The sequence below is a fragment of the Streptomyces sp. NRRL S-244 genome (genome assembly GCF_000717915.1).
Taxonomy (GTDB): domain Bacteria; phylum Actinomycetota; class Actinomycetes; order Streptomycetales; family Streptomycetaceae; genus Streptomyces.
The window spans coordinates 1-56,257 of the sequence record NZ_JOCX01000032.1 but is presented as its reverse complement, the minus strand read 5'-3'; the positions used below and the strand labels follow the sequence as shown (position 1 = coordinate 56,257).

Below are 56,257 nucleotides of genomic sequence, written 5' to 3'. Positions count from 1 at the left end.
ACGGTGGACACGAAGCGCCCGCTCCCGCGCTCCAGCCAGTCCGGCAGCAGCAGCCGGGCCGCGCGGACGTGCGCCATGACGTTGGTGTCCCAAGCCGCCTCCCACACGGCCTCGTCGGCGAACGCGTCGCCGCCCGAGCCGAGTCCGGCGTTCGCGCAGTAGACGTCCACCCCGCCGCCGAGGGCCTCGCGGGCCTCGGCCACGACGGTCGAGGCGTCGCCCGGGACCGCTATCGCCCGGGCCCCGATCTCGCCCGCCACGGCGGCGGCCTTGGCGGCGTCGAGGTCGTTGACCACCACCGTGGCCCCCTCGTCGGCGAAGCGGCGGGCGAGGGCGGCGCCGATGCCGCCGCCCGCTCCGGTGACGACGACTCGCTGGTCCTGGTACGCGCTCACGGGATCACCCTTCATGGCGTTCATGGCATTCATGGCGTTCATGGCGTTCATGGCCGGATGCCGGGCAGACTAACCGGTCGGTATGTCGGGGTGGAAGAGGGGCGACGCCTAGCGTGGCCGGATGACGCTGTCGCGACGGGGGCTGCTGGGACTGGCGGGAACGACGGGGGCCTTGGGGGCGGTGGGTGCAACGCCGGGCCGGGCTCCGGACCGGGCTCCGGACCGGGCGGACACGGCCGCCGAGCGGGTGCGCACCGGCTTCGAACAACTCGCCGCGGACGGCTACGAGGTGCTCGCCGGACAGCGGGTCGGGGTCGTCACCAACCCCACCGGGATCACCGCCGACGCCCGCCACCTGGTCGACGTACTGCACGCGGACGCGCGCGTGCAGCTGGTGGCGGTGTTCGGACCGGAGCACGGGTTCCGCGGCACCGCGCAGGCGGGCGACTCCGAGGCGGCCGGGCGCGATCCGGCGACGGGGCTGCCCGTGTACGACACGTACGGCAAGAGCGGGCAGGCGCTCGCGGACGTGTTCACGGCGGCCGGGATCGACACGGTCGTCTTCGACATCCAGGACGTCGGGGCGCGCTTCTACACCTACATCTGGACCCTGTACGACTGCATGCGCGCGGCCGCGCTGGCCGGCAAGGCGGTGGTCGTTCTGGACCGGCCGAACCCGGTGGGCGGCCGGTGGGCCGCCGGGCCCGTACTGGAGCGCGCGTACGCGAGCGGCGTGGGCCGGGAGCCGATCGCGCTCGCGCACGGGATGACGGTGGCGGAGCTGGCCCTGCTGTTCAACGCGGAGTTCCTGGCGGCGAAGCCGGCCGGCCTGCACACCGTACGCATGACCGGATGGCAGCGGGACTCCTTCTTCGGGGCGACCGGACTGCCCTGGGTGCCGCCGAGCCCGAACGTGCCGACGCCGGACACGGCCCTCGCGTACGCCGGCACCTGCCTGTTCGAGGGCACCAACCTGTCCGAGGGGCGCGGTACGACCACGCCGTTCGAGGTGGTCGGCGCGGAGGGGGTGGACCGGCGGTGGGCGGAGGCGGCGCAGGCGCTGGGGCTGCCCGGGGTGTGGTTCCGGGAGGCCTACTTCACGCCCACCTTCTCGAAGTTCAGCGGGAAGGTGTGCGGCGGAGTCCGGCTGATCGTGCACGACCGGGCGGCCTTCGATCCGGTGCGGGCCGGGATCGGGCTGCTGGTGACCGCGAAGCGGACGTGGAGCGGATTCGCGTGGCGCACGGACCACTGGATCGACCAGCTGACCGGCTCGGACCGGGTCCGGAAGATGGTGGACGCGGGGGCGGGGGTCGAGGAGATCGCGGGCGACTGGGCGGCGGGGCTGGAGCGGTTCGCGGCGGTGCGGGGGCGGTATCTGCTCTATCCGTGAGTCCGCGTGAATCCGCGTGAATCCGTGCGAGTCCCCGTGAGTCCGTGTGGATCCGCGTGAATCCGTGGGTGGCAGGGGTCTGGCCGGGTAGGGGCGGCAGCAGGATGCTGGACGGCACCGGAGAGACGGCGCGGAGGGGGACCTCATGTCGGATGCAACGACGTCGAGCGGCGGGATCGGGGCCGGTCCGTACGCGGAGCTGACCTTCGACGCGGACGGTGACGTGGATCAGGGCACCCAGGATGCGGTGGCCGCCCTGGAGGCCACCGACCTGCTGGTGTTCGCGCACGGCTGGAACAGCGACCGGGCGACCTCGACCCGGCTCTTCGACCGCTTCTACGCACCGTTCCCGGGGCTGGTGGGGCCGGGGGTGCGGCTGGGGTACGTGGGCGTCGTCTGGCCCTCGATCCGGTTCTCGGACGAGCCGATTCCGGACTTCGACCCCCACGGCGCGCTCGCCGAGCCGGGCCACGGGACGGCCTTGGACCCCGCCACGCTGCGGGCGCTCGGGGAGTTCTGGCCGGGGCGGGTGGCGGAGCTGGACCGGGTCGCCGAACTGCTGGAGGACCGGCCGGAGTCGGCGGCGGCGTTCACCGAGTTCGGGGCACTGGTACGGGAGCTGGCGGGCGTGGACGTGGTGGACGCGGGGGATTCGGCGGATGCGGGGAGTGCCGTCGATCCGGCCGCGGCCGTCGCCGCCACCGTCGCTGTCGCCGGGCCGGTCGTACGGGACGTGCCCGACATCTTCGCGCTGGACGTGCTGGAGGTGTGCCGCGCCTTCACCGAGGGGCTGGCCGAGGCGGGCGCGCCGACCGGGGGCGCCGCCGAGCCCGGGTTCTCCGTCGGTGGCGGCCTGCGCGCGCTGTGGAACGGCGCCAAGGAGCTGCTGCGGCAGGCCACCTACTACCAGATGAAGAAGCGGGCCGGAGTGGTCGGCGAGCGCGGCCTCGGCCCGATGCTGGCCGAACTCGCGGGCCGCCGCCCGGCCCTGCGGATCCATCTGATCGGGCACAGCTTCGGGGCCCGGGTGGTGTCCTTCTCGCTGCGCGCGGTGCCGGACGGCGCCCGGTACGTGAAATCCGCGACGCTGCTCCAGGGGGCCTTCTCCCACTACGCCTTCGCCGACCGGCTCCCCCACGACAAGGGCAGCGGCGGCGCCCTGCGCGGGATGCAGCGCCGGGTCGACGGCCCGGTGCTCGCGTGCCACTCCCCGTACGACTCGGCCCTCAAGGTCTTCTACCCGCTGGCCTCCCGGATGGCAGGGGATTCGGCCGGTCTCCTCGGCTTCGACGAGCGGTGGGGCGCGATCGGTCACGACGGGGTGCAGGCGGTGCCGGGCGCGCCGCGGCTCACCCTGGACGCGGCCCTGCGCGCGGGGGTGCCGGAGGCCGGTTGCGTCAGTGTGGACACCGGGTCCGTGGTGCGCCGCGGCGGTCCCCCGTCGGGGGCGCACAGTGACATCTGCCACGAGGAGCTGGCCCGGCTCGTGGTTGCTGCGGGGCGCATGGGGCGCTGACTTCCGGCCATGTGCCACCCGCACGCCTCGACCGCCCCCGCATGCGCCCGCACCTGGCCGGGCATGTTGGGCACATCTCACGGTGCGTCGTCGTTCGACGTAGTACGACGCCCCCCGGTGCGGGCGTGGGCGCGACGGAGGTGAAGGTGTGATGGCGGGATTCCGAAGTCTGGCGTACCAGGTGCGGGACGCGCGCAATGACCGTGCCCTGCGGCGCCATTCGCTGCGCCGCTGCCTGGAGCGGTTCGCTCCGTACGGGCACCGGGCGACGTGGTGGCATCTGTGTGACCGGCACGGGATCGCCCCCGAGGACCGGGCGGCCGATCCGCAGCGGCTGGTGGCGGCGTTGGAGGAGCTGGAGGACGCGCGGGCGGTCTGGTTGGAGTACGAGCGGCAGTTCGCGGAGCGGCGCCGGCGGGAGAAACACCACGGGCTGCGCCGGCCGGAGTGGGCCTGGGGCGGCAGCGGGGATGCGGTGGTGCGGTGCGCCGATCCGGGGGTGCGGCCGGACGGGACGCTGGGCGAGGTGCTGCGGCGGCTGGTCGCGGCGCTGGAGTCGGAGCCGGGGACGGGGTGCCCGGTCTGCGGGGAGCAGGAGCTGCGCTGGGCCGCGCACGGGCCGGGGCAGAGACGGGTGCCCCGCGCGGGGCATCGCACCTGGGAGGGTGCGTGGGCCTGGGACGGTCCGGTGTGTGCGGGCTGCGGGATCGTCGTGCCGAGGCCGGCGCTGGCGGACGCGGTTTCGCTGGCGGACCCGGCTTCGGCGGGGGCGGCATGAGCCTGCGGGGGCTCGGGGCTTCGGGGCCGGATTCGGTGGCGCTGGTTTCAGGGGCGGGGCGGGTTCCGGTGGCGGGACCGGATTCGGCTGCGGTCGTGGTGTCGCTGAACGGGGCGCGTGGTGCCGTCGACGGCGGGGCCGTGCCCCTGTCCCCGCCGGACGTGGTGGAGTCGGCGCTGGCGGCGGTGGCCGCCGGGGCCGGGGAGGTGCTGGTCCATCCGCGGACCCCGTGCGGCCGGGAGAGCCTGTCGCCCCGGGTCGTGGGGCCGCTGCTGGAGGCGATGCGGGGCGCGGGGGTCTCCGTACCGCTTTCGGTGTCCGCGGGGATCGGGGCCGAGCCCGATCCGGCGGGCCGGCTGGAGCGGGTCCGGTCGTGGACGGTGCTGCCGGACCGGGCGGTGGTGCACTTCGCGGAGCCGGGGGCCGAGGAGTTGGCGCAGGCCCTGCTGACGCGGGGCGTGGCCGTGGACGCGGTGGTTCCGCTGGGCGGGGAGGCCGGGGCCGGGTGGGGGGCCGACCCGGGGGCCGACCCGGGGGCCGACCCGGGGGCCGACCCGGGGACCGAGCCGGGGACCGAGCCCGGGCCGTTGGCCCGGTTCCTGGCCTGGCCGGTACGGGATCCGGCGCGGATCCGGCTCGCGGTGGAGCTGGCCGCGGCCGATCCGGCGCTGGTGGCGGGGCTGCGGTGGCTGCCGCCGGTGCCGCTGCTGCTGTTCGGGCGGGAGGCCGCGGCCTGGCCGGTGCTGCGGCTGGCCGCGCGGTGCGGTGCGGGAGCGCGGACCGGCGTGGGCGACGTACTGCACCTGCCGGACGGCCGTCCGGCGCGGTCGAACGCCGAGCTGGTGGCGGCGGCCCGCGAGATTGCAGGTACCGGGGCAGCCGCTACAACCGGGAGCCGGTGAGCTGCTCGCCGAAGACGTCGTCCGGGTTGGACAGGGCGCAGTTCTTCAGCGAGAGGCAGCCGCAGCCGATGCAGTCGGTCAGGTGGTCGCGCAGCCGCGCCAGCTGGGTGATCCGCTGGTCGAGCTCGGCGCGCCAGGCCTCCGAAAGCCGGGCCCAGTCCTCGCGGTTGGGGGTGCGCTCCTCGGGGAGCTGGGCGAGGGCGTCGCGGATGGCGGCGAGCGGGATTCCGACGCGCTGGGCGGCGCGTACGAAGGCCACCCGGCGCAGTGCGTCGCGGCTGTAGCGGCGCTGGTTGCCGGTGGTGCGACGGCTGCTGATCAGGCCCTTGGTCTCGTAGAAGTGCAGCGCGGAGACGGCCGCGCCGCTGCGGGCGGACAGCTGGCCGACGGTGAGCTCGTGGACTTTTTCGGGAATCTGCGGCACGAGGCCGAGGGTAGTCGGCCGGTCCGACATTCGTTGACAGACGTGTCGTTGACAGATACATGCGGCCCCACCATGCTGAGCAGCGCTGAGCAAGCGCTTATTCGCCAGGGAGAGGGAGACGCATGGCCGAGCCGAGGATCTTCACGTCCGCCGAGGAACTGCGCGCGGGGATCGGGGAACCGCTCGGTCCGAGCGGGTGGCTGGAGGTGGACCAGAAGCGGATCGACCTGTTCGCCGATGCCACCGGCGACCACCAGTGGATCCACGTGGACCCGGAGCGGGCCGCGGGCGGACCCTTCGGCTCCACCATCGCCCACGGCTATCTGACGCTGTCGCTGCTGCCGAGCCTGGTCCCGCAGGTCATGCGGGTCGAGGGCATGAAAATGGGCATCAACTACGGCACGAACAAGGTGCGTTTCCCGGCGCCCGTCCCGGTCGGCTCGCGGCTGCGCGCCACCGCCGTGATCACGGAGGTCACGGAGGCGGGCGGCGGCGTCCAGGTCGAGGCGACGGTCACGGTCGAGCGCGAGGGCGGCGACAAGCCGGTGTGCGTCGCGGAGTCGGTGTCCCGCTACTACTTCTGAGGCGTACCGGGTCCGTCCGGGGCGGCGCCCACCATGCGCAGGACGAGGTCGGCGTAGAGCGCGCCGACCTCGTCGGGCGTGCGGCGGCCGGCCGCGTTGAACCAGCGGGCCACGTCGATGCAGAGGGACAGGACGGCGAGGGTGGTGCCGGGAACGTCCGGAACGTCGAACTCCCCGGCCGCGACCCCGTCGGCGAGGATGCGGCGTACGGCGGCGTCGCTCTGCCGGCGCAGGGCCACGATCTCGGAGCGGTGCTCCGGAGCGAGGGCGTCCAGCTCGTACTGGACCACGCGCGCGGTGGTGTGGTGCGCGGCGTGCCACAGCACGAAGGACCGGACGGCGGCGTCGAGCCGCTCGGCGGCCGAACCCGGGCCGGAAGCCGCGGTCTCCAGGATCTCCAGCGCCTTGTCGTGGCCGATCCGGCTGATCCGGTGGAGCAGCTCTTCCTTGGTCTTGTAGTGGATGTAGAGCGCGGCCGGGCTCATGCCGGCCCGTCCTGCGATGTCACGTGTGGTGGTGGCGTGGTACCCGCGCTCCGCGAACGCTTCGACGGCGGCGACGAGCAGCCGCCGCGCGGCGTCGGGGGTGACCTCCGACCACGGCCGGTAGCCGGCGGTCGTCTCCTCCGCGCTGTCCATCGCTCGCTCACCCTCTTCGTCCTGTGGAAGGAACACCTTACCGGAGGGTGAGCAAGCGCTTAGCCGACATGGCTCCTCAGACCTTCGGCTGGAAGGGGTCGTAGTCGGCCATGATCTTCTCCATCCGGGCCTGGTCGACCCTGGTGACGATCTGGGTGAGCTCCTGACGGTCCCGGATCACCTTGGCGAGGGTGAAGGCCGAGGTGGTGAGGTAGAGGACCGCGATGCCGAGGAAGGCGCGGACCCAGCCGTCCACCTGGAGGTGGTAGATCCCCACGGCGACGGCACAGATGGCGATGGCGAAGGAGGCGACGGACTGACCGTAGTACGCCGCCGAGTTGCGCTGCTTGACCGGTGTCTCACTCATGGGCCCAGCATCGGGCGGCGCGGCCGCGGGCACCTCCGCGCACGTACTCACGTGCGTACTCAGATGCGCGCGCCGGGATGCGTACCGGGACGCACTCCGAACGACGGCCGAGACGCGCGCCCGGATATGCGCTCAGAAGGCGGACACCCCGGTGCGGGCGCGGCCGATCAGCAGCTTCTGGATCTGGCTGGTGCCCTCGTACAGGGTCATCACGCGTGCGTCGCGCAGCAGCTTGCCGGCCGGGTACTCGTCGATGTAGCCGTATCCGCCGTGCACCTGGAGGGCGTTGCTCGCGGCCCGTACCGCGGCCTCGGAGGCGAAGAGCTTGGCGGTGGAGGACTCGGTGGCGAAGGGCTGCCCGCGGTCGACGAGGTCGGCGACCCGCCAGGTCAGCAGCCGGGCCGCGTCCACGTCGACCGAGATGTCGGCGATCAGCTCCTGGACCAGCTGGTGGTGGGCGATGGGCTTGCCGAACTGCTCACGCTGGGCGGCGTACGAGACGGCGGCGTCCAGCGCCGCCTGCGCGATGCCGACGCACCCGGCGGCGACCGACATCCGGCCCTTGGCGAGGGCCGACATGGCCACGGAGAAGCCCTTGCCCTCGGGGCCGAGCATCGCGGAGGCGGGGACGCGGACCCCGTCGAGGGCGAGTTCGGCGGTGGCCTGGCCGCGCAGGCCGAGCTTGCCGTGGATCTCTCGGCGGGTGAGCCCGGGGGTGTCGGTGGGGACGAGGAAGGCGGAGATCCCGCGGTGGCCGGGCTCGTCGTTGGTGCGGGCGAAGAGGAGGACCACGTCGGCCCAGGTGCCGTTGGTGATGAACATCTTGCTGCCGCTGATGACGTACGCGTCCCCCTCGCGCGCGGCGCGTGTGGTGAGGCCGCCCGCGTCGGAGCCGGTGCCGGGCTCGGTCAGGCCGAAGCAGCCGAGCGCCTCGCCGGAGCAGAGGCGGGGCAGCCAGGCGCGCTTCTGCTCCTCGGTCCCCCAGGCGGCGAGGGTCTTGGCGACCAGGCCGAGGGAGACGGAGACGATGCCGCGCACGGCGGAATCGCCGCGGCCGAGCTCCTCGGTGACGAGCACGTAGGCGAGGTGGTCGCCGCCGGAGCCGCCGTACTCCTCGGGGACGGTCAGGCCGAGGAAGCCGAGGTCGCCGAGCTTCTTGACGATGGACCGGTCGACGCTCTCGGCGCGGTCCCACTCGGCGGCGTACGGGACGATCTCGCGCTCGGTGAACTCGCGGGCGAGCCGCCGTACGGCTTCCTGCTCCTCGCTCAGCTCCAGATTCACCGGGCACCTCCGGGCGGTCCGGCGCGAGGTTAACTAGCACCGGTAGTTTATGGCGGGCAGGCCCTACTATGTGGCGCATGGCCAGACCGCGCAAGCCCCTCCTCAGCAGAGACCGCATCGTCGAGGCGGCGGGCGCGCTGGTGGACACGGAGGGGCTGGGGGCGGTGTCGACGCGGCGGCTGGCCGCCGCGCTGGGGGTCAGCGGGCCGTCGCTGTACAACCACTTCCGCACGAAAGACGAGATCCTGGACGCGGTCGCGGACGCGGTGAGCGCGCGGGTCGACTTGTCGATGTTCGAGCCGGGGGCGGGCCGGGACTGGCGGAGCGCCCTGCACGACTGGGCCCACTCGTACCGGGACGCGCTGTCCGACCATCCGAACATCGTGCCGGTGCTGGCGCGCGGCCCTGGCCGGCGCCCGGCGGGTCTGCGGGTGGCGGACGCGGTGTTCGGCGCGATGACGGAGGCCGGGTGGCCGCCGGCCCAGGCGACGCGGATCGGCGCTCTGATGCGGTACTTCATCCTGGGCTCGGCGGTGGGCTCGTTCGCCGGGGGTTTCGTGGACGACGAGGCGGCATACGACCCCTCGGACTACCCCCACCTGGGCCAGGCCCACCTGCTGGCCGAGCGCCGGCGCGAGGTGGACGAGGGCGCGTTCGAGACGGGCCTGGCCGCCCTGCTGGACGGACTGGCCCTCCAGCACGAGGCATTGACGGGGCCGGCGACCGGCGGTTAGAAGGCTGTCGGCAGGCAGGTGGCAGGCGGTTGCAGGCGGCAGGCGGCAGGCGGTTGGCAGGCAGCTGGCAGGGCGGTCAGAACACGACGAGCGAGCGGCCGCCCTTGCCGGCGAGCATCGCCTCGAAGGCGGCCGGGATGCCGTCCAGGGTGATGCGGTCGGTGACCAGGGAGCCGAGGTCGAGGCGGCCCGCACGGACGTGGTCGGCGATCAGCGGGAGATCGCGCGCGGGGTCGCTGTTCCCGTACACGCACCCGGTGAGGGTGCGGGCGAAGTGGAAGATCTCCAGGGCGTGGAAGCTCACCTTCTGCTCCTTGCCGCCGATGCCGACGACCGTGGTGCGGCCGCCTCGGCGGGTGGAGTCCCAGGCCCCGCGGATGGACTCCGCCCGGCCCGCGCACTCGACGGCGACGTCCGCGCCCTGTCCGCCGGTCAGGGCGCGGATCTGCTTGGCGGTGGTGTCGGAGGCCAGTACGAAATCGGTGGCCCCGGCCGCCCGGGCCAGCTCCTCCTTGGCCGGGGAGACGTCGACGGCCACGATCGGGCCCGCCTCCGCCAGCCGCGCGGCCTGGAGGGCGGCCAGGCCGACTCCGCCGACGCCGAAGACGGCGACGGACTCGCCGGGGCGCACCCGGGCGCTGTTGCGCACCGCGCCGTAGCCCGTGAGGACGGCGCAGCCGAGCAGCGCGGCCTCGGCGAGCGGGATCCCGGCGGGCGCGGGCAGCACGCAGTTCGCCGCGACGACCGTCTCCTCGGCGAACGCGGCCACGTTCAGCCCCGGGTGCAGCGGCGTGCCCCCGGCGTCGTGGGCGTAGACCGACCCGACCCCGCTGAGCGCCTTGGCGCAGAGCCAGACCTCGCCGATCGAGCAGTGGTGGCACGCCCCGCAGGACGGGGACCAGTTGAGCACCACCCCGTCGCCGGGGGCGACGTGGGTGACGCCCTCGCCGACGGCGAGGACCGTCCCCGACCCCTCGTGACCGAGGACGGCGGGGACGGGGACCACCATGGTGCCGTCGGTGAGGGAGAGGTCGGAGTGGCAGACACCGGCTGCGGCGAGCCGCACCCGGACCTGGCCGGGGCCGGGATCGGGCAGGACGATCTCCCGTATCTCCAGCGGGGCTCCGACGGCGGGCAGGATGGCGGCGCGGACCATGGTCGATTCCGTCTCTCGGGCTCAGGAGGGCAAGGCGGTGGCGTGGGGCTGGGGCGGGCGGCTCAGAACTGCAGCGACTTGGTCTGGAGGTACTCGGCCAGGCCGTGCGGGCCGAGCTCGCGGCCGACGCCCGACTGCTTGTAGCCGCCGAAGGGCGCGAGCGGGTTGAAGCGGCCGCCGTTGATGTCCACCTGGCCGGTGTCCATGCGGCGCGCGAAGGCGACCGCGGTCTCCTCGTCCGCCGCCCAGACCGCGCCGCCCAGCCCGTACACGGTCCCGTTCGCGATGCGCAGGGCCTCGTCCTGGTCCTCGTACGGGAGGATCGACAGCACCGGGCCGAAGATCTCCTCCTGCGCGATGGTCATCTCGGGCGTGACGTCGGCGAACACGGTCGGGGCGATGAAGTACCCGTGCTCGTACGGCGCCTCGGGGCCGCCGGCGACGAGGCGCGCGCCCTCCTCGACGCCCTTGGTGATGTATCCGCGGACGCGGTCGCGCTGCTTGGCGTTGATGACCGGGCCGAGGCGGGTGCCCGGGTCGCGGGGGTCGCCCGAGGGGTATTTGGCGACGGCGGCGGCCGCGAGCGAGACGGCCTCCTCGTACTGGTCGCGGTGGACGAGCATCCGCGTGAGCGCGTTGCAGCTCTGGCCGGAGTTGTTCATGACGTGGCCCACGCCCGCCGCGACGGCCTTGGCCAGGTCGGCCCCGGGCAGGATGACATTGGCCGATTTGCCGCCGAGCTCGAGGGCGACGCGCTTGACGGCGGCGCCGGCCGTGGCGCCGATCTGCTTGCCGACCGCGGTGGAGCCGGTGAAGGAGACGAGGTCGACTCCCTCGTGCGCGGCCAGCGCCTGTCCGGCGACCGGGCCGGTCCCGGTCACCAGGTTGAACACGCCCGCCGGGATGCCCGCCTCGTGCACGGCTTCGGCGAAGAGCTGTGCGGTCAGCGGGGTGTCCTCGGCCGGCTTGAGGACGAGGGTGCAGCCGGCGGCGAGAGCGGGTGCCACCTTGGCAACGATCTGGTGCAGCGGGTAGTTCCAGGGCGTGATGGCCCCGACGACGCCGACCGGCTCCAGCAGCACGGTGGAGTTGCCGATCCGCTCCTCGAAGGCGTACGAGGCCCCCAGCTCGGCGAACGAGGAGGACACCGCGATCGGCGCCCCCACGTGGACCATCTCCGAGAAGCCCCGCGGGGAGCCGAGCTCGGCGGTGATGAGCTCGGCGAACTCGTCCTTCCGGGCGACCAGCACATCGCGGAGCGCGCCGATCAGGGCGGCCCGCGCGGCCGGAGCCGTGGCCGCCCAGCCGGGGAAGGCGGCGCGTGCCGCGCGTACGGCCGCGTCCACGTCGTCGGCGTTTCCGGCCGGGACCCCGTCGATGACCTGCTCGTCGGCCGGGTTGACCACCTCGATCCGCTCGCGTCCGGCGGCGGGCCGCCATGCGCCGTCGATGTACATCCCGTCGTGGGCCTTCATGGCTTTCCTCCCGAGCGCGCACGAACGCGTGGACGCGTAGACCTGACCTCGTTCGACCACCCTACAAACTACCGCCGGTAGTTTTCGGCCCGCTACTGCTCCGGGGGTCAGATGATGCCGAAAAGCATCCCTGCCCCGAGGACGACGAGGGAGGTGAGGGCCGCCCATTTCACGGTGAAGCGGGTGTGGTCGCCGAACTCGACCTTGGCCATGCCGACGAGGACGTAGACGGCGGGAACCAGCGGGCTGGACATGTGCAGGGCCTGGCCGACCAGCGAGGCGCGGGCGATCTCGAGCGGGGAGACGCCGTGGGCGGCGCCGGCTTCGGCCAGGACGGGCAGGACGCCGAAGTAGAAGCCGTCGTTGGACATGAAGTAGGTGAGCGGCAGGCTGAGCAGGCCGGTGACCAGGGCCATGTGCGGGCCCATGCCCTCGGGGACGACCCCGACGAGCCAGTCGGCCATGTGCTTGACCATGCCGGTGCCGTTGAGGACGCCGGTGAAGACTGCGGCGGCGAAGACCATGCCGGCGACGTTCAGCACGTTGTCGGCGTGGGCGGCGATCCGGGCCTTCTGATCCGGCATGTGCGGGAAGTTGACGGTGAGGGCGAGGGCGGCGGCGAGGAGGAAGAGCACCGGAATGGGCAGCAGCTCGGTGATCATCGCGGTGAGGAGGGCGACGGTGAGACCGGCGTTGAACCAGTAGAGGCGGGGGCGGAGGGTCGGACGGCGGGGGTCGAGGCCCTGGAAGCCTTCCTCGTTCGCCGCGGAGTCGGAGGCGGAGGCGGAGTCGGAGTCGGACTCCGTGCCGGAGCCGGAGCCTGCGTCCGTACGGGAGGTGGGGACGGACGGGGCGGAGGCGGAGGCGGACCCGGTGGCGGCGGTGGCGGTGGCGGCGGTGGCGACCAGGAGGCGCTCCTCGGCAGGCTCCGCAGGGTCCGCGGCCTCGCCGGGCATGACCAGGGTCCCCACCCGGCGGCGCTCCTTGAGGCCGAGGACGTACGCGAGGCCGAACACGAACAGCAGGCCGACCGCGAGGGCGGGGATCATCGGGACGAAGATGTCGGAGGCGTCGAGCTTGAGGGCGGTGGCGGCGCGGGCCGTGGGGCCGCCCCAGGGCAGGGTGTTCATGACGCCGTTGGCGGTGGCGGCGACGCCCGTCATGACCACCAGGCTCAGGCCGAGCCGCTTGTAGAGCGGGTACATGGCCGAGACGGTGATCATGAAGGTGGTCGAGCCGTCGCCGTCGAGCGAGACGATCGCGGCGAGGACCGCGGTGCCGACCACGACCCGCACCGGGTCCGCCTTGCAGAAGCGCAGGATGCCGCGCACGATCGGATCGAACAGGCCGACGTCGATCATCACGCCGAAGTAGACGATGGCGAACATCAGCATGGCGGCGGTCGGCGCGAGTTTGCCGACGCCGTCGATGACGTAGTCGCCGAGGTGGGCGCTCTTTCCTGCGAACACGCAGAACAGCGCGGGGATGAGGACGAGCGCCGCGATGGGCGACATTTTCTTCATCATGATCAGGACCAGGAAGGTGGCGATCATGGCGAAGCCGAGGAAGGTCAGCATGCAGGGAACGTAGGTGCCGCCTCCTTGCGTCAACAAGACGTCAGCGTGTGAGCAATACGAGCAAAACCCCAGCTCAGGGCAGGGGTGTCAGTTCGACGGGGAAGCCGTTGAGCACCGCGGTACCGGACAGCGGGTCGAGCCGGGAGCCGTCGAGGAGCTGGTTGACGTTGGCGCCGGGCACGGCGGAGGCGACGGAGAGCCGGGCCCCGTCGCGGTCGTGGCCCCAGCCGTGCGGGAGGCTCACGACGCCGGTGCGGACGGTGTCGGTGACCTCGACGGGGACCTCCAGGCTGCCGCCGTCGGCGGTGATCCGGGCCAGTCCCCCCTCGGTGAGCCCGAGCCGCCCGGCGTCCTGCGGATTCACCTGGAGGGTGCAGCGGTTGGAACCTCCGGTGAGGGCCGGGACGTTGTGCAACCAGCTGTTGTTGGACCGCAGATGGCGGCGGCCCACGAGCACCAGGGAGGCGGGGCGGTCGGCGAGCGCCGCGCGCAGCCTGGGGAGCTCGGCCGTGATCGGGTCCGGGAGCAGCTCGATCCTGCCGCTGCGCGTCCTCAGCACGCCCGGGAGCCGGGGCCGCAGCGGGCCCAGGTCGATGCCGTGCGGGTGCGCGAGCAGCCGCTCCAGGCTGAGCCCCTCGCCCACGCCCACGCCCGTGCCCACGCCCACGCCCGCGCCCGTGTCCTCGCCCGGTCCCGCCTCGGGCGCGGAGCCGGCGCCGAACCGGTCTCCGTACGGCCCGAGTCGGAGCATCAGATCGAGCCGCCGCTCGGGGCCGCTCTCCCCGGTGAGCAGACCGGCCAGGCGCGCCGGGTCCTGCCCGTGCAGGGGGGAGCGCGGGTCGGCGGTCTCCTTGGCGAGGGTGCCCTGGATGACCATCTCGTCGACGGAGGACGGGGCGGCGGATCCGTGCATGCCGGAGACGGCCAGGACGAGGCGGGCATGGATCTCGCACTCGTCGAGCCGGTCCGCTTCGAGCGGGACGGCAGGACGGCTGTAGCGCACCTGGTTGCGGATGGCGAACCCGTTGAAGGCGAAGTCGTGGTGGGCGCTCTGCGAGGGCGGCGGCGGAGGCAGCACGACGTGGGCGTGGCGGGAGGTCTCGTTGAGGTAGGGGTCGATGCTGACCATGAAGTCAAGCCCGGCCAGGGCCGCGTCGAGGCGCCGCCCGTCGGGGGCGGACAGCACCGGGTTGGCGGCGATGGCGACCAGCGCCCGGATCCGCCCCTCCCCCGGCGTCTCGATCTCCTCGGCCAGGGCGGCGATGGGCAGTTCGGACTTGGCCTCGGGGTGCCCGCTGACCCGGCTGCGCCAGCGGCCCAGGGTGAAGCCCTTGCCGGGCCCGGCGGGGCGCGGCCGCGGGCCGGCGGCCGGGAGCGGGAAGAGGACTCCCCCGGGACGGTCGAGGTTGCCGGTGAGGATGTTCAGCACGTCGACCAGCCAGCTGGCGAGCGTGCCGTACTCGACGGTGCAGCTGCCGATCCGCCCGTAGACGGCGGCGGTGGGCACGGCCGCCAGGGCGCGGGCGAGGTCGCGGATCTCGGCGGCCGTGAGGTCGCAGGCGGGGGCGACGGCCTCAGGAGTGAAACTCGCGAGGGCTCCGGCGAGTTCCCCGAGTCCCTCGGTCTGTTCCTCCAGGGCGCCGGGGGCCGCGAGCTTCTCCGCGAGGAGGGTGTGCGCGAGGGCGGCCAGCAGCAGGGCGTCGCTGCCGGGGCGCGGTGCGAGGTGGAGGTCGGCGAGCTTGGCGGTGCGGGTGCGGCGGGGGTCGACGACGACCAGGGTGCCGCCGCGGGCGCGCAGCGCCTTGAGCCGGCCCGGGAAGTCGGGGGCGGTGCACAGGGAGCCGTTGGACTCGACCGGGTTGGCGCCGAGGAGCAGCAGGAAGTCGGTGCGGTCGAGGTCGGGGACCGGGATGGCGAAGGGGTCGCCGAAGAGGAGCCCGCTGGAGACGTGCTTGGGCATCTGGTCGAGGGTGCTGGCGGTGAAGAAGTTGCGGGTGCCGAGGGCTTTGAGCAGCAGCGACGGGTACAGGTTGCCCGCCATGGTGTGCACGTTCGGGTTGCCGAGGACCACGCCGACGGACTGGGCCCCGTATGCGTTCACGAGGGCCGGGACGGCTGCGGCGATGGCCTCGAACGCCTCCTCCCAGGTGGCCTCCTGGAGCCGGCCGTCGCGGCGCACGAGAGGGGTGCGCAGGCGGTCGGGGTCGGCGTCGAGCGCGCCGAAGGCCGCGCCCTTGGGGCAGATGAAGCCGCGGCTGAAGACGTCTTCGCGGTCCCCGCGGGCGCCCGTGACGCCGGTGCCCTCGATGGTGAGGGTGAGGCCGCAGGTGGCTTCGCAGAGGGGGCAGATGCGCAGGGCGGTGCGGGGCATGGGCCCTCCAGGGGCGGCAGGCGCGACACGGACACGCGGGCGAGCCGAGCATACCGACCGGTTGGCACGGTGGGGAGGGTCCGGTCCGCGGGCGGGGCCCCCGAGCGGGGGTCAGTCCAGTACGCGGGACAGGTACGCGTGCATCATGGCCCGGGTTTCGGCCACGATGGCGGGGTCTCCGGCCGGATCGGCGCGGAAGGCCAGCTTCGTCAGCGCGTCCGTGGCCTCGACGGCGACCAGGACCGCCCGCTCCAGGGTGGCGTCCGGGGTCAGGCCGAGATGGGCGCCGAGCAGTCCGGTCAGGCGTACGGCGACCAGCCCGTTGGGGTCGGCGGCCGGGCCCTCGGGCGGCGGGGCGGGCACCCCGAAGTCGACGAGCGCGAAACCGGGAACGGTCCGCTTCATGGCCAGGTACTCGTCGAGCACGGCGTCCACGACGGGCCGCCAGTCGCCGGACGGGAGCGCGGCGAGGCGCTCCGCGATGGCGTCGGTGTACCGGTCCAGGTTGCGGTGGGCGAGGGCGATCGACATGGCCCGCTTGTTGCCGAAGAAGCGGTAGACCGAGCCGATGGGCACGCCGGCGCGCAGGGCGACGGCCCGGGTGCTGAGGTTCTCGTACCCGGTCTCGTCCAGGAGTTCGGCGCAGGCGTCGAGGATCCGGGCGAGCCGGTCGGCGCTGCGCTGCTGGATCGGCGTCCGGCGCAGGGGGTGGGCGGGGGGCACGGGGTCCATCATGCCGCTCCTGGCTCCTCGGTTCAGCAGCGGTCTCAGTTCAGCAGGAGGCCGATGCCCCCGATCGTGAAGGTGATCATGAGTGCGAGCAGCGGCAGCTGGCCGGTGACGGCCCTGGCGGGCGGGAAGAGGCGTACGGAGCGGTCGTGGGCCGCGATCACACCGAGTACGTGGCCGGCGACGACGGCGAGGACCTGGAGGGCGGCGAGGCCCCCGGGGCCCAGTGGTGGCAAGGGTTCTGGGGCGTTGTCAGTGCCGAGTGCCATGATTACTGTGCGTGGTCCTTCGGTGACGAGGAGGGAGAAGTAGTGGGCGACGAGATAGCCGAGTGAGATCGGTACGAGTGAGTGCGCGAAGGCGGTCAGCGGCCGCGGGTGGGGGCCGCAGACGAGGCGGGTGGCCGCTGCGCAGAGGCAGTACAGGGTGGCGACGAGGGCGACGGAAGCGAGCAGTCCGAGCGTGGCCGTGGGGGTGCGGCCGAGGGGGGAGGTCTGGAGGGTGTTGATCCACGACGGGTTGTCGGAGTAGCCGTCGTAGGCGGTGGAGCCGAGCAGGACGCAGACGGTGGCGACGAGTCCGGGCCGCTCGGGTGTCGCGTCGAGTCCGTGGAAGGGGTTGCGGAATACGAGACGGCCGTCGCTGCGGCGGCCGAGGGGGGAGAGCCGGGCCAGGAGGGCGGAGTACGCCTCGAAGGCGTCCGCGTCGGCGAACCAGCGCTCTCCGAAGCGGGCGGCGAGCGCGAGGTGGACGGCGGTGTAGACGGCGAGGGCGGTCAGGAGGGTGGTGGTGGATGCGGGATCCGGAGCGGCGAGTTCGAGCCAGGTGAAGCCGAACAGTCCGGCGGCGGCGGGCCATTGGCCGAGCCGGGCGGGAAGGGGGGCGGGTGCGTGCCGCGGCCGGGCGCGGGGCAGCCGGCGGTACAGGCGGTACAGGCGGTACAGGGTGCGGAGCGGGTTGAGCAGGCGCCAGACGGGGCCGAGGAGGAGGGAGGCGGGGACGAGGCCGACCCAGAGGAGGACGTAGACGGCCCCGGGGGCGGGGTTGCGCGCGGGGTCGTCGGGACCGAGGAGGAGGGAGAGGAGGACGGCGAGGGCGGCGGCGAGGCCGAGTCCGCGCAGGGCGGTACGGGTGGCCGGCGCGTCGGCGATCCGCTCCAGGGCGGCGGGCAGGGCGAGGCCTGACCGGTCGCCGCGGAATCGGGAGGAGGACCAGAGGAGGCCGAGTGCGAGGAAGGAGACGAACAGTGCGGCGAAGGCACCGGCGAAGGCGTAGAAGGGAGAGATCGGCAGATCGTGCTGGGACCCGATCCCGTGCGCGAGCGTGGTGAGCGGACCGGCCGGACCAGGGACCGCGCCCCGGCCCCCGCCACCACCGCCCGCGACGGGTACGGGCCCGAGCCCGACCGGGGTCACTTTGGCCCGCCCGCACGGCCCTGTTCCCCTCCGCGGAAGGGGGACGCGGCCGGGTGGGTTCGGGTCACCGTGGTCCGTCCGGAGGGGAACGGGGCGAGGCCGTTCCCGGGCGGCATCACCGGACGAGGAGCTGGGTCAGGACGAGGCGGGACTCGTGGGTCTCGACCTCGAAGAGGCCCGTACGGTCGGCCGTCAGGACCAGGGTGGCCTCCTGGCCTGCCGGCAGGGCGAGTTCCTTGTCGTAGCCGTGGACGTGCAAGGTGTCCGCGCGGTCGCTGGTGACGCGCAGGGCGACGCGTTCCCCGCGCCGCAGCTCGGTGCGGCCGGGGGCGGGGGTGACCTTGCCGTCCCGGACGGCGATGGTGACGGTGCGGTCGGCAGGCGCCTGCGACGGCGCCTGCGAGAGCGGCGACGACGGTGACGTGGGTGCCGACGGCGGGGTGTGGCTGTGGCCGGCTTGGCCGGGGGTGGCGGCGGTGGCGGTGAGCTGAAGCGTGCCCTCGACCGCCTTGCCGGCGACCGCCCAGGCGGTGTGGTCGTCGGCGTAGAGGCGGACGGTCAGGGTGTGCGTGCCCTCGGGCACCTGAGCCGCCGGCAGGTGGAACCAGGGGCCGTACAGCCGGGCCAGTTTGCGGCCGTCGAGCTCCAGGTGCGCGTGGCCGGCGCCCGGGAGGGCGGCGCCGCCGGTGCTGTCGGGGGTGAAGCGGAAGTTCTTCACCGTCAGCTGGAGGTTCCAGCCGTCCTCGGAGTCGGGGCGGGCGGCGAGCCGCACCTCCGGCGCGCCCTCGGCCGTGACCTCGCGGAGCCGGTGGCCGGTGGGGTCCTGGGCATCGAGCAGGGTGCCGACGCTGCCGGTGGCCTGCTCGTGGCTGGTGCCGGGCTTGTGGTGGGTGGTGGCCCGCCCGCCGCAGCCCATCGCCGCGCCGCCGACGAGGAGGAGTACGAGCGCGAGCAGGGCCGCGCTTCGGGCGCCGCGTCGAGGCCGAGCCCCGAAGGGCGGTGTCCCGCAGCCGTCGCACGCGATGGGGCCTGCGGCCCGGTCGTCGCTCACCGCGCTCCCCCTTCGGCCGGGCGGGCCGGGGTCGCGGTCGGGGCCGGAGTCGCGGTCGCGGCCGCGGTCGGGGCCGCGGTCGGGGCCGGGGCCGGGGTGCGGTCGCCCGGGCGGGAGGCGGCGATGGTGGCCCAGAGGGTCCAGGGGACCAGAACCAGAGCCCGGAGCCAGGAGGGGCCGACCGGGATCCAGGGGATCATCAGGACGGCCTTGTCGAAGGCGTCGAGGAGGGTGAGGGCCGCCAGGAGCAGGGTCAGCCGCGCCAGCCAGGGGCGGGTGGGCCGCAGGGCGATACCCGCGCCCGTCCACCACAGGCCCAGCAGGAGCAGCGCCAGGGCCGGCACGGCCGTGTCCACGAGCGGCATCGTGGAGCCGGCCACGTCCAGGGCCAGCCCGGCCAGGCCCAGCAGCGAGGCCGTCGTGCCCAGGCGGGACCCGCGCAGGCGGCGCCACCACAGCACCCCGCCGACGAGGAGCAGGACCGCCGCCACCGCCAGCGCGATCTGGGTCTCCACCCGCTCCATGCCGCGCGCGCCGTACCAGTCGCAGCCGGCCGGCAGCTTGCGCGCCTGCACGCTGTAGTCGGCGCAGACGAGGAGCTGGGCGAGTTTCACCGGTTCGCCGACCAGCCGGGAGGAGGCGCCCGACACCTCACCGCGGCGGTCGCCGCAGTGCGGGAGCGTGCCCGGGGTGGAGCCGTCGGGTCCGCTCTGCCAGCAGTTCCCGCGGCCCTGCCCGTCCCACCACACGTCCATGCCGTTGGGGCGCGACGCCCCCGACTTGTCCTTGCCGAGGATGTTGGCGGCGTACCGGTTGTGGTGGGAGGTGTCCGCCTGCTTCGACCACGCCTCCTCGCCCCGGATGAACGCCGGGACCGCCGAGAGGAAGAAGCCCGCGCGCCGGTGCCCGTACACCCAGTTGTTCTCGTAGACGTTCCAGTTGCCGCCCGCGGTGATGATCCCGGTGCCCGGCGGCATGGAGATCTGCGGGCAGACCACCCCCTGCTCGTAGCCGCGCTCGATCGGCGGTCTGGCGCAGGTGCCGTCGGCGACGTACCCGTAGTAGTCGGCGTTGTTGTCGTGGATCAGGTTCCGCTCGAACTTGGCGTGGTTCTGAGGGAGTCCGGGGTGCCCCGGGAAGGCGCTGTCCATGGAGGCGCCGCCCATGTTCGCGTCGAACTCGTTGTCGTGGACCCAGACCGAGTCCCCCGCGGTGCCGGAGTAGCCGACCATGTTGTGGTGGCTGTGGCAGCCGGTGATCTCGATGGAGTAGCGCGGGACCTCGTAGCCGCGCCCGTCGTTGATGTTCGAGGCGCTGCCCGGGTAGATGCCGGAGTCGCCGTTCCCGTACGACTCGCAGTTCTTGTACAGCCCGTGGTCGCTGGCGAAGGTCAGGAAGCCGTACTCGTCGTTCCACCGGGTCAGGACGTCGTCGATGACGAACCCGTCGCCCGCGAGGACGTACAGCGAGTTGAAGGTGGTCCGCTGCGCGGTGAAGTTGCGGAAGTAGATGCCGTTCGACTTGTCGGCGCGGATGGCGTTCAGCTTCTGGTACTTGGCGTCGATGACGACGTCCTGCCGGTTCGCGCCCGTGCCCTCGATCTGCAGGTCCGTCTTGCCGAGGATCGCGACGAGGTTCTGGTTGTGCCGGCACTGCACCTGCTGCTCGTACGTGAGGATCTGGTAGCCGAGCGAGGAGTTGGGGGCCTTGAGCGCGGCGCACTCCCCCGTCGGCTGCGGCAGCGAGGGCTCCTCCTCGTACAGGCCGGGGAGGACCGCGATGTTCATGCCGGGCCGGTCCACGGCGTCGACGGCTTCCTGGAGGTGCCGGTAGCCGCTCTTCTCGCACCGCTCGTACAGGGCGAGGTTGCGCTGCCTGAGCTCCTCCGGGAAGGCGGCTGTCCGGCGTTCGAAGGCGGGCCGGTCGGTCTTGCAGACCAGCAGGTCGGGCTCGGCCTTCCGGTACTGCGGCACGGACCCGGAGCCGTCCGGCAGGGTCACGGGGCGCTCCTCGTGCGCGCGGGCGGCGGGCGCGGCGGCGAAGAGGGACAGGAGCGCGAGGAGGGCGGCGAGGAGCGCCGCCGGCACGGCAGGGAACCTGCGGGTCCACGACATGCGCGTGAGAGTAGAGCAATGTTCATCTTTTTGGACCCCCTACGACAGCGCGAAATCGGGGACGCCATTGACGCGCGGGCCACGGAATCCTACTGTCGACCATAGGATTCCTTCGACCGTCCACAGAGCGGGAGCACCCATGAGCGAGCAGGCCGAGCAGGCCCGGAAGACGGCCGGGGCACTGGAGTACCTCACCGGCTTCGGCAACGAGCACAGCTCGGAGGCCGTCCCCGGCGCCCTGCCGCCCGGCCGCAACTCGCCCCAGCGCGCCCCGCTCGGCCTGTACGCGGAGCAGCTCAGCGGCAGCGCCTTCACCGAGCCCCGGAAGCACAACCGCCGCTCCTGGCTCTACCGGATCCGCCCCTCGGCGGCCCACCCGCCCTTCACCCGGGTCGACAACGGCGCCCTGCGCTCCGCACCCTTCACCGAGGCCCCGGCGGACCCCAACCGGCTCCGCTGGAACCCGCTGCCCGACGCGGCCCCCGGCACCGACTTCCTGGCGGGCCTGTGGACCCTCGGCGGCAACGGCGACGCCACCCAGCGCACCGGCATGGCCATCCACCTCTACTCCGCCAACGCCTCCATGACCGACCGGGTGTTCAGCGACTCCGACGGCGAGCTGCTGATCGTCCCCGAGCGCGGCGGCCTGCTGCTGCGCACCGAGCTCGGCCTGCTCAGCGCCGGCCCCGGCGAGATGGCCCTGATCCCGCGCGGCGTGCGCTTCCGCGTGGAGCTCCTGGACGAGGACGCCCGCGGGTACGTCTGCGAGAACTACGGCCGCCCCTTCGAGCTCCCGGACCTCGGCCCGATCGGCGCCAACGGCCTCGCCGCCGCGCGCGACTTCCGGGCCCCGGTGGCCGCGTACGAGGACGTCGAGCGCCCGACCGAGGTGGTCAACAAGTTCTGCGGCAACCTCTGGTCCGCCACCTACGACCACTCCCCGCTCGACGTGGTCGCCTGGTACGGCACGCACACCCCGTACGTCTACGACCTGCGCCGTTTCAACGTCCTGGGCTCCATCAGCTACGACCACCCGGACCCGTCGATCTTCACCGTGCTGACCTCGCCCTCCGACACCCCGGGCCTCGCGGGCGTGGACTTCGTGGTCTTCGCCCCGCGCTGGCTGGTCGGCGAGGACACCTTCCGCCCGCCGTACTTCCACCGCAACGTCATGAGCGAGTACATGGGCCTGATCGAGGGCGCCTACGACGCCAAGGCGGAGGGCTTCGTCCCCGGCGGCGGCTCGCTGCACAACATGATGTCCGCGCACGGGCCGGACCGGGAGACCTTCGACAAGGCGAGCGCCGCCGAGCTGAAGCCGCAGAAGATCGACGACGGCCTGGCCTTCATGTTCGAGACCCGCTGGCCGATCACCGCCACCACCCAGGCGGCCGGCGCCGATCACCTCCAGCGCGGATACGACGACGTCTGGCAGGGGCTCCAGCGCCACTTCCGCGCCTAATATCGCTACGCGCGCGCCACGCGCAGCGCGTCACGTGCCCCGCACCACGTGCGCCACGCCCCGTCCCTACGGAGAACCACCCGTGACCGCCTTCGCCCCCGACTCCCTGGTGCTGAACCGGAAGCTGCCGCTCTGGTACCAGGTGTCACAGTCGCTGCGCGCCTCGATACTGGGGCGCACCCCGGACGCCTCGCTGCGCCTGCCCACCGAGGAGCAGCTCGCCGAGCACTACGGGGTGAGCGTGCTGACCATGCGCCAGGCGCTCAAGGAGCTGGAGGGCGAGGGGCTGATCAGCCGGCACCGCCGGCGCGGCACGTTCATCGAGCCGGGTGCGCGGCGCGGGGCGCCGGTACGGCTGCTGGGATCGGTCGACGCGATCGTGGCGCAGCAGTCGGGCGACCGTACGACGATTCTCGGCCACGAGCGGACGGCCGTGTCAGGGGAGTTGCTGGAGCACTTCCCGGACACGGCCGAGGTGGTCACGTACCGCAGGCTCCGCCACGACGGGGAGAGCGGCGAGCCGACGAACTGGGCGGAGAACGCGGTCCGGCCGGAGGTCGCCGAAGCCGTGGACCTGGCCGATCTGGCGCGCTGGCCGATGACCAAGGTGCTGCGCGACGTGGTGGGCGTGAAGATCAGCCGGATCACGGACACGGTCGAGGCGCGGCTCGCCGACCCGGAGACGGCCGAGCTGCTGCAGGTACCGCTGCTCAGCCCGATCCTGCACTACACGGGCGTGACGTACGACGAGGACGGTCGGGTCGTGGACGTGGCGCGGATCCGGTACCGGGGTGACCGGTTCTCGTTCACGGTGACGGTCGACGCCACCTGACGCCTGCCGCCTCCACACCTTGCGGGGGCCACACCCTGCGGGGGCCAGACCCTGCGGGGGCTACTTCCCGTCGTCGTCCGTGCTGCGCTCGCCCTCCGCCTGCGACGGCGTCGTCCGCATCGTCTGGGGGTGGTGGCGCTCCATCTTCTCCTTCTCGTCCATGTCCTCGTCGAGCCGTTCGCCCTCGGCCTGCGACGGAGTCGTGTATTCGTCGTAGTGGCTCATGTCCGTCTCCTCGGCATCGACACAGTCGACATAATCCTCATGTAGGGATATACCCGCACATAGGGAGCCTAGCTCTTCGGCCCCGACCCAGCCCGGCCAGGCCCCCGCCGGCGCCCACGCCGACACCCCCGGCCGCCGCCTCCCGTCGCTACCATCTGCCGGGTGAGCGAAGACGTACCGCTGCTGGACGATCTGATGCCCTGGGCCGTGGGTGGCCTGCGCCTGGGCCGGGCCTGGGTGGCGGCCCCCGACCCGGCGGCCCTGCGCGCCCGCTGGGCGGCCCTGACCGGTGCCGAAGGCACCGAGCGGGAGCGACTGTTCCGCCCGACCCGCAGCCGTACGCCCACCACCGGCGCGGCGGCCCTGCCCGGCCGGCGCTCGCCGTCGACCGCCCGCTTCGCCGACGCGCCGGGCCCCTGCCCGGAGCCCGTACGGGTGCTGCGCGACCCCTTCGACGAGCAGTGGCTGCTGCCCGACCAGCGGCTCATCGACATGGCCCGGCCGGAGCTGTGGCGGGTCCTGGACGAGCACCAGCTCTTCGCCGTGGAGACCCCGGAGCTACTGGTCACCGCGCACCTCCCGGCCGGCCGGCTCGGCCGGATCCGCCCGCTGCACCGGCGCCCCGGCGGCGCCGAGCCCAATCTCGCGCCGGGCCTGCTGCCGCTGCTGGGCGAGCGCTACGGCGGCTGGGTCACCCCGCAGGACGTGCTGTGCTGGATCCTCGCCGCGGGCCGCCCCGGCCCCCGGGGGTACGAGGTCCCGCTGACCGGCGATCCCGGCCGCTGGCGGGCCGGGCTGGAGCTGGGGCACCGGCTGCTCACCGTCCAGCTGCGCGGCGGGCCCGGCGCCGAGCCGCCCCGGCTGCCGGGCGGGCGGCGCCCGTACGTCCGCTCGGCGGTCCAGGCCTGGCCGGGCGGGCTCGCGTACGACCCGGACACCGAGACCCTGGGCCTCGGCACCGGGACGGTCTCCCCGGTGCCGCCGGGCGCCTGGGAGTACGAGGTGCAGGGCGGTACGCGGGTGCTGGAGGCCTGGTTCGCCGCCCGCACCGCCCACCGGGATCCCGAGGCCGACGGGCTGGAGGCGCTCGGGCCGGCCGAGTGGCCGCAGGCCTGGACCTCGGAGCTGCTGGCACTGGTGACCACCCTGGCGCTGCTGGCCGATCTGGCCCCGGAGCGGACGGCGTTCACCGCCGGGCCGCTACTGCCCGCCGCCGAGCTGACGGCGGCCGGGGTGCTGCCGCCGCCGCGCTGGTCCCGGCGCCCGGCCTCCGTGCTCGACCACCACGAGGAGGGCCCGGGCGGCCAGTTCGCCCTGCTCTGACGGAACCCGGGACCGCTCACGCGCGGCGGCGGCACCTGGAGACGGCCCGGCCGCGGCGCCATACGCGGACGAACCGCGCACGGCCGGCGATGTCGACGATCTGCCTGGTGACAGGCCGGGGTCGGAGCGGGTAGGCAGGCTGTCATGACAGCCGACTCGCCCGCACCCGCACGCCCCGTGGAACCGCGCCCGGTGGAACCCGTGGAACCGCCGCCCCTCGACGGCGTGACCGTCGTCGCCGTCGAACAGGCCGTCTCGGCCCCCTTCGCCACCCGCCAGCTCGCCGACCTCGGAGCCCGGGTGATCAAGGTCGAGCGCCCCGACGGCGGCGACTTCGCGCGCGCCTACGACACCGCCGCGCACGGACTGGCCTCGCATTTCGTCTGGGCCAACCGCGGCAAGGAGTCGATCGCGCTCGACCTGAAGGACCCGCGCGGCCTGGAGGTCCTGCACGGGTTGCTCGACGGGGCCGACGTGTTCGTCCAGAATCTCGCCCAGGGGGCCGCCGCCCGGCTCGGGCTCGACTCGGCCGCGCTGTGCGCGCGCCACCCGCGGCTGGTCGCCGTCGACATCTCCGGGTACGGGGCCGAGGGCCCGTACGCCCACAAGCGCGCCTACGACATGCTCGTGCAGTGCGAGGCGGGGCTGGTCTCGGTGACCGGCACCCCCGAACAGCCCGTCAAGGCCGGCATCCCGGCCGCCGACATCGCGGCGGCCATGTACGCCTTCTCCGGAGTCCTCGCGGCCCTGCTGCGCCGCGGGGCCACCGGGCGCGGGGGCCGGGTCGAGGTCTCGATGCTCGACGCGCTGGCCGAGTGGATGGGCCATCCGCTGCACCACACCATGCACGGCGGGGAGCAGCCCGTGCGCACGGGCCTCGCGCACGCCGTCATCGCCCCGTACGACGCCTACCCGACGGCGGACGGGGACCGGGTGCTGCTGTCGGTGCAGAACGACCGCGAGTGGCGGCGGCTCGCCGAACAGGTGCTGGAGCGGCCGGAGTTGGCCGAGGATCCGGCGTACGCGACGAACGCGGCACGCACCCGGGGCCGGGAGAAGACCGACGCGGTGGTCGCCGAGGCGCTGGCCGGGCTGGACGCGGACGAGGCGATCGAGCGGCTGGAGGCGGCGGGCATCGCCTGTGCGCGGCTGAACTCAGTGGCCCAGCTGGCGCGGCACCCCCAGCTCGCGGCGCGGGACCGCTGGTGCGAGGTGGGATCACCGGCCGGTCCGCTGCGGGCGCTGCTGCCGCCGATCGGACTGCCGGGAGGCGCGGCACCGCACATGGGTGCGGTGCCCGCGCTCGGCGAACACACCGAGGCCCTGCTGCGCGCCCTGGGGATGACGGACGCGCAGATCACGACACTGCGCCGGGATGGTGTGGTTGCGTAGGGCCGGGGCGAAACCAATGACGGTCGGGGACGTTGTTACGAGCGGCGGCTGCCGAAGAGCGTGCGACGCAGGCGGCGCAGCGGCGCGAAGAGCGAGACGCGCGCGCTCCGGCTCCGCAGGCGGTGCGTGTGGTCGCGGGACGTCAGTTCGCGCATCAGCAGCGTCGCCTCGGCGGCCTCGCGGTGAGGGACGGCGGGTCCGCCCAGCACGGCGAGGTGGCGGTCGAGGCGCGAGCTGGTCGCACTGCTGCCGCAGGTGATGGCAGGCACGCGAGGCGGCCTGCTGCGCATTGCTATCTGTTCCATGATCTCTCCCCACCCGTACGAGGGCACCCGGCCCGGGCAGGGTAACCCTATCGCCCCTGCGTCGTGCTCGGGTATCCCGGTGGTGTGAATTACCCCTATGGCGACGGGGAGTTGACGGTTACTCAGTGGAGTCGACCGTCACTCTCCGCAGGGAGGCGGGTGCTTCGGGGACCCTGCGCGAGCCCCGATGGGCCCTCCGCCCGCCCTCCGTCGGCCCTCCGCCCGCCCTCCGCCTGCTCTTCGGCGGCTCCGCGCGCGCGTCCCGCCCCGGACCGGGCCCACATCGCGTCCGCTGCGCTAACTTGGAGTGACCGCCCGCCGACACACGGACACGCCTGGGGGCTCGCGTGAGTGACAACATGGGTGAACCGGGCGGGGAATCCGCCGCAGGCCGTGTCATCTCGGGCCGGTACCTGCTGCTCGACCAGCTGGGCCGGGGCGGCATGGGCATCGTGTGGCGGGCCCGCGACGAGGTGCTGGGCCGCGAGGTGGCCGTCAAGGAGGTACGGGCCCCGGCCGGACTGGACGGCGCCGCGATCGGGCGGATGTACCGGCGGCTCGAACGGGAGGCCTGGGCGGCGGCCCGGGTCTCGCACCGCGGGGTCGTCACGGTCTACGACGTGGCCACCGACGACGGCCGGCCCTGGATCGTGATGGAGCTCGTCCGCGGGCTCTCGCTGGCCGACGTACTGGAGGCCGACGGGCCGCTCACCCCGCAGCGGGCCGCGCACTTCGGGGAGCAGGTGCTGGCCGCGCTGCGCTCCGCGCACGAGGCAGGGGTGCTGCACCGGGACGTCAAGCCCGCCAACGTACTGATCGCCAACGACGGCCGGGTGGTGCTGAGCGACTTCGGGATCGCCAGCCTGGAGGGCTCGTCCTCGATCACGATGACCGGCGAGGTGGTGGGCTCCCCCGAGTACCTCGCGCCGGAGCGGGCACTGGGGCGCGACCCGGGGCCCGAGTCGGACCTGTGGTCGCTCGGGGTGATGCTGTACGCCGCGGTCGAGGGGGTCACGCCCTTCCGGCACGACACCCCGCTGTCCACGCTGCGGGCGGTGGTGGACGACGAGATGCCGCCGCCGCGCCACGCCGGTCCGCTGACGCCCGTACTGGAGGGGCTGCTGCGCAAGGATCCGCAGGAGCGGCTGCCCGCGGCGGAGGTGGCCCGGATGCTGCGGATCATCGGGGCGGGCGGGGTCCTACGGGGCTCCGGCGGGGCGGTGTCGGGCCCGGACTCCCCGACGGCCACGGCGCACCAGCGGCACGGCCGCCAGGACGGGCCGACCCCGCCGATGCCGATGCCGATGCCCGGGCCGGCGCCTTCGACGGTGCCCGGTCCTGCGGGGCCCGGGCCCGGCGGCGGGGGGCCGCCGCGCGAGGGGCGGGCCGGGGCGGTGCTGACCGCCGGGATCGTGGTGCTGCTGCTGGCGATCGTCGCCCTGGGGTGGCTGCTGCTCAAGGACCGCAAGGAGCCGGGTGGAAGCGGGGGCACCGGCACGACGGCCCCGGCCACCTCGTCGGCCGCGTCCGGGAGCTCGTCCGGATCGCAGTCGCCGTCCGCGGCCCCGTCCCCGTCCCCTTCGGCCTCGCCGTCCGCTTCGCCGACGGCGGCGCCCGCGCCGCGGTTCGCCGTGGCGGTGCGCGCCGTACGGGACGACTACCGCGGGACGTGTCCGCCGCCCGCCGACCAGGCACCGGCCTTCACGGCGACGGTCGAGGCGGACCGTACGCCCGCCGTGCTGGAGTACCGCTGGGCGACGCGCAGCGGGGTCACTTCCGGCCCCGACTGGCAGTCCGTCACGTACGAGGCGGACGGCCCCCGGAGCCGGCAGCTGGACCACACCGAGCTCACGTACTACCCGAGCGCGACCTTCACGGACGCGGTCCGGCTGGAGGTGCGGGGGGACGCGCCGACGGCCTCGGAGTGGGTGGAGTTCTCCGTGACCTGCGAGGCGGAAGGGGAGGGGGAGACCCCGCCGGGCGGGCCCTCCCCCTCCCCCGGTGCGAGCGGTACGCCGGCCCCGGCCTCGGCGGGACCGGTGTCCGCGGGGCCGGTGCCCGCGGGGCCGGTGCCCGCGGGGCCGGTGCCCGCGGGGCCGCAGACGCCGGAGGCGCCGGAGGCACAGGCTCCGGCGCCGGAAGCGGCCGGCCCGGAAGCCGGCGCTTCCTAGCCGCGGCGTCCTGGCCGCCGCTTCGTGGCCGCCGCGGCGGCCCCGGTCAGGCCGCGTTGGTGAACACGGGCAGGTAGCCACCGGACTGTCCGGCGGCGGTGGGGTGGTACGACTCGCCGATGTTGAGCCAGTTGACGCTGTGCAGCCACGCGTCGCCGGAGCAGATCTCGTGGCCGGTGAAGGCGCCGGCCACCGAGGCGAAGGTGAACCCGTGGTTGGCGGCGCGTTTGGCGATGGCGGCGTTCAGGTAGTCGGCCGCGCCGTTGATGGCGGAGCGCTCGCCTTCCGTGAGACCGGTGGCGCAGGTGCCGTTCAGCTTGTAGAAGCGGGGATAGCCGAGGACGACGACGTGGGCCCCGGGCGCCCGGCCGTGGATGGCGTCGTAGACCTGGTCGAGCTGGCCGGGGAGGGTGGAGTCGACGTACGCCTTGGCCTGGTTGACGCGGTTGACACAGGTGGACTCGGACTGGAGCACACAGGTCGTCATGACGTCGGAGAATCCCGCGTCGTTGCCGCCGATGGTGATGCTGACCAGGTCGGTTCCGGAGTTCAGCGGGGAGAGCTGGCCGGAGAGGACGTCACCCGTACGGGCGCCCGAGCAGGCGGCGAAGGAGAAGGTCTGCGGGGCGTGGGCGGCGGCCCACAGGGCCGGGTAGGCGCGGGTGGTGCGTTTGCAGTTGCCGCTCCCGCTGTCGTAGTTGCCGGCGCCGACGCCGGAGGAGTACGAGTCGCCGAGGGCGACGTAGCCGAAGTCGGCCGTGGCGGCGGCCGCCTGTCCCGCGCCGAACAGGGCGGCGCTCGCGGCGAGTAACAGGGAGGAGGTCAGGGCGGCGAAGCGCGACATCTTCATGCTCATGTGTGCGGCTCCTTGTGGGGGGAGGTACACGGGGGTTACTCGGGAGTTACTCCTGAGTCCGTGGTACTGGGAGCCGGGCATGGCCGGAAGTGCTCATGCCAAGAATTTTCGGCGCGGAGTTGCGACCCGAATCTTCACCACCGGTGCGTTTGAAGAGGGAACTTGGGCACCCGATCCGGCGAAACACGGGTGCACGAGGCCACTTCGTGCCGGATCATGGGCGCCATGCCAGCCAACCCGCATGACGCGCTGCCGATCCGGCTCAACGTCGACGACAGCGATTCACCGTCTGACGTCGTGGACGCGCTGTTCCTCGGCCGGTTCGCGTCCGGCGAGCAGCCGTACTCGCACAGCGTCACGATCGAGCGGGTGAAGGCGGAGGCGACCCTGCTGCCGCCCGAGGCCACGGTGCTGCGCTCCGCGCGCGACTCCGACCGCAGCGCCACGCTCGCCGAGGGCGAGGGCTGGACGATGCTCGTCTCCCGCTGGAGCCGCGGCGCGGACGTGACGGTGACGGCGGTCAGCGACGAACTGGCCTCCAGCGTGCTCGGCGAGGCCACGGAGGGGGTGCAGGACGAGCCCGAACCGCAGCCGGAGAACGTCACGATGGGCTTCTGGTACGTCTCCCCGCGCCGCGGCCCGTACCGGACGACCCGCCAGATCGCGGCCGGGACCTGGGCGGAGGTACGGCCCAACTACACGGCGCCGGTGGCCGGGGCGATGGACCGGCTGATGAAGGTGACCCCGGACGACATCGCGGGCCGGCTGCTCCTGCTGCACGGCCCGCCGGGCACGGGCAAGACCTCCGCGCTGCGGACGCTGGCCCGGTCGTGGCGGGACTGGTGCCAGGTGGACTGCGTCCTGGACCCGGAGCGGCTGTTCAACGACGTGGGCTACCTGATGGACATCGCGATCGGCGAGGACGAGGGCACGGCGAAGGGCCGCTGGCGGCTGCTGCTGCTGGAGGACTGCGACGAGCTGATCCGCGGCGAGGCCCGGCACACGGCGGGCCAGGCGCTGTCGCGGCTGCTGAACCTGACGGACGGGCTGCTGGGCCAGGGCCGCAACGTCCTGGTCGGCGTGACCACGAACGAGGACCTGGAGCGGCTCCACCCGGCGGTGGTGCGGCCGGGCCGCTGCCTCGCCCGCATCGAGGTCGGCCGGCTGACGCACGGCGAGGCGGTGGACTGGCTGGGCACGGACGAGGGAGTGTCGCGCGAGGGCGCCACGCTGGCCGAACTGTTCGCGCTGCGGCGGGGCACGGGCCCCGCGTCGCTGCTGCCGCCGCAGGGCCAGCACGGCGCGGAGCCGGGCCTCTACCTGTAAGGGCTTCCCTCGGTGGCTCCGCGGGCGGGGCGCGCACGGGCCGCACCCGCGCGCCGAAGACAATGGGCTCCGGACCCGGCCGCCCCGGACCGCCCACCCCGCCCCGGCCGAAGCGCCCGGGGCCGGGACACCACCGAGCAGGAGAGTGCACGTGCCCGAGCCGGCGCAGGAGAATCCGTACCCCGACAGCCACGTCCTCGGCGAGGGCCCCGAGCCGCATCCGCAGCTGCTGCCGGTGCTGTCCCTCCTCGGGCGCTGGCACGGCCGGGGCCGCGGCGAATACCCGACCCTGGAGCAGGGGTTCCGGTACGAGCAGGAGATCACCTTCAGCCACGACGGCCGGCCGTTCCTGCGCTACGAGTCGCGGGCCTGGCTGATCGACGAGTCCGGTACGGCCCTGCGCCCCTCGGGGCGGGAGTCCGGTTGGTGGCGGATCCTGCCCGACGCCTCGCTGGAGGTCGTCCTCGCGCACCCCACCGGCATCGTGGAGACGTACGTCGGCCGGGTGTCCGGGACGGAGATCGAGATGGCCACCGACACCGTGGCCCGCACGCCCAAGGCCAAGGAGGTCACCGCCATGCGGCGCCGGTACGCCTTCGCCGACGGGGAGCTGACGATCGAGCAGGACATGGCGGCGATGGGACAGCCCCTGCACCACCACCTCCGGGCCCAGCTGAGCCCGTACAAGGACTAGGCCGTAGCCGGTCAGTTGCCGTAGCGGGCGCGCAGGGCGTCGAGGGCGGCGGCCGTCGCCTCGTCGAAGCTCAGGCCCAGCCGCTTCGCGCGCTCCGCGTAGGCCTGCGCGGCGGCGGCCGCCTCGCGGGCGGCCCCGTCGCCGGCCGCCGCGACGAAGGTCCCGTTCCGGCCGCGGGTCTCGATCACCCCGTCGCCCTCCAGGGCCCGGTAGGCCTTCGCGACCGTGTTCGCCGCCAGACCCAGCTCCTCTGCGAGCCCGCGCACCGTCGGCAGCTTGTACCCGACCGGCAGCTCCCCCGAGCGCGCCGCCTGCGCGATCTGCGCGCGCAGCTGCTCGTACGGGGCGGCCGCGCCGGCCGCCCCGTCGATCCGGATCTTCAGGTTCGTCGAGGTCACCCGGCGATTCTCCCCCATCCGCCGGGAAATTCAGAGGTATTCGCCCCGCCCCCGCGCCTACGGTCGACGCCATGACCATAAAGATCCGCGACCTCCGCCCGGGCGATCCCTCGGACGCGGAGTCCGTCGTACGGGTGCGCCGCGCCGCCCTGCCCTTCATGATCACCACGCCGGCCGCTCTGGCCCACGAGCTGGCAACGGCGCACCCCGACAAGCGCCACCGCATCCTCGCCGCCGAGACCGAGGACGGCCTCGTCATCGGCACCGCCGAGCTCGGGCTCGTGCACCGGAGCCCCGAGCCCGGCCAGTCTTTCGTCAACGCCTACGTCGACCCCGCACACCGCGGCCGCGGCGCCGGGACCGCCCTGCTGCGCACGGCCGAGGAGCACCTGGCCGCCGAGGGCGCGCTGGAGACGTACGCCTGGGTCCTCGACGAGCCGGCCCACCGCTCCTTCGCCGAGCGGCGCGGCTACCGCCCCTCCCGCTCCGCGCACTTCCTGCGCCTGGACCTGGCCGCCGGCCCGCTGCCGGAGCTCCCGGCCGTCCTGCCCGCCGGGGTCGAGCTGCGCCCGGCCTCGGCCTTCGCCGCCGACCCGCGCCCGCTGTTCGAGGCCGACGCGGCGGTCTCGGCCGACGAGCCGGGCGACGTACCGGAGGCGCCGCCCGCCTACGAGGACTGGCTGAGCAGCGTCTGGCACGAGCCGACGCTCGACCGGGAGCTGACCCGGGTCGTACTGGTCGACGGGGTCGTGGCCGCGTTCTGCGCGGCCCGGACCGACGGCGCCACCCGCTACGGCTCGGCGATGACCGGCACCTTGCGCGCGTTCCGCGGCCGCGGGCTGGCCAAGCTCGCCAAGACGGACTCGCTGCGCCGGGCCCGCGCCGCCGGCTACACGGAGGCCTTCACGGGCAACGACACGGGGAACGAGCCGATGCTCGCCGTCAACAGGTGGTTCGGGTACGAGATCTGCGCGACCGAGACGCGCTTCGCCAAGAAGCCGGAGAACAGGACATGACCGACCACCTCACCGTCACCCTCACCAAGGCGGGCCGCACCAAGATCCGCTACCCCGCCGCCCTGGTCGCCGACACGGGCGACCGGATCTCCGTACGGGCCCCCTGGGCGGCGGACGGCGTACGGGACTTCGGCTTCGTGCGCTTCGAGCCGGGCGACGTGTTCACCGAGCACTTCTGGCGGACCCGGTGGTACGCGGTCAAGGAGGTCCGGACGGGCGAGGGCGTCCTCAAGGGCTGGTACTGCGACATCACGCGCCCGGCGGTGGTGGAGGACGGCGGGATCCTCGTCGAGGACCTGGACCTGGACCTGTGGGTCTCGGCGGACGGAGCGAGCGTCCTGCGGCTGGACGAGGACGAGTTCGCGGCGAGCGGCCTCGGGGAGAGCGACCCGCACGCGGCGGCCGAAGCCGTCCGCGCCCTCGACGCCCTGGCCGCCCAGGCACACACCCCGGAGGGCCTGCCCGCCCTCCTCACCTGATCCCCTTCCTATGCCCGCCTTAAGCGGAGCCTAAGGATCTTCGGGAGGGGGGTGAAAGGGGTGGCGGCGGGGGTGTGGGGGGCTAGCTTGGCGGGGCCGAGGAGGGCATGGGGCGGCGTCGGATCCTGCGGGGGGCGGCGCCGCCCGGCCGGCTCCCGGCCCACCCACGACCGTGGTCCCCGCACCGCCGCTCCGAAGGAGATCCACCCATGCCCGCACGCAGCCGCCGCACCGTGACCCGTATCGCCGCAGTCGGCCTCGCCCCGCTCGCGGTGGCCGCGTACGCCGCCGGGCCCGCGGCCGCGCACGGCTCGATGACGGACCCGGTCAGCCGGGTGGCGGCCTGCTACGCGGAGGGGCCCGAGTCGCCGAAGTCGGCCGCCTGCAAGGCGGCGGTGGCGGCGAGCGGCGCCCAGGCGTTCTACGACTGGAACGCGGTGAACATCGCCAACGCGGCGGGCAACCACCGGTCGTTGATCCCGAACGGGCAGCTCTGCTCCGCCGGCAACGACAAGTACCGGGGCCTGGACCTGGCCCGCGCCGACTGGCCGGCCAGCCCGATGGCCCCGGGCGCGCACACCTTCCGGTACAAGGGGACCGCCCCGCACAAGGGGTCCTTCGAGCTGTACATCACGAAGGACGGCTACGACCCGTCGAAGCCGGTGAAGTGGTCGGACCTGGAGCCGGCGCCGTTCGCGAAGGTCACCGACCCGGGCATGCAGAACGGGGACTACGTGTTCTCCGGCAGCGTGCCGAACAAGTCCGGGCGGCACCTGATCTACAGCATCTGGCAGCGCTCGGACAGCCCTGAGGCCTTCTACACCTGCTCCGACGTGGTGTTCGGCAAGGACAACGGCGGGAGCGGCGGGAGCGAAGGCGGCACCGGCACCACCCCGAGCACGAAGCCGAGTACGAAGCCCAGCGCCAAGCCCTCCACCGGGGGCGGGCGCCCCTCGGACGCGCCCAAGGCCCCGACGGACCGGCAGATCGCGGACGGCGAGAGCAAGTCCACCGTGGAGCACAACGGCCACGGCGACAACGACCCGAGGACGAACGGCAGCACCGCCCTCACCCCGGTCCCGTCGGAGTCCCCCGCGGGCACCGACCTCGCCGAGACGGGCGGAAGCGCCGCCACCCCGGCGATCGCGATCGCCGGGGCGGGCGTGCTGGCCGTCGGAGCGGCCGTGCTGTTCGGCGTGGCCCGACGCCGTGCGACGACGCCGGGCCGACGCGGCCGCTAGCCGGACGGCCACCGGCCCCTCACCTGCGCGTCACTCGAAGACCGACGCGCAGGTGGTCCGGCTCGCGTGCGCCGGGTCGAGGGAGTTGACCGCCTCGTGCCAGGCGATCCGGTCGGTGAGCCCGATGGCGACGTGCTCGGAGAGGTCCAGCGGGCACAGGTCCTGGAGCACGACGTTGCGTACGTTGGAGCCGGTCCCCTGGAGGAAGGCGCTCCGGTACGGCGTGACGACCTCGTCGTACTTCGTCGCGATGACCGTGTACTGGACCCCGGGGACGGTGTCCCCGCCCGCGTTCAGCTTGGTGACGAAGGGGGATCCGGCGATCTGGTCGGCCAGCCCCGGGGTCGCCGAGCTGATCAGGTCCTCGGCGCCGGGGAAGTACGGGAGCAGCTGGGTGAGCCCGGCCAGGGTGGTTCCGTGGTTGTCGGGGGCGAGCCCGATCAGGGCGTTGACCTTGGGGGCGCCGCCGAGGAACTTGAGGTAGTAGTTCGGCATCATGCCGCCCTGCGAGTGGCCGACGATGTCGGTCTTCGCGGCCCCGGTGGAGGCCAGCACCTTGTCGACGAACACCTGGAGCTGGCCGGCCGACTTGTCGATGGGGCCGAGCCCGTTGAAGAAGGGCACGCCGGGCAGTTGCCCGTAGTCGAGCGAGTAGACGCAGTACCCGCGGTGCACGAGGTACGGCGCGAATCCGAGCCAGTTGTCCACGGAGTTGCCGAACGTGCCGTGGACGAGGACGACCGGGCGCGGATGGGCGGCGGAGGGTTTGCAGGACCAGTCGTTCCAGCCGCTGCTGGGTGCGGACGCGGCCTGCGCGGCGCCGGTGGGGGCGACGAGGGCGGCGGCGGCGAGGGTGAGGACGGCCAGCGGGCGGAGCAGGCGTCGCCAGGGCAGCATCGAGTGATCTCCTTGCGGGTCAGGGAAATACGTGGGGGTTCGTCCCGTGATCCGGATCACAAGGGGGCTGCTTCCCGTCAAATTACGGGTGAGTAGCAAGACTTGGAAGTTACGCGTCAGTAAAAAATGCGTGTCCCGGGAGGCGGAGGAGTACTCCTCCGCCTAGGCGGCCTTGTGGAAGGTGGCCGCCGGGCGGACCGTGCCCGGGCCGAAGCGGGCGTTCGCGCGGTCGACGGCCGCCTCCACCGTCAGGCGGGCCTCGCGGACCGGGTCCAGCGAGATCTGCCGGGACGCCCGCCCGGCGTCCGTGAGGTCCTCGGCGCGCAGCACCATGCCGGTCAGCCGGGCCCGTTGCAGACCGGCCGCGTCCAGCAGGCGGTACGCCGCCGCCCGCAGGTCCTCGTCGTGCCCGGAGGCCTCGGGGAGCCGCCGGGTCCGCTCCCAGCGGGTGCCACCGGCGAACTGCAGCGTCAGCGACAGGGCCCGGGCGGCCTGGCGGCGGCCGCGCAGCACCGCGCCGAGCCGGACCACCAGGGCGAGGAGCACGGCCCGGGCGTGCGGGCCGTCGAGCTCGTGCCGGGTGAAGCCGCTGCGGACGGCGGCCGACGGGGGCAGGTCCTTCGGGGTGACCGGGCGCGGGTCGATCCCCCGGGCGCGCTCCGCGGCCAGCCGGCCCGCCCGCTGTCCCAGGATCCGCTCGACGGTGCCCGGGGAGACGGCCGCGACCGCGCCGACCGTATGCAGTCCGTACCCCCGGAGCGCCTCCGCCTGCTTGGGGCCGATGCCGTGCAGCGCCTCCACCGGCAGCGGCCCCAGGAAGGCGTCCGCCCCGCCCTCGGGCACGGCCAGGACCCCGCCGGGCCCGGGCACCCGGGCGGAGGCCGTCGCCGCCACCGCCCAGGTCCCGGCGACCCCGATCCGTACGTCGGTGCCGAGCCGGGCCAGCGCGCGCAGCCGCACCAGCTCGGCGATCCGGCCGGCGTCCGCGCCGAAGTACCGCCGGGCCCCGCGTACGTGCACCAGCGCCGCCCGGGGCGGCAGGGCCTGCACCGTCGGGGAGAACTCCCGCAGGAGTTCGAGGACTTCGCGGTACCCCTCCTCGGCCAGCCCCGGAGCGCACCGCACGTGCAGGACGCCGTTCACCGGGATCACCCCGCGCTCCCCGGGCTGGAGTGCCACAGCTTGCGGCCGGTGGCGGCGCGGTCGCCGGGCGGCTGGAGGTCGGCCCACGGGTTCATCTCGTACCCGGTGGACAGGTGGATGCGGCGCCCGGAATCAGCGGAGCCGGCCGCGCCCCCGGCGCCCCCGGCACCCCCGGCACCCCCGGCGCCCTCGGCACCCCCGGCACCCCCGGCACCCGGCAGCGGCTCCGCCAGGCGGGCCGCGACCGCGTCCAGGCCGCCCGCCGCCCGCAGTTCCACCAGCTCGGCCAGGTCCCAGGCCGCCGCGCCGACCACGCTCAGGCTCTGCGGTCCGCGCCGCTGGACCACACCGCGGACGAGCAGCAGGAACGAGTGGAAGACGGTGTGCGCGCACGCCTCGTGGCTGTCGTCGAAGAAGGCCAGGTCGACCAGGCCCGTCCCGTCGTCCAGCGTGGTGAAGATGACCCGCCTCCCGGAGCGGATCGGCGGGGTCTGGGTGGCCGCCTTGGCCCCCGCGACCAGCACCGTCCGGCCGTGCTCGACCTCGCGCAGCCTGCGGGCCGGGACCGCCCCCAGCTCCGCGAGGAAGTCGTGGTGGTCCCCCATCAGGTGCCGTGAGGCGTCCATGCCGAGCACGCCCAGCTCCGCGCTGAGCCGCTCCGCCTCGTTCAGGTCGGGCAGGCCGACCGGGGCCGTGGACCGCCCGCCGTCCAGCGGGAGTTGGACACCGCCCGGCCGGGCCCCCGCCGACCGCTGCGCGCCGTGCAGTTCGGCCACGTGCAGCAGCAGGTCGCGCCGGTTGGCGCCGAAGGCGTCCAGCGCCCCGACCTGCGCGAGCCGCCCCGCGACCGGCCGGCTGGGGTGCGCCCGGTCCCAGAAGTCGCGCAGCGATCCGTACGGCTGCCCGTCCTCGATCCGCCGCGCCTCCGCCTCGCCGATGCCGTGGACGTCGGCCAGGGCCAGCCGGAGCCCCCACACCGGCGGAACCCCGGTCTCGGATACCAGTTCGATGCGGTGGGCCACCGCCGACCGGTTCACGTCCAGCGGCAGCACCGGCACGCCCCGCCGCCGCGCGTCCGCCAGCAGCAGCCGCTTCGGGTACATCCCCGGGTCGTGCGTGAGCAGCCCGGCGTAGAACGCGGCCGGGTGGTGCGCCTTCAGCCACGCCGACTGGTACGTCGGCACGGCGAAGGCCACCGCGTGCGCCTTGCAGAAGCCGTAGCTGCCGAACGCCTCGACGATCTCCCAGGTCCGGCCGATCACCTCGGCCGGGTAACCCCGTTCGCCCGCCTTCGCCGCGAACCACACCTTGATCCGCGCCTGCGACTCGGGGTCGGAGAGCCCGCGCCGCACCCGGTCCGCCTCGTCGCGCCCGCAGCCGGTCATGACGTGCACGATCTCGATGATCTGCTCGTGGAAGACCACCACCCCGTACGTCTCGCGCAGCGCGTCCGCCAGGTCCTCGTGCGGGAAGCGGACCGGGGCCCGCCCGTGCCGCGCCTCGATGAACGGCCGCACCATGTCGGCGGCGACCGGCCCGGGCCGGAACAGCGAGATGTCGACGACCAGGTCGTGGAAGGTGGCCGGCTGGAGCCGCCCCACCAGGTCGCGCTGGCCCGGCGATTCGATCTGGAAGCAGCCCAGCGTCTCGGCCGAGCGGATCAGTTCGTACGTCGCCCCGTCGCCCGGCGGCACCTGCGCCGGGTCGTCCAGGTCGAGCTCCTCCCCCGTACCGCGCCGGATCTCCGCGACGGCGTGCGCCATCGCGGACTGCATCCGTACGCCCAGCACGTCGAGCTTGAGCAGCCCGAGCTCCTCCACGTCGTCCTTGTCGAACTGGGACATGGGGAAGCCCTCGCCGCTGGTGGGCACCACGGGGGTGCGGGCGAGCAGCGAGGCGTCGGAGAGCAGCACCCCGCACGGGTGCATGGCGATCCCGCGCGGCAGCGCGTCCAGCGCCTCGACGAGCTCCCACAGCCGCCCGTGCTCCTCGCCGCGCACGTCGCGCAGTTCCGGCAGTTCGGCCAGCGCCGTGCGGGCGTCGCGGGCCCGGATGTGCGGGAAGGCCTTGGCGAGCCGGTCGACGGTGGCCGGGTCCATGGACAGGGCGGCCCCGACGTCGCGGATCGCGTGCCGGACCCGGTAGGTCTCGGGCATGGAGACGGTGGCGACGCGCTCGGTGCCGAAGCGGTCGATGATCCGCCGGTAGACCTCCAGCCGGCGGGCGGACTCCACGTCGATGTCGATGTCGGGCAGGACGTGGCGGCGCTTGGACAGGAACCGCTCCATCAGCAGGCCCTGCTCGACGGGGTCGGCGTGGGCGATGCCGAGGAGGTGGTTGACGAGGGAGCCGGCGCCGGAGCCGCGGGCGGCCACTCGGATGCCCATCTCCCGTACGTCGTCCACGACTTGGGCGACCGTCAGGAAGTACGAGGCGTACCCGTGGTAGGCGATGATGTCCAGCTCGTGGTGCATCCGCTCCCAGTAGGCGCGGTCGTCGGCGTAGCCGCGCAGCACCATGCCGGCGGAGACCCTGGAGGCGAGGACCCGCTGGGCGGTGCGGTGGGCCGCGCCGACGAGGTGGGCCTCGGGGAAGTGCACGGAGCCCATGCCGAGGTCGTCCTCGGGGTCCACCGCGCAGGCCTCGGCGGTACGCCGGGTCTCCGCGAGCAGCCCGCGCGCGTCGGCGGGGCGCAGGCCGGCCGCCCGGCAGATCCGGTCGGCGGCCGCGGCCATGGCGCCGGGGTCCTTGAGCCAGCGCTCGCCACCGTCGAGGCGGCGGGGGTCGACGGGGACGAGCCGACGGGCCGCGTCGAGGACGTCGGCGACGGGGCCCTGGCCGGGGTCGGCGTACCGGACGGCGTTGGTGAGCACGGCCGGGACGCCCTGCTCGGCGGCGAAGCCGACCGTACGGGCGGCCAGGCGCAGCGAGCCGGGGCCGGTACCGGTGCGGCCGTGGTCGACGGCCTCCAGCCGGAGGGAGTCCCCGTACGCCTCCCGCCAGGGCGCGAGCAGCCGGGCGGCCCGGTCCGGCCGGCCGGCGGCCAGCGCCCGCCCCACTTCGGACCCGGGCCCGAGCAGTACGAAGACCCCTTCGCCGCGCAGGTCCGCCCAGGGCAGCACCGGCAGGCCGTCGCGGGCGGCGGCGTGGGCGTGGGCGGCGGTGACCATACGGCACAGCTCGGCCCAGCCGGCGGCGCCGTCGCGGGCCAGGAAGGTGGCCCGGGGTGCGGACTCGTCGACGAAGGCGCCGCCGACGACGGGGGTCCGCCGCCGGTAGGAGACCTCACCGGAGCCGCCCGGACCGGCCGAGCCGCCCGAGCCGCCCTGTCCTCCCGGTCCGCCCGGCCCCGCGGAGCCCCCCGGCCCCGCGGGGCCCGGCGCGGGCGACACGGCCAGGTCGACCCCGAACAGCGGCCGGATCCCGGCCCCGGCGCAGGCCTTCGCGAACCGGACGGCGCCCGCGAGGGTGTCGCGGTCGGTCAGGGCGAGGGCGTCCATGCCCCGGTCCGCGGCGCGTTCCGCCAGCCGTTCGGGGTGGGAGCCTCCGTAGCGCATGGAGAACCCCGAAACGGTGTGCAGATGCGTAAAACCAGGCACCCGCGGCCTCCTGCTTCGCTCGAACGTGAACACCACCCCCGTCTCCACCATAGAGCAATTCGAATATCCGTGCGAAACATTCGTTCGAGACCCTGCTGGTCCGAGGCGCCTGCCACCCGTCATCCGTTCGGCCCGCCCCTGCTGCGTCCCGCCCCCCGTACGCCGAGCGTGTGAGACATCCCGATCGCCGTGGCCGCCCCCGCCGGGCCGGTCGCCGAGCAGTCCGTTCAGCAGCTCGCCGACCTGCCCGGGAAACCGCTCGACCCGCACGCGGTGAAGGACGAGGCGGCCGCGACGGCGGAGGTGGAGAACCGGGACGTGGACGGGGCGCTGGTCATCGACCCGGCCGACCCGGCCGGCCCGGCCGACCGGCTGCCGGTCGCGAGCGGCGCCGGCGCCTCGCTCCCACAGGCAGGCCCTCGAACTGGTCGTCGGCCGCGTCGAGCAGGCCCGGGGCCCGCCTGGGCGGTGCTCGGCTCGGCCGTCACCGTGGCCTGCGCGGTCTTCCGCAAGGGCCGCCCGGGGCCCGCCGTGGGCAGCGGGCTCCCGGAGGACGCGCCGGCTCAGGCCCTGACGCGCCGGCTCAGGCCCTGTGGACCACCTCGCCCGCGACCACCACCGTCTCGGCCACCGTGCCCGGGATCCGCTCCGGGGCCACGGCCAGGATGTCCCGGGACAGCACCACGAAGTCCGCCGCCTTGCCCACCGTCAGCGAACCCCGGTCCGCCTCCAGGAAGTTGGCGTACGCCGAGCCCATCGTGTAGCCGTACACCGCCGTCGCCACGTCCACCGTCTCGGCCGGCTGCCACGGGTCCCCGCCGTCCAGCGGGCGGCGGGTGACCGCCGTGTAGATCCCGATCATCGGGTCCATCTCGGCCACGTTCCAGTCGCTGGAGAACGCCAGCACCGCCCCCGCCCCCGCCAGGCTCCGCATCGGCCACGCCTTGTGCCAGCGGCCCTCCCCCACGTTCTCCGCCCAGTCCTGGCCCGGCCCGGCGATCTCCGGCGCGCAGTGCCTCGGCTGCATGCAGGCCACCACGCCGAGTTCGGCGAAGCGCGGCACGTCCGCCGGGTCCAGGCATTCCACGTGCACCACCTGGTGGCGCGCGTCCCGCGGCCCGTTGACCGTACGGGCGTGCTCGACCGCGTCCAGGACCGTACGGATCCCCCGGTCGCCCGTGGCGTGCACGAAGCACTGGAACCCGCGCGCGTCCAGCCGCGCCAGCAGCTCCGCGAACTCCTCCGCCGGGTAGAAGGTCTCGCCCCGGTGCGCCCCGCACCCGGTGTACGGCTCCAGCAGCGCGGCCGTGCGCGGCTCGACCACGTCGTCGATGTACAGCTTGAGCGGTCCGACCCGCAGCCGGTCCCCCGGGTACATGCGGGCCGCCGCCGCGAACGCGTCGAGCTCCTCCTCGGTCGTGCCGCGCGGGTGGAACAGCGCCGCCACGATCCGCGAGCGCAGCCGGCCCTCGGCACGGGCCCGCTCGTACAGCTCCAGGTCGTCCAGGGAGTTCTGCGGTTCCACGACCGTGGTGATGCCGAAGCCGATCGCGTCGTCCAGGCTCTTGGCGAGGCGCCCGTACTGCCGGTCCGGCGAGGCCCACGGCACGCCGAGCTCGCGCAGCGCCCGGTGGCCGTCCCGGGAGAGCCCCTTGATCGCGAAGTCCTTGACGAAGCCGGTGGGCTCGCCGGTCTCCGGGTCGACGGCCGCGGTGCCGAACGGCAGGTCGGTACGGTCCTTCGCGACCCCGAGCCGGCGCATCGCGGCCGTGTTCAGCCAGGCCGTGTGCACGTCGTACGAGAGCACGATCGCCGGGACCTCCCCGGTGACCGGGTCGAGGTCGGCGGCGGTGGGCATCCGCCCGCCCGGTATCGCGGAGTAGTCGAAGGCCTCGGCCTCGATCCACTCGGCGTCCGGGTGGACCTCCCGCCAGGCCCCGATCCGGTCGAGGATCGCCTCCAGGGTGCGCACCCCGGCGAGCTGTACGCAGGCGTCGTCGGAGCCGAGCCGGACGTGGTTGTGGGCGTCGACGAAGCCGGGCAGCACCAGCCGGCCGCCCGCGTCGATCCGCTCGGTGTCCGGGCCGGCCCAGGCGGCGGCCTCCGCGTCCGGGCCGAGCCAGACGATCCGGCCGTCGGACACGGCCAGGGCCTCGGCCTCGGGCAGGTCCGGGTCGACGGTGTGGATCCGGGCTCCGGTGAGCAGCAGGTCGGCGGGGGACGGGTGCGGCATGGGTGGTGCTCCTGTGCTGAGGGGGTTGGCGGTGGCGGTACGGGGAGGACGGGTCAGGCGGCCGGGGCGTATGAGGGCACCCGGCGGGAGGCGAGGGCCCAGTACGTGAGCGCGGAGACGACCGAGCCGAGCAGGGTCAGGTCGGCGCCGCCGAGCGGGGCCACCAGTGGGCCGGTCCACAGCTCGGAATCGCAGGTCAGCGCGGCGAAGGCCATGCCGGCCAGCAGCGCTGCCATACCGGCGGGGTGGTAGCCGGCCCGGTACCAGTAGGCGCCCGCGCTCCCGGCGTGCAGCGCGTCGGAGTCGTAGCGGCAGCGGCGCATCAGCATGTCGGCGAGGAAGACCCCGCCCCAGGGCGCGAACACGATGATCAGCAGGGAGAGGAAGGAGAGCAGCGAGGTGGTGAAGTCGGTCAGGAAGAGCGCGGCGAGCGATCCGGCGGCGGTGACCGCGGCGCTGATCACGATGGCGCGGGCGCGGCTCCACGGGATGCCGAGGACCTGGAGGTTCAGGCTGGAGGAGTAGAGGGTGATGATCGAGTTGGTGACGGAGCCGCCGAGGACGAGGGCCAGGAACACCGGCTTGAACCAGCCCGGGAGCAGGCTCTCGGCCCCCGCCACGGCGTCGGTCATGTCGGTCTGCGTGGCGGCGGCGACCCCGGCGACGCCGAGGGCGACGGAGGAGACGAATCCGCCGAGCGCCCCCATCCAGGTGATCGACTTCAGCGAGGTGGTCCGGGGCAGGTAGCGGGTGTAGTCGGCGGGCATCGGCAGGTACGAGAAGGGCCCGGCCAGCATCACGACGAAGGCCAGGCTCCAGCCGGACAGGCCCGGGGCGCCGGCGCCGGCCGGGGCGCCGGTCTCGGCGCCGGGCAGGAGGAAGACGAGCAGCGCGCCGAAGCCGAGGGCGAGGACGTAGGCCATCCAGCGTTCGGCGAACTGCACGGTGGCGTGGCCCCACATCGCGACGGCGAAGGTGAGCGCGAGGGTGATCCCGAGCGCGAGGGCCCGTACCGCCGCGCCTTCGCCGAGGCCGACCTCGGCGAAGAACACCTCAAGGGCGAGGGTGCCGACCACGGTGTTGACGATGGTGTAGCCGATGCTCACCACCCAGTTCAGGACCCCGGCCGGGAAGTTCCCGCGGACCCCGAAGGCGGCCCGGGAGATGACGAGGGTGGCGGTGCCGGTGCGGATGCCGCTGAGGCCCGCGGCGCTGACCGCGAAGAAGGACAGTCCGCTGATCACGACGACGGCGGTGGCCTGCCAGAAGGTGAGGCCGAAGGCCACGGCGAGGGCACCGTTGATCACGTAGGTGAAGGTGAGGTTGGAGCCGAACCAGAGCCAGAAGAGGTCCTGGGCCCCGCCGTGCCGCTCGGCGTCGGGGATGGGGTCGATGCCGTGGGTCTCGACCCGGAACACCTCGTCGACGTCGGCCGTCGTCTCCTGCTGCGTCATGCGCCGTACCCCTGACTGTGGACCCGCTGAACCTTGAATGACGTTCTAAGTTCTTGAATGGCATTCAAGATGCGCCGCCGATCGGGACCGCGTCAAGACCCTGTCCGGGATAAGGTCGGGCCACGAAGATCGGGAAGGCGGCACGGGGTGGCGGGAGCGGCGGGAGCGGCAGGCGCAGCGGGGGCGACGGGGTCGGCGCGGCGGCGCGACGGGCGGATCGCCCAGGAGCGGATGCTGGAAGAGGCCATGGCGGCGATCGCCGAGGACGGGCTCGCGGAGCTCACCATGTCCGCGCTCGCCGAGCGGCTCGGCACCAGCGGCGGCCACATCCTCTACTACTTCGGCAGCAAGGACCGGCTGCTGCTGGCCGCCCTGCGCTGGAGCGAGGACCGACTCGCCGCGGAGCGCACGCAGTTGCTGGCCCGCCGGGTCACCGCGCACCGCAAGCTCGCGCTCTTCCTGGAGCTGTACCTGCCGCGCGGCCCGCGCGATCCGCGCTGGACCCTGTGGATCGAACTGTGGGCCCGCACCCCCGCCAACGAGGACCTGCGCGCCGCCCAGCAGGAGATCGACGACGGCTGGCAGCGGGACCTGGAGGCGCTGCTCGCGAAGGGCGTGGACCAGGGCCGCTTCGCCGCCGCCCTGGACGTCCCCGCCCGCGCCTCGGAGCTGCTCGCGCTGCTGGACGGGCTGAGCACCCGGGTGGTGCTCGGCCAGCGCGGCGCCGACCGGGCCGCATCCCTGGAGCGGGCCCGCTCGGCAGCGGCCCTGCTCGTCCCGCACGTCTAGGCCGTGTCAGGCGCGCGGCGCGCTCATTTCCGATGCGAACTCCCGGCGCAGCGCGGCCAGCACCGCCTTGCCGCTCACCGTCAGTTCCGCCGCCCCGTCGAGCCGGTCCAGGGCGCGCTCGATCCGGTCGGCGCCGCCGGGTCCTCCACCGGACCCGCCGCCGGGCCCGCCGCCCGCCCGGTGGAACGCCTCCGCCGCCACCGCCGCGTGCGCGTCCGCCAGCAGCCGTGACACCGGCACCGGCTCCTCCCGCCACGGGGACGGGTGCAGCCACTCCCCGTCCGACGCGTACAGGTCGGCCACCTCCGTCAGCTCGCGCAGCCGGGCCCGCCGCCGGCCGGTGAGCAGCGCGAGCGCGGTCTCCCGTACGCCCGCACCCAGCGGCACGCCCAGCGCGCCGGGCCCGCGCCGCGCGTCCTCCCCCGCCGCCCCGGCGCCCGCTACCGCCCCCGCCCCCGCGCCCGCGCCCGCGCCCGCGCCCGCGAGCGGAGTCAGCGTGGTCAGCCCGGCCGCCGTTTCCCGCGCCCGCGCCGGCACCGTGCGGTGCAGCAGCTCCCAGGCCTCGGCCAGGCGACGCTCCCAGCGCCCGGCCCCGGTCGCGTCCAGCCTCGGCGCCGGCGGCAGGGCGAAGCAGCCCCGGTCGGGGTCCAGGTCCTCCAGAACCAGGGACGCCGGGGGCACGCCCGCTCCGGCTCCGCCCGCCAGGACCCGGACCGGCTGCCAGTCCGCAGCCTCCCCGCCCGGCCCGAAGGTCCGTACGCGGCCGCCCTCCCCCCGTACGGAGAACCCCTCCTCGGTGGCCCGGACCTCGGTCCGCCCCCGGTCCGCGCGCACCAGCCCGAGGGTGGGCAGGTACAGCCCGCCGCCCCCGTGGTCCACGGGCGCGGGCAGCTCCAGCCTCCCGCGCACCACGGCCGCGGCGGCCAGCGCGGACAGCCTGTGCCCGGACGCCACCCGCGGCGGCCTGCCCTGCCGTACGGCGTCCAGGGCGGCGAGCAGCCAGGTGCGGGTGTACGGGTGGTCCAGTACGGCGTCCAGCGCGTCCGGCGCCTCGGCCTCGACGGCCGTGACCAGCTCCCAGGCGCGCCGCCAGTCTGCGTCACCGCGCCCCTCCAGCTCCGCGTTCAGCCGGACCAGCAGCACCCGGGTCAGCTCCTGCTGGGCGGCCGCGAGCGCAGTCGGCTCGGTGGCCTCGGCCGCGACGGAGGCCCGGGCGGTGCGCTGCTCGACGCCCTCCACCAGCGCCTTCAGGTCGGCGCAGTAGACGGACGGGTTGTCGAAGCCGTTCCCGGCGCGGTACCGGTGCGCGTAGAGGCCGCCACCGCAGGAGCGCACCACCGGGCAGGCGCGGCACTCGGCGCTGACACCCGCGAGGCCCAGCTGCCGGGCCCGGATGCCGGGGTGGGCGGCCACCTCGTCGAAGGCGTGCCGGAAGACGTCGAAGCCGGTGGCGGCGGCCCCCTCGTGGGCGGTCTTGAGGGAGTCGGCCTGCTCCAGGGTGCCGTCGGTCTCGACGACGACCAGGTCGGTGGGGGTCAGGCCCAGGGATTCGGTCAGGCTCGGCCCGCCCCGCAGGGTGCTCAGCAGCGAGTCGAAGAGCCGTACGGGCACCGGCCGGCCCAGGCCGTCCCAGTGGTCGAAGAGCCGCAGCAGCCAGCGGGCGTAGGCGTCCGGGCGCCCGTCGGGCCGGGGCGGGGGCGCCTCCCAGGTGGCGTGCGGCAGGAGGAAGTCGATGCGCGGCGGTGCGAGCGCGAGGAGCGCGTCGAGCACCGCGGCCGGGTCGTTCCGCACGTCGATCGTACAGAGCAGCCCCTGGTAGAGGGGGCGGTGGCGGTCCTCGCCGAGGAGGCCGATCGCGGCGAGCACGCGGGAGTGGCTGCTGCGGCCGTTCGCGTAACGGCGGTGCCGGTCGTTGGCGGCGCGGTCTCCGTCGAGGGACACCCCGATGCCCACCCCGTACTCGGCGAACAGCGCGAGGACGGACTCGTTCAGCCGCAGCCCGTTGGTGTGCACGCGCAGATCGAGGCCCGCCACCCCGTCGAGGGCCCGGGTGAGCGCCTCGCACAGCCGTCGCAGCCGGGCGGGTCCGGCCAGCAGCGGCTCGCCGCCGAGGAGGATGACGGTCACCGAGGGCAGCGCGTGGGCGCGCGCGTGCTCGGCGAGCCGCTCCGCGAAGCGTTCGACGACTGCTTCGGGGATCACCGCGGGCCGCTGCCGCCAACTCTGGTCCGCGTGCTCGTAGATGTAGCAGTGGTCGCATGCGAGATCGCATCTGCTGTGCACCTTGACCACGAACTCGCGGAACGGGATGAGCGCTGCTGCGGCACCGGCCCCGGTGGCCTCCATCGCGACGCGGGCGCCCCCGCTCAGAGGGAGGAGTTGAAGGTGACCGTCCGGACCGCCGGGGCGGCGTCCCGGCCGGGCAGTACTCGGTCGATGAGCCGGTCGGACTCCGCGCCGCCGCGCGCGGCGAGGGAGGCGAGGGAGGCCCGCGAGGGCCGGCCCCCGTGTTCCTCGTTCACCGGTATGGCTGCGGGATGGTGCTTCTGAATGGTCGTCACGGTTCCCCCTCCGGGTCGTGGCTGTGCTTCCATCAGGACATCGGGCAGGACATCGGGCAGGACATCGGGCAGGACATCGAGAGCTGTCGGGATGAGACTAGGGACATCCGCAGGGAGCCGGTAGACCGCGGAGGCGTGGTGCGCGTCGAGGTGAGGGCAGGGGACGGCCGCAGGATCGTCGCCGAGGACTGGGGGGACCCGGGCGGGCTGCCCGTCCTGCTGCACCACGGCACCCCCGGCAGCCGCCTCGGCACCGCGCTGGGCGACATCACCGAGCGCTGTCCGGGCATCCGCTTCTTCGCCTACGACCGGCCCGGCTACGGGGACTCCGACCGCGCCCGGGGCCGTACGGTGGCCGATGCCGCGGCGGACTCCGCCGCCGTGGCGGACGCCCTGGGCCTGGACACCTTCGCCGTCGTGGGCCGCTCCGGGGGCGGTCCGCACGCCCTGGCCTGCGCGGCGCTGCTCCCGGAGCGGGTGACGGGGACGGCGGCCCTGGTCAGCCTGGCGCCCTGGGGCGGGGCCGGGCTCGACTGGTTCGCCGGCATGACCGCCCACAACGCGGAGCACTACGCCCTCGCCGCCCGCGACCCGGCGGCCCTGGAGCGCCGGCTCACCCCCCGGGCGGCGGCGATCGGAAGCGATCCCGGCAGGCTGCTGGAGGAGCTGCGGGCGCAGCTGTCGGAAGCCGACCTGCCGGTGATCTCGGACCCCGATGTGCACCGGGCGCTGATGGACGGCTACCGCGAGGCGCTGCGTACCTCCGCGTACGGGTGGCTGGACGACAGCCTGGCCTTCTGCCGGCCGTGGGGCTTCGACCCCGGCTCGATCCCGGGCCGGGTCCTGCTGTGGCACGGCGCCGAGGACGCCTTCTCCCCCCTGGGGCACTTCCGCTGGCTGGCCGGGCACATCGACCGGAGCACCGCCGTACTCAAGCCGGGGGCCGGTCACTTCGCGGCTCAGTACGCGCAGCCGGAGGCCCTGGAGTGGCTGCTGTGACGGGATGCGCCTCCTCGACGGGCGCGACGACGGCCTCGCGGGCACCTTCGAGGCACTGGACGATCCGCTCGTGGGTGTCGCCGACGCTGTCGACGACCTGGATGCGCATGTGGAAGGCGCGTACCTCGTCGATGAACCGCTTCGAGAACACGCCCACGCCGACGGTCTCGTAGGTACCGGTGGCGACGAGCGGGTATCCCGCTCCCATCCCGACGAGGCGGAAGTCCACCGTGGCGCGCAGTCCGGCGGCGGCCAGCCGCTCGCCGACGCCCGCCAGGCTCGTCCACCCCTCGTCCTCGCCGGGCTGTCCGGCGACCGGGTCGCGGGCCAGGGTCAGCCGGTAGTCCACGTGCTCCACCACCACGTTGTGCTGGCCGCCGTTGAGGACTCCGACGCTCCAGTCCTTGCCGGGGCCCGGCAGCTGTCCCGCCACGAACTCGGCCCGCCAGCCCAGTGCGGGCCGTACCGTACGGGCGTACTGGGCGCGGGCCAGCACGGCGCCGGCCGCGACGGCCAGCAGGCTGGCGAGGGGTTCGGGGCTCATCAGCTGGAGCCGCCAGGGCCAGTGATCGCGGGAGGCCTCGGACATGTTCCCGCGCACGATCTCCCAGACGAGTACGGCGCCCAGGAGGCAGAGCAGCACGAGGGGTGCGGTGAACAGCCAGCGGTTGCGCCGTATCCGCCGCTGCGCGTCGGGTGCGGAGCCGCCCCGCCCCAAAGGTGCACTGACCATGCGCGCTACCCCGTTTCCCCCGAAAGGCGAGCCCCCGCCCGGGAGTTGGGCGGGGGCTCATTGTGCCGCAGGGCGGTCGGGTCAGTACACGCTCACGCCGTAGGCGTTGAGGGCCTCGACGGCGGGCTGGAAGAAGGTGGTTCCGCCCGAGCTGCAGTCGCCGCTGCCCCCGGAGGTCAGGCCGATGGCGCGGCTGCCGGAGTAGAGCGGGCCGCCGCTGTCGCCGGGCTCGGCGCAGACGTTGGTGCGGATCATGCCGTAGACGATGTCGCCGCCGCCGTAGTTGACGGTGGCGTTGAGGCCGGTCACCGAGCCGCTGTGGATGCCGGTGGTGGAGCCGCGCCGGGTGACGGACATCCCGACGGTGGCGTTGGCGGCGCTGGTGATGTCCTGGCTGCCGACGGTGCCGGGCGGGACCGGCGAACTGCTGGCGTACTTGATCAGGCCGTAGTCGTTGGTCGGGAAGCTCGATCCGACGGTCGAGCCGACGGTGGTGGTGTGCGAGGAGTTCGTCCACCAGGTGCCGGCGCCGTCGGTGCAGTGCCCGGCGGTCAGCACGTAGTACGTGTTCCCGCTGCGCACGTTGAAGCCGAGCGAGCAGCGCCAGCCCGAGGTGTAGATGGCGTCGCCGCCGGAGATCAGCTTGCGCAGCTTGCCGGGGGTGCGCTCGATGCGCAGGGCCGCGGCGTCGGCTCCGGCCTCGGTACGGATCCTGGCGAGGTCCGCGGCGGAGACGGTGGAGTCGGCGGTGACCACGAGGGTTCCGCTGGCGGGGTCGGTGTACCAGGCGGTGCCGGCGACGTCGGCACGCTGGACGGAGGCCCCGGCCGCGGCGAGCCGCGCCGCGCTGAAGCCGCTGTCCGCGCTCGCCGCGGTGGGGGCGGCGAGCCCGGCGACGGCCGCCAGGCCGGCGGCCACGGCGAGCAGCCGGGTACGGGTGATGCTCTTGATCCTCACTTCTCGTCCTCCCGGGAGGGATCGGGGGCCCGGCGGACAGTGGGGGGCGCCGGAGCCCGTGAGGCGCAGCCGGGGGTACGGCGGGCGCACAGGATTTCGTCGTGCCCCTGACAAGCCCCCGGAAGGCGCTGTCGGGAGTGTCTCGGCGTCAGATTCGGGCGGCAAGGGCATCTTTCAGCCTCCGCTCGCCCGCCGCGACCTCGAAGGGCAGGGTGTTCCCCGGTGGCGGGAACGGGCAGATGAAGTGGTCCGCGAAGGCGCAGGGCGGCAGCACGGTCCGGTTGAAGTCGACGGTGATCGAGCCGTCCACGGGGTCCGGAACCCCGGGCTTGAGGAAGCGGAAGCGGTAGCTGGAGCTCCCTCCGGTGGCATCGCCGATCACGGCCCAGAGGCTGCCGTCGTCCTCGTCGACGGCGACCTGGAGGGTGTGCCCGGCGCCCCGGTACGCGAAGCTCAGCTCGCCGCCGAGGCCGAGCCCGCGCGCCCGCCCGTCGGCGTTCGCCACCTGGACGGTCCGGTCCTCGCCGTACGGCCGGAAGCGCCCCGGCAGCACGAAGTCCGGGTCGTACGGAGTGGCCTCGATGCCGGCGAAGGCCCGGCGCGCCGCGGAGCCGGGGTCGAAGACCCGGACCGCCCATTCCCCCTCGCGCCGGATCACGGTGATCCGGAGGTCGTGGGCGGCGGCGACCCGGGAGCGCGCGGGCGGGGCCTCGTCGGCGGCGAGGACGGCGTCACCGGTGAAGGGTTCGCCGTCGAGGCTGAGGCCGTCCTCGGCGGAGGCGCGCAGCGCCACCCCGCCCTCGATGGCGCGCCAACGCCCCGGAACGGCCGGAATTCGACCTTCCGGGTAGTCCGAGAGCCAGTGGGTGCCGATGAGGGAGAGGGGGCCGTAGGGGGCGGACACGGAAGCCACCCGATGCTCGTGCCATTTCCGCCAGGCGGTCTTCGGATCGTCTGCGTCATCTGCGTCATCGCTCATGCCGCTCAACCCTTCCACACGGGCCCGGACGGGAATCTCCCTGTACGCCGTCCGGCCCCGTGGGTATCTGACCGGCTCTCAGCAGTCGCAGCCGCAGCCGTCGCAGCAGCACCCGTCGCAGTTGCAGCAGTCGCAGCATCCGCTGCAGTCGGGGCAGCCGTTGCCGCAGTCGCAGGCCTCGCACCACGCGTCCCGCTTCTTGCGGGACCACGGACCCTCGTGGTCGGTGCAGCACAGCTGGCAGGTGCAGAACAGCCCGATCGCGACCGCGCAGCCGGCGAGCAGTCCGCGGCGCGGCTTCTGCGGGGGCAGCCCGCCGCCGGGGCCCATGGGCGGCCCGGGTATCCACGGCCCGCCGGGCCCGCCCGCGCCGCCGGCCCCGCCCGCGCCGCCGCCGTACGGATTCCCGCCCTGGCCGCCGTACGGACCACCGCCGTACGGAGCACTGCCGTACGGGCCGCTGCCGTACGGGCCCGCCTGGCCCGGGCCGTGGCCCTGCGGCGGCGCCCCGTGGCCGCCCTGCCCCGCGGCGTTCATGCCCGCGACCTGGCCCGCGTGCCCGCAGCCGGTGACCCCGAAGGCCCGGTCGACCGAGGTCTTCAGCTCGTGCACGAGCAGCCGGTGGGCCAGCCCGGCGTCCGCGAACTCGACCTCGCGCAGCGCCAGCTTGATGCCGTGCAGGGCGTCGTCGGCCAGCCTCCGGGCCTCGGCGAGCGGGGTCCCGGTGGCCGTCAGCGGGTTCCAGGCGCCGGCGGCGGCGTCCGCGGCCTGGTCCTCGACGGCGTCCAGCAGGTGCGCGAGGCGCCCGAAGTAGCGGCCCGCCTCGGCGAGCGCGGGGGCGTTGCCTGGCCGTCCGGCCAGCTGCGCGGTATGGGCGAAGGCGGCGGCGGTCGCGGTCTCCGTGGGCTCGGTCACCACGAGCACCGGCGTGCCGGGCCCGGCGAGCGCCTCGATGCCTTCCTGCCGGTCCACGGCGTCCACGAGGACGGCCGTGTCGAAGCCGAGCGAGGCCCCGGCGCGGGCGCCGGCCCGGTCCCAGCCGCGGGCCACCTTGCGCGCGGCGGCGGCGACGGGCGCCCGGGCCAACAGCCCGTCCCGGTCGGCCACGTGGTCCCGTACCTTCGCCGAGGCGAGGACGAGCGAGACGGCCGCCGCGAGCCGCGCGCCCTCCCCCTTGGCCACCGCCGCGGTCCGCATCCCGCGCAGCGGGCAGGGACCCGCGGTGCGCCGGGAGCCGGCCGCCGGGCCGGACTGAGCCTCCGTCAGAACGGAGACGAGCAGCCCGTCGTAGTTGGTCACGATCCGGGCGAACTGTCCGTGGTCGGCGCGAAGTGCCAGGCACAGCCCGCAGAGATGGGCCATCCACTCGGTCTTGAAGCGCTCACCCAGCCGGTGCGTGCAGGGTCTGACGATGCCGAACAAACCGGTCCCCCGTGTGTCATACGCGTGCGTGATGCGCATCGTATCGAGCGGGATCGTTCACCCGTACGTCCGCGTCGGTCACCCACACGGCGGCAGCGGTCGTATTTTCACTCAGTCAGCAGTGGTACCCGCCAGGAAGCTTGACGGTGCAACGGATGTTCTGCACCAGTACCGTCACGAAACCCCTGCGCGGCGGCTATCCACTTGGCGCGTTGTCAGCATCATGGACGACCATAGGGGCAGCGGAGAGAAGACAACTGACCGCGGTGAAAGGAGGCGTCCATGGGTTCGGTACGCAAGGCGAGTGCCTGGTTGGGTCTCGTGGAGGACAGCGACGACGAGCGTTACTACGACGACGACTACGCGGAGGCCGCACAGGGCTCCGTCTCGGGCCCCGGCGACCAGTGGGTCACCGACCCCCGGGTCAAGGTCGCCTCGGAGTCGGCCGTCGAGCAGGGCCGGCGGATCGCGACGGTCACCCCGGACGGCTTCCGTGACGCGCGCGGCATCGGCGAGCTGTTCCGCGAGGGCGTCCCGGTGATCGTGAACCTGTCGTCCATGGACCCGGCCGACGCCAAGCGCGTGGTCGACTTCGCGGCCGGCCTGACCTTCGGCCTGCGCGGCTCGATCGAGCGGGTGGCGACCAGGGTCTTCCTGCTGACCCCGGCCGACACCCAGATCGTGAGCGGCGAGCCCGCCGGCCGCTCGCGCGACTTCTTCAACCAGAGCTGAGCAGGGCCCTCACCGGAAGGCGTCGAGCCCGGTGAGCGCCTTGCCCAGCACCAATTGGTGCATCTCGACGGTGCCCTCGTAGGTGAGCACCGACTCGAGGTTCGTGGCGTGCCGCATGACGGGGTATTCGAGCGAGATCCCGTTGGCACCGAGGATGGTCCGCGCGGTGCGGCAGATGTCGATGGCCTCGCGGACGTTGTTGAGCTTGCCGAAACTGATCTGCTCCGGCCGCAGGGTGCCCGCGTCCATCCGCCGGCCCAGGTGGTGGGCGAGCAGGATGCCCTTGTGGAGTTCCAGCGCCATGTCGGCGAGCTTCGCCTGGGTGAGCTGGAAGCCGCCGATGGGCTTGCCGAACTGCTCCCGCGTCTTCGCGTAGTCGAGCGCGGCCTCGAAGCTGGCGCGCGCCGCGCCCATGGACCCCCAGACGATCCCGTACCGCGCGTGGCTGAGGCAGCCCAGCGGCCCCTTGAGCCCGGTGACCCCGGGAAGCACCGCGTCCGCGGGCAGCCGTACGTCGTCCATGACCAGCTCGCTGGTCACGGAGGCCCGGAGCGACCACTTGTGCTTGATCTCGGGCGCCGAGAACCCGGCCGAGTCGGTGGGGACCGCGAATCCGCGGATCCCCTCGTCGGTCTGCGCCCACACCACGGCCACGGCCGCGACGCTGCCGTTGGTGATCCACATCTTGCGTCCGTTGAGCACCCAGTCGGTGCCGTCGCGCTTGGCGTACGTGCGCATGGCGGCCGGGTCGGAGCCGACGTCGGGCTCGGTCAGCCCGAAGCAGCCGATCAGCTCGCCGGCGGCCATGCCGGGGAGCCAGCGCTGCTTCTGCTCCTCTGAGCCGTACTTCCAGATCGCGTACATGGCGAGCGAGCCCTGTACGGAGACGAGGGAGCGGATCCCGGAGTCGGCGGCCTCCAGTTCGAGGCAGGCGAGCCCGTACTGCACGGCGGAGGCCCCGGCACAGCCGTACCCCTCCAGCGACATCCCGAGGGCCCCGAGCGCGCCGAGCTCTCGCGCCAGCTCCCGGATCCCGGGCAGCTCGCCGCTCTCGTACCACCCGGCGATGTGCGGCAGCACCCGCTCGGCGGCCCAGTCGCGCACGGTGTCGCGGATGGCGAGGTCCTCGGGTGCGAGGAGCTCGTCGATCCCGAGCGGATCGGTGGGTACGAAGGGCACGGCGCCTCCTGGTGCGGACCAGCGGTTCGAAACCTAGCGGTGCAAGTTTGTCCTCGCGACCGCCCGCGGTCCACCCCCACCTGGCCGGGCGGCGGTCAGGCCGGGCGGGCGGCCGGGTCGCGGTCCGGCGTCGACGCCGGCGCCTGTGCCTGCGCGGGGAGGCGGACCGGCTCCGATTCGGAGTCCGGTGCGAGGTCCGGACACTCCATCACCCGCGGCAGCTTCAGCGCCATCACGGCCCCCGCCAGCAACAGCCCGGCGCTGACCACCAGGGTCACGTGCAGCCCGTGCACGAACGAATGCCGCGCCGCCGCGTACAGCGACTCCCCCGCCGCACCCCCGAGCGCCCCCGCGATCTGGTACGCCTCGCCCAGGGAGTTCGCGGCCCCCGCCGCATCCGACGCCGACACCCCCGGCACGTGCGTCAGCCCCGGCGCGTAGGCCGCGTTCATGACACTGCCGAGCAGCGCGATGCCCATCCCCGCGCCCAGCTGGTACGAGGTCTCGCCTATGGAGGCCGCCCCGCCGGCCGTGGCCGCCGGCGCCTCGCTCAGCATCGACTCGTACGCCGCGAACAGCGTGGTCTGCAGCCCGAAGCCGAGCAGGATGAACCCGACCGTGAGCAGCACCGGCCGGTCGTGCTGCCCCATGAACGTGAGCAGCAGCACGGCGAACGCCGTCAGCACGAAGCCCAGCGACACCATCGTCCGCGGCCCGATCCGGGCCAGCGTGTACGACCCGGTGGCACCGGCCGCCATGGCCGCGAAGGTCAGCGGCAGCAGCCGCAGCCCCGTCTCCAGCGGGCTGAGGTGCAGCACCAGCTGCAGGTACTGGACCGCGATCAGCTCCAGCCCGACCAGCGCCAGCATGGCGAGCACGATGCACCCGACGGACGTCGAGAACGCGGCGCGCGAGAACATCCGCATGTCGATCAGCGGGTGCGTGCGCCGCTTCTGCCGCCGTACGAAGAAGATCAGCAGCGCCGCGCCGAGCAGCAGCGGCACCAGCGCCTCGGCGTCGAGGAGCCGGCGCTCCGCGCCGATCCGCTTGACCCCGAGGACGAAGCCCAGCACGCCGGCGGCGGCCATGACCGCGCCGACCACGTCCCACGGCCCGTCGGCGGCGCCGCGCGACTCCGGCAGCAGCCAGCGCCCGAGCGGCAGTATCAGAGCCATGAGCGGGATGTTGATGAGGAAGACCGAGCCCCACCAGAAGTGCTGGACGAGGAACCCGCCGAGGACCGGTCCGCTGGCCGCGCCGATGGCGGCGACGGCGGTCCAGATGCCGATGGCGAGGGCCCGCTCGCGCCGGTCGGGGAAGACCTGCCGCAGGATCGACAGGGTGGCGGGCATGATCATGGCGCCGCCGACGCCGAGCAGCGCGCGGGCGGCGATCAGCACCTGGGCGTTGTCGGCCAGGGCGGCCAGCGCCGAGGCCGCGCCGAAGAGCCCGTAGCCGAGGAGGAGTATCCGGCGGCGGCCGACCCGGTCGCCGAGGGTGCCGAAGAGGATCAGGAGGGCGGCGCAGACCAGGGGGTAGGCGTCGACGATCCACAGGAGCTCGACCGAACCGGGGCGCAGGTCCTCGGTGACGGAGGGGACGGCGACGTGCAGGATCGTCGCGTCGAGCGCGACGAGGACCAGGCTGACGCACAGGACCGCGAGGACGAGCCAGCGGTTGGTCCCGCCGGAGGCGGCGCGCAGCCGCAGCCGGAAGGCGGCCGCGTTCGTCCCCGACATGCATGTACCTCCCAGATGATCGCTCGCACTCGGCGGACCAGCGTCTGCGGAGCCGCGGCGTTGGTGCACCGTGCGGCGTCCTACGGGGTCCGGCATCGACACGCGAGTGAAGCGTCAGCGTACGCGAGTTCGTCTGTCCGACACGTGGCCAAGCTCTCACCGCGGCGGCGACCGCGGTGTGGTGTGTGCCACTCGCCCCACCCCGCCCTCCCCCTCTC

At 74.0% G+C, this 56,257-nt stretch carries 49 protein-coding genes (1 of these 49 cut by a window edge); 19 read left to right on the top strand and 30 right to left on the bottom strand.

The genetic code is table 11. The features are described from left to right. Positions 1-428 carry the 5' portion of an SDR family oxidoreductase gene (locus IF02_RS0128300; RefSeq protein WP_234318355.1) on the bottom strand. Its footprint begins 370 nt before the window's first position, so only the first 428 of its 798 coding nucleotides appear in the window; the start codon lies at positions 426-428; its stop codon lies off the left edge, out of view. 88 nt (positions 429-516) lie between these two features. On the opposite strand from IF02_RS0128300, the gene IF02_RS0128295 reads away from it, so the two are divergent. The 4 genes from IF02_RS0128295 to IF02_RS0128280 all read left to right on the top strand — a co-directional run bounded on the left by IF02_RS0128295 (position 517) and on the right by IF02_RS0128280 (position 4,984). After that, positions 517-1,788: an exo-beta-N-acetylmuramidase NamZ domain-containing protein gene (locus IF02_RS0128295; RefSeq protein WP_030161839.1), complete on the top strand. Its 1,272-nt coding sequence runs from the start codon at positions 517-519 to the stop codon at positions 1,786-1,788. Between the two features lie 145 nt (positions 1,789-1,933). Continuing rightward, the gene (locus IF02_RS0128290) at positions 1,934-3,304 is read left to right on the top strand and encodes a hypothetical protein (RefSeq protein WP_030161838.1); all 1,371 of its coding nucleotides are present in this window, start codon (positions 1,934-1,936) and stop codon (positions 3,302-3,304) included. A gap of 151 nt (positions 3,305-3,455) precedes the next feature. Next, on the top strand, positions 3,456-4,082 hold the full coding sequence (locus tag IF02_RS0128285; protein ID WP_030161837.1) for a hypothetical protein: 627 nt from the start codon (positions 3,456-3,458) through the stop codon (positions 4,080-4,082). Between the two features lie 95 nt (positions 4,083-4,177). After that, a complete protein-coding gene (locus tag IF02_RS0128280; protein WP_234318353.1) occupies positions 4,178-4,984 on the top strand; it encodes a 3-keto-5-aminohexanoate cleavage protein in 807 nt (268 codons plus the stop codon). On the opposite strand, the gene soxR is transcribed toward IF02_RS0128280, so the two are convergent. Beyond that, complete coding sequence (gene soxR, locus IF02_RS0128275; RefSeq protein WP_030161833.1) at positions 4,965-5,408, bottom strand: redox-sensitive transcriptional activator SoxR; 444 nt, start codon at positions 5,406-5,408, stop codon at positions 4,965-4,967. The genes IF02_RS0128280 and soxR overlap by 20 nt on opposite strands. 122 nt (positions 5,409-5,530) lie before the next feature. On the opposite strand from soxR, the gene IF02_RS0128270 reads away from it, so the two are divergent. Next, complete coding sequence (locus IF02_RS0128270) at positions 5,531-5,992, top strand: MaoC family dehydratase (RefSeq protein ID WP_030161831.1); 462 nt, start codon at positions 5,531-5,533, stop codon at positions 5,990-5,992. On the opposite strand, the gene IF02_RS0128265 is transcribed toward IF02_RS0128270, so the two are convergent. The 3 genes from IF02_RS0128265 to IF02_RS0128255 form a co-directional block, all read right to left on the bottom strand. After that, on the bottom strand, positions 5,983-6,630 hold the full coding sequence (locus IF02_RS0128265; RefSeq protein ID WP_030161830.1) for a TetR/AcrR family transcriptional regulator: 648 nt from the start codon (positions 6,628-6,630) through the stop codon (positions 5,983-5,985). The genes IF02_RS0128270 and IF02_RS0128265 overlap by 10 nt on opposite strands. 76 nt (positions 6,631-6,706) lie before the next feature. Beyond that, a complete protein-coding gene (locus IF02_RS0128260) occupies positions 6,707-6,997 on the bottom strand; it encodes a YiaA/YiaB family inner membrane protein (RefSeq protein ID WP_030161828.1) in 291 nt (96 codons plus the stop codon). A 132-nt stretch (positions 6,998-7,129) separates the two neighbouring features. Further along, positions 7,130-8,281 (bottom strand): acyl-CoA dehydrogenase family protein, encoded by a 1,152-nt coding sequence (locus IF02_RS0128255; protein WP_030161827.1) that lies wholly within the window; start codon positions 8,279-8,281, stop codon positions 7,130-7,132. A gap of 77 nt (positions 8,282-8,358) precedes the next feature. Here IF02_RS0128255 and IF02_RS0128250 point away from each other — a divergent pair, with 77 nt between their 5' ends. Beyond that, on the top strand, positions 8,359-9,015 hold the full coding sequence (locus tag IF02_RS0128250; protein WP_030161825.1) for a TetR/AcrR family transcriptional regulator: 657 nt from the start codon (positions 8,359-8,361) through the stop codon (positions 9,013-9,015). 76 nt (positions 9,016-9,091) lie between these two features. Here the strand turns inward: IF02_RS0128250 and IF02_RS0128245 are convergent, their stop codons facing one another. The 8 genes from IF02_RS0128245 to IF02_RS0128210 all read right to left on the bottom strand — a co-directional run bounded on the left by IF02_RS0128245 (position 9,092) and on the right by IF02_RS0128210 (position 20,903). Beyond that, the gene (locus tag IF02_RS0128245) at positions 9,092-10,171 is read right to left on the bottom strand and encodes a zinc-binding dehydrogenase (RefSeq protein WP_030161823.1); all 1,080 of its coding nucleotides are present in this window, start codon (positions 10,169-10,171) and stop codon (positions 9,092-9,094) included. Positions 10,172-10,233: 62 nt separating this feature from the next. Then, positions 10,234-11,646 carry an aldehyde dehydrogenase family protein gene (locus IF02_RS0128240; RefSeq protein WP_030161821.1) on the bottom strand — a complete coding sequence of 471 codons (1,413 nt, stop codon included), beginning with the start codon at positions 11,644-11,646 and terminating at the stop codon, positions 10,234-10,236. A 107-nt stretch (positions 11,647-11,753) separates the two neighbouring features. Next, positions 11,754-13,223, bottom strand: coding sequence for a CitMHS family transporter (locus IF02_RS0128235; protein ID WP_030161819.1), 1,470 nt, complete (start codon positions 13,221-13,223; stop codon positions 11,754-11,756). Between the two features lie 73 nt (positions 13,224-13,296). Next, entirely contained in the window at positions 13,297-15,594 is a 2,298-nt protein-coding gene (locus IF02_RS0128230) for a molybdopterin-dependent oxidoreductase (protein WP_030161817.1), read from the bottom strand. Between the two features lie 111 nt (positions 15,595-15,705). Beyond that, positions 15,706-16,326 carry a TetR/AcrR family transcriptional regulator gene (locus IF02_RS0128225; RefSeq protein WP_030161815.1) on the bottom strand — a complete coding sequence of 207 codons (621 nt, stop codon included), beginning with the start codon at positions 16,324-16,326 and terminating at the stop codon, positions 15,706-15,708. 35 nt (positions 16,327-16,361) lie between these two features. Further along, positions 16,362-17,633, bottom strand: a complete 1,272-nt coding sequence (locus IF02_RS0128220; RefSeq protein ID WP_030161813.1) for a hypothetical protein — start codon at positions 17,631-17,633, stop codon at positions 16,362-16,364. Positions 17,634-17,853: 220 nt separating this feature from the next. Next, on the bottom strand, positions 17,854-18,654 hold the full coding sequence (locus tag IF02_RS0128215) for a cupredoxin domain-containing protein (protein ID WP_234318354.1): 801 nt from the start codon (positions 18,652-18,654) through the stop codon (positions 17,854-17,856). Positions 18,655-18,785: 131 nt separating this feature from the next. After that, on the bottom strand, positions 18,786-20,903 hold the full coding sequence (locus IF02_RS0128210; protein ID WP_078622382.1) for a right-handed parallel beta-helix repeat-containing protein: 2,118 nt from the start codon (positions 20,901-20,903) through the stop codon (positions 18,786-18,788). A gap of 139 nt (positions 20,904-21,042) precedes the next feature. On the opposite strand from IF02_RS0128210, the gene hmgA reads away from it, so the two are divergent. Both hmgA and IF02_RS0128200 read left to right on the top strand, forming a co-directional pair. Further along, on the top strand, positions 21,043-22,365 hold the full coding sequence (gene hmgA, locus IF02_RS0128205; RefSeq protein ID WP_030161806.1) for a homogentisate 1,2-dioxygenase: 1,323 nt from the start codon (positions 21,043-21,045) through the stop codon (positions 22,363-22,365). Between the two features lie 82 nt (positions 22,366-22,447). After that, positions 22,448-23,197, top strand: coding sequence for a GntR family transcriptional regulator (locus IF02_RS0128200; protein ID WP_030161804.1), 750 nt, complete (start codon positions 22,448-22,450; stop codon positions 23,195-23,197). A 60-nt stretch (positions 23,198-23,257) separates the two neighbouring features. Here IF02_RS0128200 and IF02_RS35255 read toward each other — a convergent pair whose 3' ends face one another. Further along, on the bottom strand, positions 23,258-23,422 hold the full coding sequence (locus IF02_RS35255; protein ID WP_199809293.1) for a hypothetical protein: 165 nt from the start codon (positions 23,420-23,422) through the stop codon (positions 23,258-23,260). 195 nt (positions 23,423-23,617) lie between these two features. Between IF02_RS35255 and IF02_RS0128190 the strand changes: the two genes are divergently transcribed. After that, positions 23,618-24,745, top strand: coding sequence for a type ISP restriction/modification enzyme (locus IF02_RS0128190; protein WP_158708580.1), 1,128 nt, complete (start codon positions 23,618-23,620; stop codon positions 24,743-24,745). 144 nt (positions 24,746-24,889) lie between these two features. Beyond that, positions 24,890-26,137 (top strand): CaiB/BaiF CoA transferase family protein, encoded by a 1,248-nt coding sequence (locus IF02_RS0128185; protein WP_051696612.1) that lies wholly within the window; start codon positions 24,890-24,892, stop codon positions 26,135-26,137. 35 nt (positions 26,138-26,172) lie between these two features. Here IF02_RS0128185 and IF02_RS0128180 read toward each other — a convergent pair whose 3' ends face one another. After that, positions 26,173-26,442, bottom strand: a complete 270-nt coding sequence (locus tag IF02_RS0128180; RefSeq protein ID WP_172671376.1) for a hypothetical protein — start codon at positions 26,440-26,442, stop codon at positions 26,173-26,175. A gap of 359 nt (positions 26,443-26,801) precedes the next feature. Between IF02_RS0128180 and IF02_RS0128175 the strand changes: the two genes are divergently transcribed. Continuing rightward, positions 26,802-28,613 (top strand): serine/threonine-protein kinase, encoded by a 1,812-nt coding sequence (locus IF02_RS0128175; RefSeq protein ID WP_078622381.1) that lies wholly within the window; start codon positions 26,802-26,804, stop codon positions 28,611-28,613. 46 nt (positions 28,614-28,659) lie between these two features. Here the strand turns inward: IF02_RS0128175 and IF02_RS0128170 are convergent, their stop codons facing one another. Next, positions 28,660-29,463 (bottom strand): SGNH/GDSL hydrolase family protein, encoded by an 804-nt coding sequence (locus tag IF02_RS0128170; protein WP_030161795.1) that lies wholly within the window; start codon positions 29,461-29,463, stop codon positions 28,660-28,662. Positions 29,464-29,694: 231 nt separating this feature from the next. On the opposite strand from IF02_RS0128170, the gene IF02_RS0128165 reads away from it, so the two are divergent. Both IF02_RS0128165 and IF02_RS0128160 read left to right on the top strand, forming a co-directional pair. Further along, positions 29,695-30,795, top strand: a complete 1,101-nt coding sequence (locus IF02_RS0128165) for a DUF5925 domain-containing protein (RefSeq protein ID WP_030161793.1) — start codon at positions 29,695-29,697, stop codon at positions 30,793-30,795. Positions 30,796-30,946: 151 nt separating this feature from the next. Next, complete coding sequence (locus IF02_RS0128160; RefSeq protein ID WP_030161791.1) at positions 30,947-31,489, top strand: FABP family protein; 543 nt, start codon at positions 30,947-30,949, stop codon at positions 31,487-31,489. Between the two features lie 11 nt (positions 31,490-31,500). On the opposite strand, the gene IF02_RS0128155 is transcribed toward IF02_RS0128160, so the two are convergent. Next, the gene (locus tag IF02_RS0128155) at positions 31,501-31,905 is read right to left on the bottom strand and encodes a GntR family transcriptional regulator (RefSeq protein WP_030161787.1); all 405 of its coding nucleotides are present in this window, start codon (positions 31,903-31,905) and stop codon (positions 31,501-31,503) included. Positions 31,906-31,958: 53 nt separating this feature from the next. Here IF02_RS0128155 and IF02_RS0128150 point away from each other — a divergent pair, with 53 nt between their 5' ends. The 3 genes from IF02_RS0128150 to IF02_RS0128140 all read left to right on the top strand — a co-directional run bounded on the left by IF02_RS0128150 (position 31,959) and on the right by IF02_RS0128140 (position 34,623). After that, on the top strand, positions 31,959-32,903 hold the full coding sequence (locus IF02_RS0128150) for a GNAT family N-acetyltransferase (protein WP_030161786.1): 945 nt from the start codon (positions 31,959-31,961) through the stop codon (positions 32,901-32,903). Beyond that, complete coding sequence (locus IF02_RS0128145; protein WP_030161784.1) at positions 32,900-33,382, top strand: DUF402 domain-containing protein; 483 nt, start codon at positions 32,900-32,902, stop codon at positions 33,380-33,382. Before IF02_RS0128150 ends, IF02_RS0128145 begins: the two co-directional genes overlap by 4 nt. Before the next feature lie 209 nt (positions 33,383-33,591). Further along, positions 33,592-34,623, top strand: a complete 1,032-nt coding sequence (locus IF02_RS0128140) for a lytic polysaccharide monooxygenase (RefSeq protein WP_030161782.1) — start codon at positions 33,592-33,594, stop codon at positions 34,621-34,623. 30 nt (positions 34,624-34,653) lie between these two features. Here the strand turns inward: IF02_RS0128140 and IF02_RS0128135 are convergent, their stop codons facing one another. The 5 genes from IF02_RS0128135 to IF02_RS0128115 form a co-directional block, all read right to left on the bottom strand. Further along, the gene (locus IF02_RS0128135; RefSeq protein WP_030161780.1) at positions 34,654-35,520 is read right to left on the bottom strand and encodes an esterase/lipase family protein; all 867 of its coding nucleotides are present in this window, start codon (positions 35,518-35,520) and stop codon (positions 34,654-34,656) included. Between the two features lie 162 nt (positions 35,521-35,682). Then, positions 35,683-36,672: a DNA polymerase Y family protein gene (locus tag IF02_RS0128130; protein WP_030161778.1), complete on the bottom strand. Its 990-nt coding sequence runs from the start codon at positions 36,670-36,672 to the stop codon at positions 35,683-35,685. Then, positions 36,669-40,262, bottom strand: a complete 3,594-nt coding sequence (locus IF02_RS0128125; RefSeq protein WP_030161776.1) for a DNA polymerase III subunit alpha — start codon at positions 40,260-40,262, stop codon at positions 36,669-36,671. The genes IF02_RS0128130 and IF02_RS0128125 overlap by 4 nt, the downstream gene beginning before the upstream one ends. Before the next feature lie 583 nt (positions 40,263-40,845). Continuing rightward, complete coding sequence (locus tag IF02_RS0128120; protein ID WP_030161774.1) at positions 40,846-42,495, bottom strand: amidohydrolase; 1,650 nt, start codon at positions 42,493-42,495, stop codon at positions 40,846-40,848. 53 nt (positions 42,496-42,548) lie between these two features. After that, complete coding sequence (locus IF02_RS0128115; RefSeq protein WP_030161772.1) at positions 42,549-43,949, bottom strand: purine-cytosine permease family protein; 1,401 nt, start codon at positions 43,947-43,949, stop codon at positions 42,549-42,551. Positions 43,950-44,180: 231 nt separating this feature from the next. Between IF02_RS0128115 and IF02_RS0128110 the strand changes: the two genes are divergently transcribed. Then, positions 44,181-44,738: a TetR/AcrR family transcriptional regulator gene (locus tag IF02_RS0128110; RefSeq protein WP_051696611.1), complete on the top strand. Its 558-nt coding sequence runs from the start codon at positions 44,181-44,183 to the stop codon at positions 44,736-44,738. A gap of 6 nt (positions 44,739-44,744) precedes the next feature. On the opposite strand, the gene fxsBH is transcribed toward IF02_RS0128110, so the two are convergent. Both fxsBH and IF02_RS0128100 read right to left on the bottom strand, forming a co-directional pair. Next, complete coding sequence (gene fxsBH, locus IF02_RS0128105) at positions 44,745-47,084, bottom strand: radical SAM/SPASM protein FxsBH, inactivated beta-hydroxylase extension form (protein WP_037837272.1); 2,340 nt, start codon at positions 47,082-47,084, stop codon at positions 44,745-44,747. Between the two features lie 20 nt (positions 47,085-47,104). Continuing rightward, the gene (locus tag IF02_RS0128100) at positions 47,105-47,299 is read right to left on the bottom strand and encodes a hypothetical protein (protein WP_030161769.1); all 195 of its coding nucleotides are present in this window, start codon (positions 47,297-47,299) and stop codon (positions 47,105-47,107) included. A 138-nt stretch (positions 47,300-47,437) separates the two neighbouring features. Here IF02_RS0128100 and IF02_RS0128095 point away from each other — a divergent pair, with 138 nt between their 5' ends. Further along, a complete protein-coding gene (locus IF02_RS0128095; RefSeq protein ID WP_030161768.1) occupies positions 47,438-48,298 on the top strand; it encodes an alpha/beta fold hydrolase in 861 nt (286 codons plus the stop codon). On the opposite strand, the gene IF02_RS0128090 is transcribed toward IF02_RS0128095, so the two are convergent. The 4 genes from IF02_RS0128090 to IF02_RS0128075 form a co-directional block, all read right to left on the bottom strand. Continuing rightward, positions 48,231-49,031 carry a hypothetical protein gene (locus tag IF02_RS0128090; RefSeq protein WP_199809291.1) on the bottom strand — a complete coding sequence of 267 codons (801 nt, stop codon included), beginning with the start codon at positions 49,029-49,031 and terminating at the stop codon, positions 48,231-48,233. The two genes, IF02_RS0128095 and IF02_RS0128090, sit on opposite strands and share 68 nt — an antisense overlap. An 81-nt stretch (positions 49,032-49,112) precedes the next feature. After that, positions 49,113-49,988: a S1 family peptidase gene (locus IF02_RS0128085; protein WP_030161765.1), complete on the bottom strand. Its 876-nt coding sequence runs from the start codon at positions 49,986-49,988 to the stop codon at positions 49,113-49,115. Between the two features lie 148 nt (positions 49,989-50,136). Next, positions 50,137-50,967 (bottom strand): DUF1684 domain-containing protein, encoded by an 831-nt coding sequence (locus tag IF02_RS0128080; RefSeq protein WP_030161763.1) that lies wholly within the window; start codon positions 50,965-50,967, stop codon positions 50,137-50,139. A gap of 78 nt (positions 50,968-51,045) precedes the next feature. Then, positions 51,046-52,389: a DUF5685 family protein gene (locus IF02_RS0128075; RefSeq protein WP_030161762.1), complete on the bottom strand. Its 1,344-nt coding sequence runs from the start codon at positions 52,387-52,389 to the stop codon at positions 51,046-51,048. A gap of 282 nt (positions 52,390-52,671) precedes the next feature. Here IF02_RS0128075 and IF02_RS0128070 point away from each other — a divergent pair, with 282 nt between their 5' ends. Further along, positions 52,672-53,121, top strand: coding sequence for a cell division protein SepF (locus IF02_RS0128070; RefSeq protein WP_030161760.1), 450 nt, complete (start codon positions 52,672-52,674; stop codon positions 53,119-53,121). Between the two features lie 9 nt (positions 53,122-53,130). Here IF02_RS0128070 and IF02_RS0128065 read toward each other — a convergent pair whose 3' ends face one another. Together IF02_RS0128065 and IF02_RS0128060 are read right to left on the bottom strand one after the other, a co-directional pair. Then, positions 53,131-54,300, bottom strand: coding sequence for an acyl-CoA dehydrogenase family protein (locus tag IF02_RS0128065; RefSeq protein WP_030161759.1), 1,170 nt, complete (start codon positions 54,298-54,300; stop codon positions 53,131-53,133). A gap of 95 nt (positions 54,301-54,395) precedes the next feature. Then, positions 54,396-56,039, bottom strand: coding sequence for an MFS transporter (locus tag IF02_RS0128060; RefSeq protein WP_037837270.1), 1,644 nt, complete (start codon positions 56,037-56,039; stop codon positions 54,396-54,398). Positions 56,040-56,257 lie beyond the last annotated feature (218 nt).

Coding starts and splice junctions, on each gene's coding strand:
- IF02_RS0128295 (WP_030161839.1), top strand. CDS start 517: ATGACGCTGTCGCGACGGGGGCTGCTGGGACTGGCGGGAACGACGGGG.
- IF02_RS0128290 (WP_030161838.1), top strand. CDS start 1,934: ATGTCGGATGCAACGACGTCGAGCGGCGGGATCGGGGCCGGTCCGTAC.
- IF02_RS0128285 (WP_030161837.1), top strand. CDS start 3,456: ATGGCGGGATTCCGAAGTCTGGCGTACCAGGTGCGGGACGCGCGCAAT.
- IF02_RS0128270 (WP_030161831.1), top strand. CDS start 5,531: ATGGCCGAGCCGAGGATCTTCACGTCCGCCGAGGAACTGCGCGCGGGG.
- IF02_RS0128265 (WP_030161830.1), bottom strand. CDS start 6,630: ATGGACAGCGCGGAGGAGACGACCGCCGGCTACCGGCCGTGGTCGGAG.
- IF02_RS0128260 (WP_030161828.1), bottom strand. CDS start 6,997: ATGAGTGAGACACCGGTCAAGCAGCGCAACTCGGCGGCGTACTACGGT.
- IF02_RS0128250 (WP_030161825.1), top strand. CDS start 8,359: ATGGCCAGACCGCGCAAGCCCCTCCTCAGCAGAGACCGCATCGTCGAG.
- IF02_RS0128245 (WP_030161823.1), bottom strand. CDS start 10,171: ATGGTCCGCGCCGCCATCCTGCCCGCCGTCGGAGCCCCGCTGGAGATA.
- IF02_RS0128240 (WP_030161821.1), bottom strand. CDS start 11,646: ATGAAGGCCCACGACGGGATGTACATCGACGGCGCATGGCGGCCCGCC.
- IF02_RS0128235 (WP_030161819.1), bottom strand. CDS start 13,223: ATGCTGACCTTCCTCGGCTTCGCCATGATCGCCACCTTCCTGGTCCTG.
- IF02_RS0128230 (WP_030161817.1), bottom strand. CDS start 15,594: ATGCCCCGCACCGCCCTGCGCATCTGCCCCCTCTGCGAAGCCACCTGC.
- IF02_RS0128225 (WP_030161815.1), bottom strand. CDS start 16,326: ATGGACCCCGTGCCCCCCGCCCACCCCCTGCGCCGGACGCCGATCCAG.
- IF02_RS0128215 (WP_234318354.1), bottom strand. CDS start 18,654: ATGGGCTGCGGCGGGCGGGCCACCACCCACCACAAGCCCGGCACCAGC.
- IF02_RS0128210 (WP_078622382.1), bottom strand. CDS start 20,903: ATGTCGTGGACCCGCAGGTTCCCTGCCGTGCCGGCGGCGCTCCTCGCC.
- hmgA (WP_030161806.1), top strand. CDS start 21,043: ATGAGCGAGCAGGCCGAGCAGGCCCGGAAGACGGCCGGGGCACTGGAG.
- IF02_RS35255 (WP_199809293.1), bottom strand. CDS start 23,422: ATGAGCCACTACGACGAATACACGACTCCGTCGCAGGCCGAGGGCGAA.
- IF02_RS0128190 (WP_158708580.1), top strand. CDS start 23,618: ATGCCCTGGGCCGTGGGTGGCCTGCGCCTGGGCCGGGCCTGGGTGGCG.
- IF02_RS0128185 (WP_051696612.1), top strand. CDS start 24,890: ATGACAGCCGACTCGCCCGCACCCGCACGCCCCGTGGAACCGCGCCCG.
- IF02_RS0128180 (WP_172671376.1), bottom strand. CDS start 26,442: ATGGAACAGATAGCAATGCGCAGCAGGCCGCCTCGCGTGCCTGCCATC.
- IF02_RS0128175 (WP_078622381.1), top strand. CDS start 26,802: ATGGGTGAACCGGGCGGGGAATCCGCCGCAGGCCGTGTCATCTCGGGC.
- IF02_RS0128170 (WP_030161795.1), bottom strand. CDS start 29,463: ATGAAGATGTCGCGCTTCGCCGCCCTGACCTCCTCCCTGTTACTCGCC.
- IF02_RS0128165 (WP_030161793.1), top strand. CDS start 29,695: ATGCCAGCCAACCCGCATGACGCGCTGCCGATCCGGCTCAACGTCGAC.
- IF02_RS0128155 (WP_030161787.1), bottom strand. CDS start 31,905: ATGGGGGAGAATCGCCGGGTGACCTCGACGAACCTGAAGATCCGGATC.
- IF02_RS0128150 (WP_030161786.1), top strand. CDS start 31,959: ATGACCATAAAGATCCGCGACCTCCGCCCGGGCGATCCCTCGGACGCG.
- IF02_RS0128145 (WP_030161784.1), top strand. CDS start 32,900: ATGACCGACCACCTCACCGTCACCCTCACCAAGGCGGGCCGCACCAAG.
- IF02_RS0128140 (WP_030161782.1), top strand. CDS start 33,592: ATGCCCGCACGCAGCCGCCGCACCGTGACCCGTATCGCCGCAGTCGGC.
- IF02_RS0128135 (WP_030161780.1), bottom strand. CDS start 35,520: ATGCTGCCCTGGCGACGCCTGCTCCGCCCGCTGGCCGTCCTCACCCTC.
- IF02_RS0128120 (WP_030161774.1), bottom strand. CDS start 42,495: ATGCCGCACCCGTCCCCCGCCGACCTGCTGCTCACCGGAGCCCGGATC.
- IF02_RS0128115 (WP_030161772.1), bottom strand. CDS start 43,949: ATGACGCAGCAGGAGACGACGGCCGACGTCGACGAGGTGTTCCGGGTC.
- IF02_RS0128110 (WP_051696611.1), top strand. CDS start 44,181: ATGCTGGAAGAGGCCATGGCGGCGATCGCCGAGGACGGGCTCGCGGAG.
- fxsBH (WP_037837272.1), bottom strand. CDS start 47,084: ATGGAGGCCACCGGGGCCGGTGCCGCAGCAGCGCTCATCCCGTTCCGC.
- IF02_RS0128090 (WP_199809291.1), bottom strand. CDS start 49,031: ATGGTCAGTGCACCTTTGGGGCGGGGCGGCTCCGCACCCGACGCGCAG.
- IF02_RS0128080 (WP_030161763.1), bottom strand. CDS start 50,967: ATGAGCGATGACGCAGATGACGCAGACGATCCGAAGACCGCCTGGCGG.
- IF02_RS0128070 (WP_030161760.1), top strand. CDS start 52,672: ATGGGTTCGGTACGCAAGGCGAGTGCCTGGTTGGGTCTCGTGGAGGAC.
- IF02_RS0128060 (WP_037837270.1), bottom strand. CDS start 56,039: ATGTCGGGGACGAACGCGGCCGCCTTCCGGCTGCGGCTGCGCGCCGCC.